General features: G+C 44.3%; 47 protein-coding genes (1 of these 47 cut by a window edge). 15 read left to right on the top strand and 32 right to left on the bottom strand.

What is annotated here, in order from left to right; genetic code table 11:
* Nucleotides 1–85: 85 nt before the first annotated feature.
* The 13 genes from ftsZ to mraZ all read right to left on the bottom strand — a co-directional run bounded on the left by ftsZ (nucleotide 86) and on the right by mraZ (nucleotide 16,290).
* Nucleotides 86–1,873, bottom strand: a complete 1,788-nt coding sequence (gene ftsZ, locus FLA_RS30930) for a cell division protein FtsZ (protein WP_076379610.1) — start codon at nucleotides 1,871–1,873, stop codon at nucleotides 86–88.
* 51 nt (nucleotides 1,874–1,924) lie between these two features.
* Nucleotides 1,925–3,310, bottom strand: a complete 1,386-nt coding sequence (gene ftsA / locus FLA_RS30925) for a cell division protein FtsA (RefSeq protein ID WP_076379828.1) — start codon at nucleotides 3,308–3,310, stop codon at nucleotides 1,925–1,927.
* Between the two features lie 63 nt (nucleotides 3,311–3,373).
* On the bottom strand, nucleotides 3,374–4,342 hold the full coding sequence (locus FLA_RS30920) for a cell division protein FtsQ/DivIB (RefSeq protein WP_084206262.1): 969 nt from the start codon (nucleotides 4,340–4,342) through the stop codon (nucleotides 3,374–3,376).
* 23 nt (nucleotides 4,343–4,365) lie between these two features.
* Nucleotides 4,366–5,727: a UDP-N-acetylmuramate--L-alanine ligase gene (gene murC, locus FLA_RS30915; protein WP_076379612.1), complete on the bottom strand. Its 1,362-nt coding sequence runs from the start codon at nucleotides 5,725–5,727 to the stop codon at nucleotides 4,366–4,368.
* Nucleotides 5,728–5,747: 20 nt separating this feature from the next.
* Nucleotides 5,748–6,902, bottom strand: a complete 1,155-nt coding sequence (murG, locus tag FLA_RS30910; RefSeq protein ID WP_076379613.1) for an undecaprenyldiphospho-muramoylpentapeptide beta-N-acetylglucosaminyltransferase — start codon at nucleotides 6,900–6,902, stop codon at nucleotides 5,748–5,750.
* 43 nt (nucleotides 6,903–6,945) lie between these two features.
* Nucleotides 6,946–8,214 carry an FtsW/RodA/SpoVE family cell cycle protein gene (locus tag FLA_RS30905; RefSeq protein ID WP_084206263.1) on the bottom strand — a complete coding sequence of 423 codons (1,269 nt, stop codon included), beginning with the start codon at nucleotides 8,212–8,214 and terminating at the stop codon, nucleotides 6,946–6,948.
* 12 nt (nucleotides 8,215–8,226) lie between these two features.
* Complete coding sequence (gene murD / locus FLA_RS30900; protein WP_076379614.1) at nucleotides 8,227–9,567, bottom strand: UDP-N-acetylmuramoyl-L-alanine--D-glutamate ligase; 1,341 nt, start codon at nucleotides 9,565–9,567, stop codon at nucleotides 8,227–8,229.
* A 6-nt stretch (nucleotides 9,568–9,573) separates the two neighbouring features.
* Entirely contained in the window at nucleotides 9,574–10,881 is a 1,308-nt protein-coding gene (gene mraY, locus FLA_RS30895) for a phospho-N-acetylmuramoyl-pentapeptide-transferase (RefSeq protein ID WP_076379615.1), read from the bottom strand.
* 21 nt (nucleotides 10,882–10,902) lie between these two features.
* Nucleotides 10,903–12,357, bottom strand: coding sequence for a UDP-N-acetylmuramoyl-L-alanyl-D-glutamate--2,6-diaminopimelate ligase (locus tag FLA_RS30890; RefSeq protein WP_076379616.1), 1,455 nt, complete (start codon nucleotides 12,355–12,357; stop codon nucleotides 10,903–10,905).
* A 10-nt stretch (nucleotides 12,358–12,367) separates the two neighbouring features.
* A complete protein-coding gene (locus FLA_RS30885) occupies nucleotides 12,368–14,488 on the bottom strand; it encodes a penicillin-binding protein (RefSeq protein WP_076379617.1) in 2,121 nt (706 codons plus the stop codon).
* Nucleotides 14,489–14,505: 17 nt separating this feature from the next.
* Nucleotides 14,506–14,844, bottom strand: a complete 339-nt coding sequence (locus tag FLA_RS30880; protein WP_076379618.1) for an FtsL-like putative cell division protein — start codon at nucleotides 14,842–14,844, stop codon at nucleotides 14,506–14,508.
* A complete protein-coding gene (gene rsmH, locus FLA_RS30875) occupies nucleotides 14,841–15,779 on the bottom strand; it encodes a 16S rRNA (cytosine(1402)-N(4))-methyltransferase RsmH (protein ID WP_076379619.1) in 939 nt (312 codons plus the stop codon). Before rsmH ends, FLA_RS30880 begins: the two co-directional genes overlap by 4 nt.
* Nucleotides 15,780–15,831: 52 nt before the next feature.
* The gene (gene mraZ / locus FLA_RS30870; RefSeq protein WP_076379830.1) at nucleotides 15,832–16,290 is read right to left on the bottom strand and encodes a division/cell wall cluster transcriptional repressor MraZ; all 459 of its coding nucleotides are present in this window, start codon (nucleotides 16,288–16,290) and stop codon (nucleotides 15,832–15,834) included.
* Between the two features lie 223 nt (nucleotides 16,291–16,513).
* Between mraZ and FLA_RS30865 the strand changes: the two genes are divergently transcribed.
* The gene (locus FLA_RS30865) at nucleotides 16,514–17,743 is read left to right on the top strand and encodes an S-adenosylmethionine:tRNA ribosyltransferase-isomerase (RefSeq protein ID WP_076379620.1); all 1,230 of its coding nucleotides are present in this window, start codon (nucleotides 16,514–16,516) and stop codon (nucleotides 17,741–17,743) included.
* Here the strand turns inward: FLA_RS30865 and FLA_RS30860 are convergent.
* Nucleotides 17,740–19,083 (bottom strand): sensor histidine kinase, encoded by a 1,344-nt coding sequence (locus FLA_RS30860; RefSeq protein WP_076379621.1) that lies wholly within the window; start codon nucleotides 19,081–19,083, stop codon nucleotides 17,740–17,742. The two genes, FLA_RS30865 and FLA_RS30860, sit on opposite strands and share 4 nt — an antisense overlap.
* Before the next feature lie 125 nt (nucleotides 19,084–19,208).
* Between FLA_RS30860 and FLA_RS30855 the strand changes: the two genes are divergently transcribed.
* The gene (locus FLA_RS30855) at nucleotides 19,209–19,760 is read left to right on the top strand and encodes a YqgE/AlgH family protein (RefSeq protein ID WP_076379622.1); all 552 of its coding nucleotides are present in this window, start codon (nucleotides 19,209–19,211) and stop codon (nucleotides 19,758–19,760) included.
* 13 nt (nucleotides 19,761–19,773) lie between these two features.
* Here FLA_RS30855 and FLA_RS30850 read toward each other — a convergent pair whose 3' ends face one another.
* From FLA_RS30850 to FLA_RS30805, 10 genes are all read right to left on the bottom strand, one after another.
* Nucleotides 19,774–24,699, bottom strand: coding sequence for a PKD domain-containing protein (locus FLA_RS30850; RefSeq protein WP_076379623.1), 4,926 nt, complete (start codon nucleotides 24,697–24,699; stop codon nucleotides 19,774–19,776).
* A 23-nt stretch (nucleotides 24,700–24,722) separates the two neighbouring features.
* Nucleotides 24,723–25,811: a PorP/SprF family type IX secretion system membrane protein gene (locus FLA_RS30845; protein ID WP_144264047.1), complete on the bottom strand. Its 1,089-nt coding sequence runs from the start codon at nucleotides 25,809–25,811 to the stop codon at nucleotides 24,723–24,725.
* Nucleotides 25,812–26,907: 1,096 nt separating this feature from the next.
* On the bottom strand, nucleotides 26,908–27,162 hold the full coding sequence (gene atpC, locus FLA_RS30835) for an ATP synthase F1 subunit epsilon (RefSeq protein WP_076379625.1): 255 nt from the start codon (nucleotides 27,160–27,162) through the stop codon (nucleotides 26,908–26,910).
* A gap of 59 nt (nucleotides 27,163–27,221) precedes the next feature.
* A complete protein-coding gene (gene atpD, locus FLA_RS30830; protein ID WP_076379626.1) occupies nucleotides 27,222–28,721 on the bottom strand; it encodes a F0F1 ATP synthase subunit beta in 1,500 nt (499 codons plus the stop codon).
* A 158-nt stretch (nucleotides 28,722–28,879) separates the two neighbouring features.
* Nucleotides 28,880–31,171, bottom strand: a complete 2,292-nt coding sequence (tamL, locus tag FLA_RS30825; protein ID WP_084206265.1) for a translocation and assembly module lipoprotein TamL — start codon at nucleotides 31,169–31,171, stop codon at nucleotides 28,880–28,882.
* A 17-nt stretch (nucleotides 31,172–31,188) separates the two neighbouring features.
* The gene (locus tag FLA_RS30820; RefSeq protein ID WP_084206266.1) at nucleotides 31,189–36,264 is read right to left on the bottom strand and encodes a translocation/assembly module TamB domain-containing protein; all 5,076 of its coding nucleotides are present in this window, start codon (nucleotides 36,262–36,264) and stop codon (nucleotides 31,189–31,191) included.
* Nucleotides 36,261–36,410 (bottom strand): lmo0937 family membrane protein, encoded by a 150-nt coding sequence (locus FLA_RS31315; RefSeq protein ID WP_144264048.1) that lies wholly within the window; start codon nucleotides 36,408–36,410, stop codon nucleotides 36,261–36,263. Before FLA_RS31315 ends, FLA_RS30820 begins: the two co-directional genes overlap by 4 nt.
* A gap of 46 nt (nucleotides 36,411–36,456) precedes the next feature.
* Entirely contained in the window at nucleotides 36,457–36,816 is a 360-nt protein-coding gene (locus FLA_RS30815; protein ID WP_076379628.1) for a hypothetical protein, read from the bottom strand.
* Complete coding sequence (locus tag FLA_RS30810) at nucleotides 36,809–37,207, bottom strand: phage holin family protein (RefSeq protein ID WP_076379629.1); 399 nt, start codon at nucleotides 37,205–37,207, stop codon at nucleotides 36,809–36,811. The genes FLA_RS30815 and FLA_RS30810 overlap by 8 nt, the downstream gene beginning before the upstream one ends.
* Nucleotides 37,208–37,267: 60 nt before the next feature.
* Nucleotides 37,268–37,504, bottom strand: a complete 237-nt coding sequence (locus tag FLA_RS30805) for a YtxH domain-containing protein (protein ID WP_076379630.1) — start codon at nucleotides 37,502–37,504, stop codon at nucleotides 37,268–37,270.
* An 84-nt stretch (nucleotides 37,505–37,588) separates the two neighbouring features.
* On the opposite strand from FLA_RS30805, the gene FLA_RS30800 reads away from it, so the two are divergent.
* The 4 genes from FLA_RS30800 to FLA_RS30785 all read left to right on the top strand — a co-directional run bounded on the left by FLA_RS30800 (nucleotide 37,589) and on the right by FLA_RS30785 (nucleotide 39,995).
* On the top strand, nucleotides 37,589–38,710 hold the full coding sequence (locus FLA_RS30800) for an AI-2E family transporter (protein ID WP_076379631.1): 1,122 nt from the start codon (nucleotides 37,589–37,591) through the stop codon (nucleotides 38,708–38,710).
* Between the two features lie 149 nt (nucleotides 38,711–38,859).
* On the top strand, nucleotides 38,860–39,093 hold the full coding sequence (locus FLA_RS30795; RefSeq protein WP_144264049.1) for a hypothetical protein: 234 nt from the start codon (nucleotides 38,860–38,862) through the stop codon (nucleotides 39,091–39,093).
* Nucleotides 39,094–39,131: 38 nt separating this feature from the next.
* On the top strand, nucleotides 39,132–39,536 hold the full coding sequence (locus FLA_RS30790; protein ID WP_076379633.1) for a hypothetical protein: 405 nt from the start codon (nucleotides 39,132–39,134) through the stop codon (nucleotides 39,534–39,536).
* Between the two features lie 66 nt (nucleotides 39,537–39,602).
* A complete protein-coding gene (locus FLA_RS30785) occupies nucleotides 39,603–39,995 on the top strand; it encodes a hypothetical protein (RefSeq protein ID WP_144264050.1) in 393 nt (130 codons plus the stop codon).
* 90 nt (nucleotides 39,996–40,085) lie between these two features.
* Here FLA_RS30785 and FLA_RS30780 read toward each other — a convergent pair whose 3' ends face one another.
* Nucleotides 40,086–41,270: an aspartate aminotransferase family protein gene (locus tag FLA_RS30780; protein WP_076379635.1), complete on the bottom strand. Its 1,185-nt coding sequence runs from the start codon at nucleotides 41,268–41,270 to the stop codon at nucleotides 40,086–40,088.
* A 121-nt stretch (nucleotides 41,271–41,391) separates the two neighbouring features.
* On the opposite strand from FLA_RS30780, the gene FLA_RS30775 reads away from it, so the two are divergent.
* Together FLA_RS30775 and FLA_RS30765 are read left to right on the top strand one after the other, a co-directional pair.
* Nucleotides 41,392–41,922, top strand: coding sequence for a gamma carbonic anhydrase family protein (locus FLA_RS30775; protein WP_076379636.1), 531 nt, complete (start codon nucleotides 41,392–41,394; stop codon nucleotides 41,920–41,922).
* A gap of 293 nt (nucleotides 41,923–42,215) precedes the next feature.
* Nucleotides 42,216–42,515 carry a DUF3630 family protein gene (locus FLA_RS30765; RefSeq protein WP_076379638.1) on the top strand — a complete coding sequence of 100 codons (300 nt, stop codon included), beginning with the start codon at nucleotides 42,216–42,218 and terminating at the stop codon, nucleotides 42,513–42,515.
* On the opposite strand, the gene rsgA is transcribed toward FLA_RS30765, so the two are convergent.
* From rsgA to FLA_RS30740, 5 genes are all read right to left on the bottom strand, one after another.
* Nucleotides 42,512–43,438 carry a ribosome small subunit-dependent GTPase A gene (gene rsgA, locus FLA_RS30760; RefSeq protein WP_076379639.1) on the bottom strand — a complete coding sequence of 309 codons (927 nt, stop codon included), beginning with the start codon at nucleotides 43,436–43,438 and terminating at the stop codon, nucleotides 42,512–42,514. The genes FLA_RS30765 and rsgA overlap by 4 nt on opposite strands.
* An 85-nt stretch (nucleotides 43,439–43,523) precedes the next feature.
* Complete coding sequence (locus FLA_RS30755) at nucleotides 43,524–44,525, bottom strand: vWA domain-containing protein (RefSeq protein WP_076379640.1); 1,002 nt, start codon at nucleotides 44,523–44,525, stop codon at nucleotides 43,524–43,526.
* Entirely contained in the window at nucleotides 44,506–45,504 is a 999-nt protein-coding gene (locus tag FLA_RS30750) for a hypothetical protein (protein ID WP_076379641.1), read from the bottom strand. Before FLA_RS30750 ends, FLA_RS30755 begins: the two co-directional genes overlap by 20 nt.
* A complete protein-coding gene (locus FLA_RS30745; protein ID WP_076379642.1) occupies nucleotides 45,501–46,367 on the bottom strand; it encodes a DUF58 domain-containing protein in 867 nt (288 codons plus the stop codon). Before FLA_RS30745 ends, FLA_RS30750 begins: the two co-directional genes overlap by 4 nt.
* Nucleotides 46,368–46,372: 5 nt before the next feature.
* On the bottom strand, nucleotides 46,373–47,371 hold the full coding sequence (locus FLA_RS30740; RefSeq protein WP_076379833.1) for an AAA family ATPase: 999 nt from the start codon (nucleotides 47,369–47,371) through the stop codon (nucleotides 46,373–46,375).
* Nucleotides 47,372–47,589: 218 nt separating this feature from the next.
* On the opposite strand from FLA_RS30740, the gene ubiE reads away from it, so the two are divergent.
* From ubiE to FLA_RS30705, 7 genes are all read left to right on the top strand, one after another.
* Nucleotides 47,590–48,333, top strand: a complete 744-nt coding sequence (ubiE, locus tag FLA_RS30735) for a bifunctional demethylmenaquinone methyltransferase/2-methoxy-6-polyprenyl-1,4-benzoquinol methylase UbiE (protein ID WP_076379834.1) — start codon at nucleotides 47,590–47,592, stop codon at nucleotides 48,331–48,333.
* The gene (gene porT / locus FLA_RS30730) at nucleotides 48,306–49,046 is read left to right on the top strand and encodes a type IX secretion/gliding motility protein PorT/SprT (protein WP_076379643.1); all 741 of its coding nucleotides are present in this window, start codon (nucleotides 48,306–48,308) and stop codon (nucleotides 49,044–49,046) included. Before ubiE ends, porT begins: the two co-directional genes overlap by 28 nt.
* Nucleotides 49,047–49,102: 56 nt before the next feature.
* Nucleotides 49,103–50,443 (top strand): dihydroorotase, encoded by a 1,341-nt coding sequence (locus FLA_RS30725; RefSeq protein WP_076379644.1) that lies wholly within the window; start codon nucleotides 49,103–49,105, stop codon nucleotides 50,441–50,443.
* Nucleotides 50,444–50,461: 18 nt separating this feature from the next.
* A complete protein-coding gene (locus tag FLA_RS30720; protein ID WP_076379645.1) occupies nucleotides 50,462–51,778 on the top strand; it encodes a MutS-related protein in 1,317 nt (438 codons plus the stop codon).
* 64 nt (nucleotides 51,779–51,842) lie between these two features.
* Complete coding sequence (locus FLA_RS30715; protein ID WP_076379646.1) at nucleotides 51,843–53,390, top strand: YifB family Mg chelatase-like AAA ATPase; 1,548 nt, start codon at nucleotides 51,843–51,845, stop codon at nucleotides 53,388–53,390.
* 20 nt (nucleotides 53,391–53,410) lie between these two features.
* Nucleotides 53,411–55,177, top strand: coding sequence for an ABC transporter ATP-binding protein (locus FLA_RS30710; RefSeq protein WP_076379647.1), 1,767 nt, complete (start codon nucleotides 53,411–53,413; stop codon nucleotides 55,175–55,177).
* Between the two features lie 32 nt (nucleotides 55,178–55,209).
* Nucleotides 55,210–55,743: a hypothetical protein gene (locus FLA_RS30705; RefSeq protein ID WP_076379648.1), complete on the top strand. Its 534-nt coding sequence runs from the start codon at nucleotides 55,210–55,212 to the stop codon at nucleotides 55,741–55,743.
* 18 nt (nucleotides 55,744–55,761) lie between these two features.
* Here FLA_RS30705 and FLA_RS30700 read toward each other — a convergent pair whose 3' ends face one another.
* Entirely contained in the window at nucleotides 55,762–57,123 is a 1,362-nt protein-coding gene (locus tag FLA_RS30700; protein WP_076379835.1) for a glycoside hydrolase family 27 protein, read from the bottom strand.
* A gap of 56 nt (nucleotides 57,124–57,179) precedes the next feature.
* Nucleotides 57,180–57,671, bottom strand: the 3' end of a protein-coding gene (locus FLA_RS30695) for a mechanosensitive ion channel family protein (protein ID WP_076379649.1). The gene runs 1,878 nt beyond the window's last position; only the last 492 of its 2,370 coding nucleotides appear in the window; its start codon lies beyond the right edge, outside the window — the gene reads right to left on this strand; its stop codon occupies nucleotides 57,180–57,182.

Genomic DNA, 57,671 nt, shown 5'->3' with positions numbered 1-57,671 from the left:
AAAAATCCCTCCCGGCAAAACGGGAGGGACACAACAACTAAAAACACTATAAAATGTCAGAGATGCCTATGAACCAGGCCGGGTATTAATCCGGCTTCTTGCCATCCAGGAACGTATTCAGGGAGGAGATTCGCCCTTCATTGTTCTCATCAGGCTTAACTGTATACTTGCTGTAGAAATTTTCTACAGAAGTCATGGTATTACCAAACAAATCCATGTTTCTCCTGATATAGGCAGGCACTGTTTCAAACTCGTTATTCGGATCGTTGGTGTTCATGTTGAAAGACAACTTGCGCAGCTTCTGAATACGTTCAGCAGCACGACGCTTTTGTTCTTCTTCATCATCCTGGATATCGAATGTGCTAATAGAAGGCCCTTCATACGCTGGTGGCGCATTGTCTTTTATTACCAGTTCAAAACCTGCATTTTCTTCCTCTTTAGGCTCTGGCTGTACCGGAGGTTGCTGAGGATTGAATGTAGGACGTGGCTGTTGTACAAACGGCTGTGGCACAGGTTGCTGCGCACCGCCTTGTACACCCCTGTTCTCAGGATATACTCTTTCTACATACTGCATAGCAGGTTCGGTAGGCTTAGGCTCTGGCTGAGCAGGCTTTACCTCTCCTGTTATATCTGTAGATAATTCAAAACGGAAAACACCATTGGCATCCACCTTACCAACAGGCATGGTGTAGGGATCTTCCTGGCGTGGCTCGGGACGGGGCGCTACGTTAGCGCTTCCATCTACCAGCTTAGGTGCCATCGGATCTTCAAACACTACTGGTTGCTGCTGTACAGGCTGTTGCCTTTTATCTTCTTCTACACCCAGTGTCATTACTATTTTCTCGTTCGGATTGTTTACCGCACGTGGAACAGCAACATCTTCTTCTCTGGGAGCAGCAAAAGGATCTTTATGTTCAAAGCCAGTAGCTATAAGTGTAATGCCTATTTTTCTGTCCAGGGTATTATCATAGCCCATACCTACAATTACGTCGGTATGTTCACCCGCCTGCATGCGCAGGTGGTTGTTGATAATTTCCAGTTCGTCCATAGTGCATTCGTGTTCCCCTTCGGCGCTGTTAATGTTAATCAATATCCATTTTGCTCCACGGATATCGTTATCATTCAACAACGGAGAGTTCAACGCATGCTCAATGGCAGTCTGTGCCCTGTCTTCTCCTTCTACAAAGGCACTACCCAGGATAGCCACACCACCATTTTTCATTACAGTGCATACATCCGCAAAGTCCACAATAATGTGACCGCGGCTGTTGATGATGTCTGTAATACATTTGGCAGCGGTAGCCAACACATTATCGGCCTTACCAAAAGCTTCCTTCATTTTCAGGTTGCCATACTGCATACGCAGTTTATCATTACTGATAACCAGTAAAGTGTCTACGTAAGGCTCTAACTGTTTAATGCCCAGTTCAGCCTGCTGATGACGGCGCGGCCCTTCAAATCCAAATGGCAGGGTAACAATACCAACGGTAAGAATGCCCAGCTCGCGGCATATTTTGGCAATGATAGGCGCGCCACCGGTACCGGTGCCACCGCCCATGCCTGCACAAATAAATGCCATTTTGGTATTTACTTCCAGTATGCGCTTAATCTCTTCCAGCGATTCTTCAGTAGCCTGCTTGCCCACTTCGGGGTTGGCGCCAGCTCCTAAGCCCTGCGTTAAATGCGGGCCTAACTGAATTTTATTAGGTATATCACTTTGCTCCAACGCTTTGGCATCGGTGTTACAAATGATAAAATCCACCCCCTCAATGTTCTGCGCAAACATGTAGTTTACCGCATTACTTCCGCCGCCTCCTACACCAAGAACCTTGATGATAGATGACTTTTGCTTTGGCAAATCAAAGTGTATCATGGTCCGGAATTTTATGTTTGGTTAGTAAGTAAGTATTTTGTTTCATTGTTATTATCTTATCTCCTGATCACCCTCTTCTTTAAACAAGTCTATAATACCGTCCTTAAACTTATCCCAGAAGCTATTCAATCCCTTCCTTTTTCTCATATCTATTGTTTCAACTGGCGCTGCCACCTGTGCAGTTGCTACGGTTTCTGCAACCTCTTCTTTTTTCAGGCTTTCAGGCACCACCACTTTTTTAAAGCGGTTGTCGAACTCTTTACGCTGATGCTCGTAATCGCTGAAACCTTTTAATATTAAACCTATACAGGTAGAATACATCGGCTTTTTCAGCTCATCAATATGATTAGCGGCCAGATGCTCGTTAGGTAAACCTATGCGGGCATTTAAACCAGTAACATATTCTGTTAACTGTATCAGGTGCTTTAATTGCGAACCACCACCGGTAAGGATAACGCCACCATTCAGTGTTCTGTTGTCCAAACCCACCTGTTTTAAATGATATGTAACAAAATCCAGTATCTCGCTCATCCTTGCCTGGATAATGTTTGCCAGATTTTTTACACTGATCTCTTTAGCAGGCATGCCTTTTAAACCAGGTATGGTAATAAAGGCATTGGTTTTAGCCGCATCGGCTAATGCACTACCAAACTGAACCTTCATGGCTTCGGCCTGGCTTTTCAGCACACCTAATCCCATGCGTATATCGTTGGTAATGTTTTCTCCACCAAAAGGTATAACAGCAGTATGCTTTAATATACCTTCATAAAACACTGCCAGATCGGAAGTACCACCTCCAATGTCCAGTATGGCTACACCCGCTTCCATATCCACTTCGCTCATTACAGCAGAAGCAGAAGCCAGCGGTTGCAATACCAGGTCTTTGGTTTTTAAACCGCTTCTTTCTACAGAACGGTTAATGTTGCGTATCGCATTTCTGTCACCTGTAATGATGTGAAAATTCGCACCCACTTTCACACCGTTGTAACCTACAGGATCTTTAATGTTCTGAAAATTGTCAACATGAAAATCCTGTGGAATCACCTCAATGATCTGATCACCTGCAGGAATAAAAGTCTTCTTCTGATTATCAATCAGCTGCTCAATTTCCCAACGCTCAATTTCAGTGTCCGAGTCCTGCCTTACAATGTCGCCACGTGTTTGCAAACTCTTGATATGGTGCCCTGCAATACCTACATACACCTCGTTAATTTCCAAATCCGGGTTGCTTTCATAGCAGTTTAGCAAAGCCTGTTGTATGGCTTTAATCGTCTGGTCAATATTAAGCACCTGGCCGTGTTGTACGCCACTGCTATTGGCGCGGCCAAAGCCTAGTATTTCCAGTTTCCCATACTCGTTTTTGCGTCCGGCAATGGCAGCAATTTTCGTTGTGCCAATGTCAAGACCCACGATGATGGGTGCTTCGTTTGGGTTCATAGATACGTGTTTTAGTTGTTCGTTGTTGTTGTTGTTATTGTTCAATCTCCCTTTGTTACGTTCCTAATGTCTTCTTTGCATCACTGCTCTTGGCTTTGGTGCCGCTGCTGCCGGCCTTGCCGGCCTGTTACCTGCAGCTGCCGTAGTATCCCTTCTGTTGCCATTAGCCGTTGCTGCCTGCACTGCCGCACTGCCACCCGATAAACCGGTTGCCTGTGCTATGCTGTTGTTTAGCTGCTGTATAGCCCTGGCACTGTCAGGCACACCTGCACTTACACCTCTGCGCGTTGCCACTACCTGCCCTGCGTACTGCACATCAATTTTCTCGTACTTCTCAAATCCTGCCTTTGCCCACACCTGCTTATAAAAACTATACAACCGGTCAAGTTTGTCGTCAAGATTTTCTGCACTGCCTAACTCAATCACCTGGTTCCCTAACTGGGGGATGATCTGGTAAGTACGCTGTGGCGTAATATCTACCTGTGCCACCAGGTCGGTCCAGAATGAATCCCTTCCAATGGTCTGCGCTATCTTCTTCACCTCCTGCAATACAATACTGTCTGTAGCAGACAGCTTTGCTTTTTCGCCGGGAAAAGAAGTAAACACCGGAACCCTTGCTGTTAACCTGTCGCTCAAAGGCAACCGGGTACCTGAACTGTCGATATAAAAAGAACTTCCTTCTATGGTAAAAACCCTTGCCAACGGCTCACGCTCTTCTATCTTCACCTGCAACACCCGGTTATTATCAAAGAACAGCTCCGCGTTTTTTATCCATACATCCTTTTCTACCCTTGCTTCCAGCCTGCGCAGCATTACACTGTTCACCGGCACTCCCTTTTCTGCTCCGTTCTTTGCCAGCAAAGCCAGCAAATGTTTTTCATCTACAAACACATGTTCTTCCGCGCCTTCAATTTCAATATGCACCGCTTTGCAACGCTGGCTGTTTTTCTTTTGCACACCGGCAACCAGCAGGCCTGTTGTCAGCAGCCCCAGCACGCACCATGCCATGAATTGAAGTCGTTTCTTCCACATATCAAACAGCTTTCACCAGTGCCTTATGCACCAGTAAGTATTTCTTTTACAGGTTCCAGTAAAGCATCAATATCTCCTGCTCCCGACATTACCAGTAACGAAGGGCGTTGTTGACCTACATACTGTAACATTTCTTCCTTACTCAGCAGCTTTACATTGCTATGTTTCATGTAACGGGCTATCAGTTCGCTGGTAACCCCTTCCATGGGCAACTCTCTTGCCGGGTAAACAGGCAACAATATCACCTCATCGGCCAGGTCAAGGCTTGCTGCAAATTCTTCCGCCAGGTCTTTGGTACGGCTAAATAAATGCGGCTGAAACACTACCGTACAGGCAGCATTTCCATACAAGCTTCTTACACCAGTTATCAGGGCTTTTAACTCCTGCGGATGATGTGCATAGTCATCTATCATTATCTTCCCTTCTTCCCTCACCAGGTATTCAAACCTCCGCTTCACTCCTTTAAAACTGGCTACTGCCGCTTTGATCTTCTCATCATCAATGCCCAGGTATTTAGCCACTGTAATAGCTGCTACACTGTTTTCTATATTATGCAGGCCGCCCATGTGCAACACCACATTATTCAGTTGCCAGTTGTTAGCAATTACATTATAGTGATACGAACCATCCATCACTTTTACATCTGCCGCATAAACATCGGCACCTGTTTGGTCAAAGCTGTAAGTAAAATGGTGCGCAGCCTGCAACTCACTGCTTCTGCTAAGGCCATATTTACTTACCAGGCATCCACCCGGCTTTACGCGCTGCGAAAACTGTACAAAAGCATTTTCTACTTCTTCCGCTGTTCCGTAAATATCTAAATGGTCTGCATCCATAGCCGTAATCACGGCTACATCAGGCACCAGCTTTAAAAAACTTCTGTCATATTCATCGGCTTCTACCACAGCTACATGACGTTCGCTGCTCCAGAAATTGGTATTGTAGTTGGCCGATATACCACCTAAAAATGCGTTGCATCCATAGCCAGTATGTGTTAATATATGCGCTGTCATGGTGCTGATGGTAGTTTTACCATGCGTACCACCCACACATACATTAAAAGAACTTTCTGTTATCCATTGCAACACATCGCTGCGTTTTACCACTTCAAATCCCTTCTCCCGGTAATACACCAGCCCGGCATGTACAGCCGGAACAGCAGGTGTGTACACCACCACATCCACATCCAGCGGTATAGCAGTGATGTCTTCTGTGTAATGCACCGGAATACCTTCTGCTACCAATGCTTTGGTTAAAGGCGTTTCGGTACGATCGTACCCACTTACCCTTACACCACGCGATACAAAATACCTGGCCAGGGCGCTCATTCCTATGCCGCCTATTCCTATAAAATAAATCCTCTGTATGCTCTCCAGCTTTGCCATCTGTTTGTATTCGTATGCGTTTAACCGCCTATTGCTTTTATTACTGTTTGTGCTATCACTTCATCTGCATCTGTAACCGCCAGTTTGCTGATGTTTTCTTTTAACACCTGTTGTTTCTCTTCATCCATGGCCAATGTTGTCAATGCCGAAAACAATTTGGTGCGCACCTCACTATCTGCTACCATTACAGCCGCATTCTTTTCTACCAGGTATTTGGCATTCACCGTTTGATGATCTTCTGCCGCAAACGGAAATGGCACAAACACCACCGGCTTTTTTACTACACACAATTCGGTTACCGCCATAGCGCCCGCCCTGGATACAACCACATCGGCAGCAGCATAGGCTTTATCCATATCCACTATAAAATCGTTCACCCACACATTACGCATGGTTCCACCGGTTTGCTTGTACGCTTCTGCATTTACTTTACCTGTTTGCCACACCAGTTGTAAATCCAGTGCTTTTAAATCAGACAAGTGACTTATCATCACTTCATTAATGCTTCTGGCTCCCAAACTGCCCCCAACCACTAATATGGTTTTCTTGCTTTCGTCCAGTCCAAAAAAATCCAGCGCTTCGGCACGGGTAACCTTCGACTGCACAATGGACTTACGCACGGGGTTGCCTGTGATAGTTATTTTACCGGCAGGAAAAAACTTTTCCATGCCTTCGCTGGCCACAAAAATGCGGGTAGCTTTTTTACCCAGCAGCATATTGCTTTTACCTGCAAACGAATTGCTTTCGTGTATAAAAGTGGGTATGCTTTTTTGTTGTGCATAACGCAGTACCGGAAAACTGGAATATCCACCTACTCCTATTACCGCATCTGGCTGAAATGCGTTGATGATTTTGCGTACCTGGAAAAAGCTTTTCATCAGCTTTACCGGTAAACCAATATTCTTTATCAAAGAGCTGCGGTTAAAACCCGCAATATCTAATCCTTCAATATTATATCCTGCCTGCGGCACCCGCTCCATTTCCATTTTGCCTTTGGCGCCTACAAACAAAATTTCTACACCAGGAAGCTGTTGTTTTATAGCATTGGCTATAGCTATGGCCGGGAATATATGCCCGCCTGTGCCACCGCCCGCTATAATAATTTTATGCTGACGTGCAGAAGCAGTAGCACCGCTTCCTCCGTTATTTGTTGTATGGTTTATTACCTGACTCATTTATTTATATAGCTTCCGCTGTCAACTTATTATTCTTTACTTCCTATGCTGCCGCTACTGCCGGCGTTACAGGCGCTTCTGTTAATTCTTTTTCAGAAGCCGTATTTTCCAGGTTCCTGGCTACACTTAGTATAATCCCGATGGCCGCACAGGTAAACAGAAACGAACTACCTCCCATACTTACCAGCGGAAGTGTTACCCCTGTTACCGGCACTATGTTCACATTCACCGCCATATTCGCCACTGCCTGTATCACCAGTGTAAAGCTTAACGCCAACGCCAAAAATGCCCCGAAGGCATACGGACATCGCCGGAATATGCTGATACACCTGAAAAGGAATACCAGGTAGATAAATATGATAAAGGCCCCGCCCAGCAAACCATATTCTTCTATGATAATAGAATAAATAAAGTCGTTATACGCCTGCGGCAGATAGTTCCGCTGCCGGCTGTTTCCCGGACCTAAGCCAAACACCACCCCACCATTGGCAATGGCCATTTTAGCCTGCTGCACCTGGTAAGGCACTTCATTGTCTTTGGCATACATAAAGCTTTGCACCCTGCCTACCCAGGTAGAAAACCTGCCAAACAAACCCGAGCTGTTATGATCGCGTGGCTTGCCATGGGTTGCCATGGCCACACTTACTATAATAGCTATAGGTATTAACGCCAGCCCTACCACCAGCAAAATATGCTTTACACTTACCCTGCCTATGAACAGCAACAAAAGCGAAATAGCTCCTGTAAGCAGTGCATTGGAAAGGTTGGCCGGCATAATAAGCACACAGGTAACAGCAATAGGCGCTATTAATGGCAAAAAGCCTTTTTTAAAATCTTTTATCACTTCCTGCTTCCGGCTTAACTGTCGCGACAAATACATAAACAAGGCCAGCTTGGCAAGGTCACTTGTTTGTATGGTCATATGTATCACCGGTAATTTAATCCACCGGCTGCCATCGTTAATACGGGCGCCGAAAAACAACGTGTATACCAACAGGGGTACCGAAATAACAAAAAGCAGCAAAGCCACCCTGCTGTATACGGTATAGTTCACGCGGTGTAAAAAATAAATCACCAGCATGCCCAGTATAATAAAGCTTAGTTGTTTAAAAAGGTATACCTCCGTATTGCCTTTATACATTTTATAAGCCAAAGAGCCGGTAGCACTATATACTACCAAAAGCGATATCATTGCCAGTAATATCACAATACCCCAGATAAACCTGTCTCCCCTGGTTTTACTCAAAAGATTACCTTTTGCCTCTTCAACAGAGCCAATCTGGGAAAAAAGTTTATCTGAAGTCTCAGTCATTCCATATTTATTTTACAGGTCGCGCACCGCCTGCTTAAACTGATCGCCCCTGTCTTCATAATTCTTAAACAGGTCAAAGCTGGCGCAGGCCGGGCTTAATAATACTACATCTCCTTTCGCAGCCATCTGAAAAGCAGTTTGAACCGCTTCTTCTGCAGTAGCTGTGTCTGTGATAGAAGATACCATGCTTCCAAAGGCTTCGTGAATCTTTTGATTCTCAGAACCCATGCACACAATAGCTTTTACCTTCTCTTTTACCAGGTCTTCGATCAATGAATAATCATTCCCTTTATCCACTCCGCCTAATATCAGAATGGTGGGTTTGCTCATACTTTCCAGGGCATACCAGGTGCTATTCACATTGGTAGCTTTGCTATCATTAATAAACTCAACCCCTCTAACAGTAGCTACATGCTCCATACGATGCTCCAGGCTTTCGAAGGTTTTAACGGCTTCCCTTATCTTCTCCTTTCTAATGCCTAAAGTAGCGGCGGCTATACCTGCAGCCATAGTGTTGTACTGGTTGTGTTTACCTTTCAAAGCAAAGTCATAAATGCTCATGCTTACCCGTTCTTCCTGTACGCGTATCATCATTTGATCGCCTTTAATGCTTCCGCCTTTTTTGATTTCCTGTTTCATAGAAAATGGCAATGAGTTAGTGTTAAGGGTTAAGTTTCCTAAATGCCTGACTATTACATCATCGTCTGCGCAATAAATGAAAAAGTCATCTGTTCCCTGGTTCTCAATAATCCTGAACTTACTGTTGATGTAATTCTCAAACTTGTAATCGTACCTGTCTAAATGATCTTCGGTAATGTTCAGTAAAACTGCTACGTCCGGCCTGAATGTTTTAATGTCATCCAGCTGAAAAGAACTAATTTCTGCCACATACAGGGGCTTTGCGTCCTCCGCCACCTGCCGTGCAAATGAATATCCAATGTTTCCTACCAGCGCACAATCCAATCCGGCATCTTTGCAGATATGCCAGATCAGCGAGGTGGTAGTACTTTTTCCATTGCTACCTGTTATGGCAACTATTTTACTGTCGCCTTTAAAACGATAGGCCAGCTCAATTTCACTGATTACAGGTATGCCTTTGGCGCGCACCTGTTTTACCATCTCGTTTTTCTCCGGAATACCCGGGCTTTTCATCACTTCATTGGCATTCAGTATTAATTCTACCGTATGCTTTCCTTCTTCAAAGGCAATGTGATGATCCTGCAGGTCTTTCCTGTATTTATCTTTCAGGGTGCCGGCATCGCTTACAAACACATCATACCCTTGCTTCTGCCCCAGTATGGCTGCGCCTATTCCGCTTTCGCCTGCTCCTAATATCACTAACCGATGGCTCATTCTTACCTACCTGATTTTAAGGGTAATGATAGAAAACACCACACACAATACGGTAACGATCCAGAAACGCACTGCTATCTTGCTTTCATGAAATCCTTTTTTCTGATAGTGGTGATGCAGCGGGCTCATTAAAAATATCCGCCGCCCCTCGCCATACTTCTTCTTCGTGTATTTGAAATAGCTTACCTGAATCATTACGCTCAGCAACTCTATTAAAAACACCCCACAGAAAATAGGGATCAATAATTCTTTACGAATGATAATAGCCAGTGAGGCAATAATACCTCCTAAAGCCAAACTTCCGGTATCGCCCATAAACACCTGCGCCGGGTAAGCATTGTACCAGAGAAAACCGATACACGCCCCTACAAAAGCACCAATGAATATGCTCAGCTCCGAAAGGTTAGGTATGTACATTACATTCAGGTAATCGGCAAACTTATAGTTACCGCTTACATAAGCAAACACACCAATAGCTGCACCAATTACCGCACTCACCCCGGCTGCCAACCCATCCAATCCGTCGGTGATGTTGGCTCCGTTAGATACTGCCGTGATAATAAAGGTTACAATCAGTATATACACTACCCATGCGTAATCTTCGGCCCATTTGCCCATCCAGCTTACCAGTTTGGTATAGTTGAACTCGTGGTTTTTAACAAACGGAATAGTAGTGATCGGTGTTTTTACCCTGGCAAAACGATGCTCTTCGCCATCCATTACACGGGTAACTTCATTTACTTTTTTATCGCCCGGGTGAATACCTACAGTAGTTCCACCGTCGGTAATAATTTCACGCTCCACCACCACGTTATCGTTGAAATATAAAGTAGCGCCGATAATAATACCTAAACCCACCTGGCCAATAATTTTGGTTAAACCAGCCAAACCATCTTTATCACTTTTCTTATACTGCTCGCCACGGGCCTGCGCAGTGCGGCGTGCTTTAATTTTAAAGTAGTCGTCTAAAAAGCCTATCGCACCTAGCCAAACAGTAGTCAGTAACATCAGGCGCACATACACTTTATTCAAATCGGCAAACAACAAGGTAGGTATCACTATTGCCAGCAGAATGATTAAGCCGCCCATGGTGGGAGTACCTTTCTTCTGCTGCTCACCGGCCAGTCCCAGGTCGCGCACGGTTTCACCAATCTGCTTTCTTTTGAGCATATTGATAATACGCTTACCGTAAACGGTGGCAATAAACAGCGACAGTAATATTGCCATCGCAGCCCTGAAGGTGATGAATTGGAAAACCCCTGCACCACTCAGGTTAAAATGTTGTTTCAGCCACGTGAATAAGTAGTATAACATAGTAGTTGTTCGTCGTAATTCTTATAAGCCCAATAATTCTTTTACTATCTCCTTGTCGTCAAAATGCTGCCTTACTCCTTTTATCTCCTGGTACTTCTCGTGTCCTTTACCCGCAATCAGAATAATATCTTCTTTCCCTGCCAGGCTTACCGCAGTAGCTATCGCTTCCTTTCTGTCCGGTATTACCATGGTTTTACGTTTGGTAGCACTGGTCAGTCCTGCTTCCATGTCTTTTAAAATATCCAGCGGATCTTCACTACGTGGGTTATCGCTGGTTAAAATCACTTTGTCAGACATATCGGCCGATACCTGTGCCATAATAGGGCGCTTGGTTTTATCCCTGTCGCCACCACAACCTACCACCGTAATTACCTGCTCGTGTCCCTTACGCAGTTTCTTTATAGTAGCCAGTACATTTTCTAAAGCATCCGGCGTGTGGGCATAGTCCACTATAGCAATCACCTTATTGGTGCTGATCACATAATCAAAGCGGCCTTCTGCACCGTTCAGCATACTTAACACACGCAAAACCTCTTCGTTAGGTTCGCCCAGGCAAATAGCTGCGCCATATATAGCCAGCAGGTTATAAGCATTAAACTCGCCTATAAGCCTGAAGTGTACTTCTGTATCATTTACCCGCATTACCAGGCCGGTTAAAGCGTTGTCCAGAATTTTACCTTTAAACTCTGCCAGGCTTTTCAGGCTGTAGTAATATTTTTTAGCAGGTGTGTTTTGCAGCATCACTGTTCCTCTTTTATCATCAAGGTTAGAGATAGCAAACGCATCTGAGGTCAGATTATCAAAGAAACTTTTCTTTACCCGGATGTATTCATCAAAGGTTTTGTGATAATCCAGGTGGTCGTGCGTGATGTTGCTGAACAAAGCGCCGGCAAACTGCAAACCAGTAATGCGGTGCTGATGTATAGCATGACTGCTGCACTCCATAAACACGTGCGTGCAACCACTTTCCACCATACGGTGCAGCAATGCATTTAAGCTTACCGCATCGGGGGTAGTGTGGGTTGCCGGTATAATATCCTTACCTATTTTATTTTCTACGGTGCTTACCAGGCCACAGGTGTAACCCAACCCGGTAAACAAGTTAAATAAAACAGTAGCGATAGTGGTTTTACCATTGGTGCCGGTAACGCCTAGCAGTTTCAGCTTTTTAGAAGGCTCGCCATAAAACTGGTGTGCCATATAGGCAACCGCTTCCTGGGTGTTAGATACCTGCAAATAGGTAATCCCTTCTTTTAACTGGGCCGGAAAGCTTTCGCAAACAATGGCAGTAGCCCCCAGTTCAATTGCTTTATCTATAAACAGATGGCCATCGGCCTGTACACCACGTATAGCTACAAATACACTGCCTTCGCTCACTTTACGTGAATCTATCTGTATATCTTTTACCTCCAGTGCTGTGTTTCCGTTCACAGACTGCAGATGCACTTTGTATAATATGTCTTGTAGTGTTGCCAATTGGCTTTATTTAATTCAGTTGAATAGTAACTTGTTGTCCTTTATTGATGGCCTGCCCTGCTGTGATAGACTGTGCCATCACTTTTCCTTTACCCGATATCTTCACTTTCAGCCCCATCGATTCGCACACATATATCGCATCTTTCAATCCCATCCCTCCCAGCGCCGGCATCTGCTTGTTATTTACCGGCAATGCCGCCACCACCGGTTTATCTGCCTGGCGGTACATCTTTGCCCAATCACCGCTTTCAGTAGTGTTATCGCTATAAGGAACGTTTAAAGTACCCAGCATACGCTTCATTTCATCCTTCATTCCTGTATAGCTGTAATAACTGCTGTCTGTTTTTTCCACCTTCGCCATCTTTACAGATGTCTTTTGTTTCACATACAGTGTATACAACCGGTCTGCAATATCCCTGAACACCGGCCCCGACAATCCGCCACCAAAGTGGTTGAAAGCATGCGGCCTGGTTCTTATCACTACAATGCAGCTGTATTGTGGTTTCTCTGCCGGAAAATACCCTACAAAAGAAGCCTGGTACACCCCATCGTCATACTTATACTTTCCGTCGGCCACATGTGCTGTACCGGTTTTACCTGCTACCGTATAAGGCGATAATGCAAAAATGCCTTTGGCCGTTCCCTCTGTTACCACCGCCCGCATACACTCCTGCGCCGCTTTTACCACATTAGGCTTACAGATACTTTCTGACAACACTACCGGGCTAAACTCTTTCACCGGAACTCCGTCGTTGTCAATACTGTTTACCAGGTAGGGCTTTACCATTTTGCCCCCGTTGGCTATTGCATTGTATAACGTCAGTGTTTGCAAAGGACTCATCTGAATAGCATAACCAAAGCTCATGGTTACCATTTCATGTAGCCCCTCATTACTCTTTTTCATCTTCGGCAGCTTCGGTTTTGTTTCGCCTACCAGGTCTATACCGGTAACAGAATCTAACCTTAGCTGGTGCAGGTAGCTTAAAAACTTACCCGGCTTAGATGCAAATGTTTTATATGCAATTTTGCCCATGCCCACGTTAGAGCTATGTGCAAAACATTCTTCTACAGTTAATACCGGCTTTGGCGCTGGCTCGTGATCTGTTACCATTCTCACGCCCACATACGCACTGCCGGTTGTTCCTACTTCCACTTTATCACTCAAACTGGTTCCTCCTTCGCTTAGCACCGATAACAGTGTAGCCAGTTTGATGGTAGATCCCGGCTCTGTATTACGTAAAGCATAATTCAGATTTTCGGAATAGGTGGTATCGTCATCATTTTTTCCCAGGTTGGCAATGGCTTTTATTTTACCCGTGCCCACCTCCATTACAATAGCGCACCCTTGTTCGGCCTGGTTATTCTGCAACATTTTCAGTAAAGAGCTTTCTGCTATATCCTGAATATGTACATCCAGCGTAGTGATCACATCCTTCCCGTTCTCCGATTCCAGCTGATAGTCTTCATCTACCGGAACGCTTACCCCACCACCTATATATCTTACCAACCGTTTTCCTTTTATGCCACTTAACACACTATCGTATGTTAATTCCAGGCCTACTTTCGATGAATCCCGGTCTAAACCAATAGTCCTGAAAGCCAGCATCTGGTAAGGGTTTAAACGCATGCTTCTTACTTCTGCAATAAACCCGCTTTTGTTTCTGCCCAGCCTTACCAGCGGAAACTGCTTCATCTGCTGGTATTCCCGGAAGCTTATTTTGCGTTTGAGCAGGAAGTACCTGTTCTTATGCTTATAGCCGCTTTGCAGCAGCTTTTTATACTCTTCCGTAGTACGATCTTTAAATAAATCAGCCAGGCAATAGCTCAGCGAATCCACATTATCTCTAAAACGCACTCCGCTTTTATCTCTTAACCCTTCGGCGCCAAAATCGATATAAACGTCAAACTGCGGAATGCTGGTACTCAGCATTTGCCCGTCTTCGCTATAAATGGTACCTCTTTCTGCGGCCGTTTCTTCAATGTGCTGATGTAGGCTGTCGCTTAAGTTGCGCCATTGCTTTCCCTGCACCTGCTGTATATAAAACGCCTTGCCCAGAATAACCACACATACCACCACCACAGCTATATAGCCGAGATATACACGCCATAGTATGTCACGTTTTACTTCCATTGATTCCCTCTGCTTCTTTATTCGTCTTCTCGTTTCTCTGCTGCTATGCGCGGCGGAGGATCTTTTACCATTTTCAATCCTAACGGATCGGCCACTTTTATAATTTCCGATTCCCTGCTTCTGAACATAATCTCACTTTTCAGCGTCTTGTATTCATATTGCAGTTCTTTCAGTTCTTTTTCTGTTCGGTCTGCATCCCTCAGGCATTTATCGGCCATGTGTCCGTTGGCTATATACAGCACTGCCAGTAATGCCAGGAACAGGAAAAAACCAATATTTTTTACAATCCATTCATAGCTGATAAACCGCTTAAAGGATTTTTTCCCGGTAGCCGTATTTACCTGTTGTTCACTCATAACTTTTCTGCCACCCGCAATTTTGCACTTCTCGATCTTGGATTCCGCTTCAACTCTTCCTCACTGGCTGTTACCGGTTTTTTGGTAATCACCTTCCACACATCTTCCCGCTGCTCTGTTGAAAAAGGGTTATCAGGAACCTCGTCAAAAGTGCCCTGTTTAAAAAAGTTTTTCACCATCCTGTCTTCAATAGAATGGAAAGTAATAACAGCTAACCTTCCACCAGGCTGTAACACTTCTGCAGCCTGCTGCAACATATCTTTCAATGCTCCCATTTCATCGTTCACTTCCATACGTAATGCCTGGAACACCTGCGCCAGGTATTTATTAGGATTGCCTTTTACAACAGGTTGTAATAAGGCGCGGAACGAATCGATAGAAGTAAGGGAAGCATGCTGCCTGAACTGCACCAGGTGTGCCGCCAGGGTTTTGGCATTGGTTACTTCGCCATACTGTTCAAAGAGCTTGTGCAGCTGTTGCTGCGTATATGTTTTAATAATATCTACTGCTGTTACAGGTTGTCTTCTGTCCATTCTCATATCTAACGGACCATCAAACCTGATAGAAAATCCACGTTCTGCTTCATCAAACTGGTGGCTGCTTACTCCTAAATCGGCCAGTATACCAGTTACTTTCGAAAACCGGTGTAACCGTAAAAAGCGTTGCAGGTGTCGGAAGTTGTGCGGCACAAACAACATGCGGTTATCGTCCGGCACATTTTGTTCTGCATCTGCATCCTGATCAAACACTACCAGTTTTCCTTCCGGCCCCAGTTGCGATAAAATTCCCCTGCTATGCCCTCCACCTCCAAACGTACAGTCTACATATATCCCATCCGGCTGTATCTGCAACCCTTCCAGTGTTTCTTTGTACAACACGGGAATATGGTAGTCAGATTCGGGTACATCGTTATATGTATCATTGTTCTCGTTCATGCTCAACTTCTCTAAATTGGTAAAAGGCAATAACAGCTATCTATCTCTCTATCTATCCTGCTTTAGGTCCTCCGGCCATTACTTCCTGTGCCAGACTGCTAAAGTCTTCCGGTGAAAATTCTTCAAAGAGCTGCTTGTATTTATCTGCATCCCATATTTCTATCTTATCCGATGCTGCTACCAGGATAATGTCTTTCGATAATCCTGCGTATTCCTTAAGGGTGGGCGGTAATAAAAGTCGGCCAGCTGAATCCAGTTCTACATCAGTAGCGCCCCCTAAAAACTGGCGGCGAAATAACCTTACCTTGTGGTCAAAATCATTTAACTGACTGATCTGGTTGTAAATGGGTTCCCAACTTTTTATTGGATATAAGCTCAGGCACTTTTCGAAACCTCTGGTAATAACAAAGCCGTTGTCCCCTTCCGGCAGCTGCTTTTTAAAGCCTGCGGGAAGTAGGAAACGCCCCTTTGCATCAAGGGTAGCTTCATATTCACCTAGGAAACCTATCATTTTCAGGATTTTAGCGCTTAACTCCCATTTATTACCACAAAATAACACTTTTTCCCACTTTTGTGCCAAATATTGACGCGGCTATTTTTTCCACATTCATTTTTATCCCATAAATGAGTGGTAGAAGGCGTTTGTTGGTATTACCCCCTGAAACCATGTGAATTATATGTGGATAAGATGTGCATTGTTTGTGAATTGAGCTTTTCGGTTATTTTTGCCGCTTATGGCACACCCGGGAAATTTATCCATAGTTGATTACACATATCACTTACCAGATGATCGAATAGCGATACATCCGCTTGCGCAAAGAGACGAAAGCAAGCTGTTGGTGTATAAAAGTGGGAAAATTCAGGAGAGCCAGTACCGTAACCTGGCCAGTTTCATCCCTTCCGGATCACTTTTGGTGTTTAACAATACAAAAGTTGTAGAAGCGCGGTTGTTGTTTCAGAAACATACCGGCAGTACTATTGAAATTTTTTGCCTTGAGCCGGCCGGTTTTGCCGATGTAACTACTGCCATGCAGCAAACGGAAGAAGTTTTATGGAAATGCCTGGTGGGTGGTGCTAAAAAATGGAAACAAGGCCCGCTGGAAAAAACCATTGATGTGGATGGCAACCCCGTTACGCTTTCTGTTACCCTGGTAGAAAAGAAAGACGATCACTGTGTGGTTCAATTTAACTGGTCGGATAAACATTTGCATTTTGCCACCATTTTACATGCGGCTGGTTCCCTGCCTTTGCCCCCTTACTTAAACAGGCAGGTGGAAGAAGAAGATAAAGAAAGATACCAGACCGTATATGCCAAACACGATGGCTCGGTTGCTGCCCCCACTGCAGGCCTGCATTTTACGCCCGAACTGTTACAGCAACTACAGCAACAAAATATACAACAGGCTTTTGTTACCCTGCATGTAGGCGCAGGTACTTTTAAACCTGTAAAAGCCGCCACTATGAATGAGCATGAAATGCATGCAGAGTTTATAGAAGTGCAGGCCAGCTTTATTCAGCAATTGATACAACAGCTGCAAAACAATCAACCGGTTATTACGGTGGGTACTACTTCGCTACGTACCACAGAAAGCCTGTACTGGATGGGGGTGAAAGCACATGCGCTTTTGCAAAGTGGCGGCGCTTCTGTAGATATAGCACAGTGGGATGCTTATGAACTGCCACAACATTTTACCGCAGCAGAAGCATTGCAACACCTGTTGCAATGGATGCAGCAGCAACAGATGGAGGTATTACTGGCCAAAACGCAAATTATTATTGCACCCGGTTACCAGCTGCGTATAGCACAGGCACTGGTGACTAACTTTCACCAGCCCCAGTCTACCTTACTGTTATTGGTAGCTGCTATTACCGGCAATAACTGGCGTACTATTTACCAGTATGCCATGGACCACGCGTTTCGCTTTTTAAGTTATGGCGATGGAAGCCTGCTTTGGAAAGACTAATCCTTTTCTTTGGCTAAAGGAATTTCTACGGTAAAAGTACTGCCCTTACCCAGTACACTGTCAACCTTAATTCTACCCTTATGGGCATCAATTACGGTTTTTACATAGCTCATGCCCAGGCCAAAGCCTTTTACATTGTGCAGGTTACCGGTGTGGGCGCGATAGAATTTTTCAAAGATGCGTTTTACCGTTTCTTTGTTCATACCTATACCATTGTCTTCTATACGCACCAGTAAAAATTTGCTGGTGCTGTGAGTAATCACCTTAATGGCCAGGTTATCTTTCGAATACTTGATGGCGTTATCTATCAGGTTGGAAATAAGGTTAGAGAAATGCACTTCATCCACATTCACCACATCGTTATTGGCATTCAGTAATAATTCGGCCTGCGCATTTTTCTCTTGTAATACCAGCTGAAAATTATCCATCACATCCCGAATCAGATCATGCACATGCAGGTGTTTCAGGTTCATTTTTAATTCCTGCCTGTCCATCAACGCAGCCTGCAAAATAGTTTCTACATGCTTGTTCATGCGCTGGTTCTCTTCTTTAATAATACCGCTGAAATACTGCATCTTTTGCAAATCGCTCTGCACCTTCTGATTACGCAACGCATCAACCGCCAGTGAAATAGTGGCCAATGGCGTTTTAAACTCGTGCGTCATGTTATTAATGAAGTCGCTTTTTATTTCACTCAGCTTCTTCTGGTTAAACATGGTTTTAACGGTCAGGTAAAAAGCCGTTATCAGTATCAGGGTAAAAATAGCCGATAGCACAATCATCCAGGTAAGTGATTGCCATATCTGGGCTTTATAGTCAGGAATGATAATAACAAAGTTTTCAAAAGCAATAAGTCCTTCTGCTTCGCTACCGCTTTCGGGCAGAATAGGAAAAAACCTTCTTTTGTTATGTGTGGTATCCAGGTTTTCGGGTATAAAGTTCTTCGATTGCATTTCTACAATGAAGTCGTCCGAATCGGAAGTAATGGCAAATTCAAAACGCAGGTTGTGCAGGTCTTCCTTATCCAAAGCCTTACGTAGCTTTTCTTCCACCTCTGCATCGGTATACCTTTGCGAGATAGTAGCGGTCATATTACGTTTCAGTATTTCAGGCACCAGTCGCATGCCCGGCCTGGAACCACCGCCCCTGATATGAATGTTAGGACCAGAAGTTTGCTTACTGAAGTCCTCATTCACAGCCATTACGGCCTTATCTATTTTAAACATCACCTTCTGTTCCTGCACCTGCAACAGGTTTTGCAGCCAGGAAATCTGGAACAGGATAATACCCGCTAGTGACAGTGCTACAAGTACGATAATAGCCGGAAAAACCTTCTTCATTGCTACAAACCTATTAAAAACAGCCTAATTGGCAAACAAAGGGGTCGAGATTAACAAATGTCTACAAATTACATGCAGATGGTGCTAAATTTGTTTTAGTACCGCAGATGCCTTAATTTAATGATATGTTAGCTCCCGCACCTGGACGAATATTAGTGGCCGACCCATTTTTAAAAGATCCCAATTTTATGCGCACGGTTGTGTTTCTATGCGATCATGACGAAACAGGTGGCTCGCTGGGATTTGTAATCAACCGCCCCTATAACCAGGTGATCAGTAATTTAATCAGTGACCTGGATGGCTGCCAGTTACCCGTTTACTTTGGCGGACCGGTTCAAATGGATACCATTCATTTTTTACATACCCGTCCGGATTTGCTGGGCGGTAATGAGGTGGTGGACGGTATTTGCTGGGGTGGCGATTTTGAAACCCTGGTACGGGCCATTCACGATAAAGATATACAGGAAACAGAATTACGCTTTTACCTTGGCTATAGCGGATGGAGCCCCGGCCAGCTGGAAAGTGAAATGGAAGAAAAAAGCTGGTTGGTTACAGAAGGCAATCAAAAATTGGTTTTCCACCCACACTATGCCAAAATATGGCCCGATGCTCTTTTGCAAATGGGCGGCCAGTACGAGCAGCTGGTGAATTACCCCATCGATCCACAATTGAATTAGGGTATTGCTGGTGCTAATGCACCAGCAATACTGTTCCTTTATACAGGAAGGTATCCCCTCCATCGCAAATCATTTCTGCTACATAATTGAACACGTTGTTGCTGATAGCATTTCCGGCAAAGCTGCCGTCCCAACCCTGTGAAGCGTCGTTGACATTAAAATTCACCCGTTCAAACACCATTTCGCCCAGGCGATTATAAATGCGGAAGTATTTTACCATGCGTATGCCTTTGCCACGCGGATAAAACACATCGTTGCGGTTGTCTTTGTTAGGCGTAAAGGTGTTGGGAATAAACACACTGCTTTGCTCGCATAATAAAGAAATATGCACCGTGTCTTTTGCTATACAGTTATGCCCGGTCAATGCTGTTACTACATACTGCATGGATTGACGGGGAGTGCTAATGGGCGATTGACAGCCAGGACAATCCAGGTAAGAAGGCGGTGACCACCTGTATTTTACCGTGTTGCTGCTGCCTGTGGTTTGCAGCGTTACCGTTGATCCGGCTAATATGGTAGTATCTGCTATAGTAGCCACCTGTGGCAGTTCGTATACGGTTACAACAGCACTGGCGGTATCGGTAAAGCAATGATCGCTATCATAACCAACTACGGTATAGGTGTTAGTGGCCGATGGTGTTATTGCCGGGTTTGCCACCTTACTGTTACTGATATTACTGCCTGCTATCCATTGATAGGTTGCTGCTCCTGTTGCCGGTAATGTAATGGATGATCCGTTACACACACTGGAATCGGTAAGCTGCACCGTAAAAGGAAAAGCTACCCGTATTTTTATAGAATCGGCATTGACACATCCATTCACATCGGTTACTGTTACCACATAGGTAGTAGCTGCTGCCGGCGATACTTTAGGCGATGCACTGGTAGTGCTACTGATAGCGTTTGCCGGCGTCCACGAATAGCTTACTCCGTTTTGCGCACCCAATTGTATGCTATCGCCCAGGCAAAGCACTGCAGTGTGGCTTGGCGTAAGCCCCACTACTGGCAAATCGTTCACCTGCAATACATGAACTGTAGTGTCAATACAGTCATCATGTGTAACCATTAACAATACCTGGTATACACCTGCTGTGTTATATGTATGAGATACATTTACTACACCGCTTTGCAATACCCCCTCTGCCAGTTTCCAGTTCCAGCTATCCACTACTCCGTCGGCTGTACCGGCAAACGCAGCAGTAGTTTGCTTACATATAGCATCGGGTCCTGTTATAGTGCCATGTGTTTTACTTTTCACCATCACCACCCCGGTAGTGTCTTTGATACAACCCGCAGTGGATTGTACAGTAAGCTTTACAGTATAGCTGCCATTTTTATTGAAATAGAAAGCAGGAGTAGCTGTGTTGGCGGTATCGGCCATTTGCCCAGTACCAAAATTCCAATGATAATACAGTGGCAGTTGCCATTGACTGGCGCCAATATTCGTTACCCGGGGCGTAAACTGCACCAGGCCCGAATCGCACACAACAGCAGGCGCTTTGTCAAAAGCAATGCTCAATGTATCTATTACAAAAGGCACGGCTAATTCAAAAGTAGCCTGGCATCCCTTATCATCTTTTAATATAATAGCGGGTTTGTAAGCTCCGGGTTGTGTATAGGTATGTGTTACCACATACTCCGGCGTGTTTATTAAGGTGCCATCTGCCAGATCCCAGGTAAAGCTGGAGGTGCCTTCTGTTTTAGCAGTGAATGTAATGGTAGCAGGCACACCACACACCTGTGCATGATCGGCAGTAAAAGATCCTACCGGGCCCTTTACTTCAATAACTTTCGACACGGAGTCTACATCGCCCGTGCCATCATACGCATATATGGTTACTGTATACTTACCCGGTTTAGTATAGCTATGGGATGGCGTGTTTACATTACCTGCCGTTTCGCCATCGCCAAAATTCCAGGTTACATCTGTACTGTTCACTGATTGGTTTACAAAGCTGGCTACCAATGGCGGACAGCTGTTACCGTTGGAATAAGTGGCTGTATACGTAAAGGCCGCCTGAATATTTTTAATGCGTACGTATTTAATAACCGTATCCCTGCAATTGCTGGCCGGGTTGCTGGCAATGAGCATTACCGTATCTGTGCCCAGGTTATTATACTTTTTCACCGGGTTGGTAGTGGTAGCACTGCTGTTGTCATATGAAAAGGTCCATTGATAGCTGGCAGAATTAATACCATATAAATTGGTTTCATTGGTAAAAGCCACCGCAGTTCCGGGTTTTACCAGGTCGGGTGCCCAGCTGAAATCGGCCTTAGGCCCTGTTACAGAAGCAATGCGCGCTACCGCCGTATCGTAGCATCCCTCTTCGTCCACTACTTTTAAGTTCACTTTGTAAGTACCCGGTTTGCCATATATATACTCTACCTGCGAACGTTGTGTATTGTAAGAAAGTAAGGTAGTGCTATCTCCAAAATCCCAGGTCCACGACTTCAGGCCAATGTTTCCAAAGCCGGTAGAGATATCAGTAAACACATTAGGTGTGTTATAACATACACCATTTTTTGCGATAGTAAAAGCAGCCGTAGGCCCTTTAATATGCACCTTCACAAAATCGGTAGTATCAAGGCAATTGAAGTTGGTAGAAGTGGTGATGGCGCGTAATGAATCAATACCAGGTGTTAACCATACAATGTAGCCGTTGTACACCATAGACCAATCGTATACTTCCGGCTCTTTTATTCCTGTAGCATACGCACCAGGTGCATACTGCCATTTTGGAGTAAAATCGCCCTCGGGCATTATACCATATGGCTGGGCTTCCTGGGTGGTAATGCGCACGGGTAATGAATCACTGCCACATACTGTATCGGCTAATATGCTTAACACCGGGTGTTGTTTAACGTACACAAAGGCGTTCATGGAATCTCTTACACTACATGCGCCATTGGTGCCGGTAAGCACTACTTTATATACCCCTGTGCCCGGGTAAGTATGTGTAATAGATGCTGGTGGTGTTGCATAGGATAAAGGGGCTGAGCCATCGCCAAAATCCCAGGTGTAACCATTCACCAGCCTGGAAGTATCTTTAAAAGTAACCAGTGTTCTATCTCCATTACAGGTATTCGTGATAGTGGATATTTTAGGAAAAGGAGGCACTACGGTAACCAGCATATTTTTTACCACTGTATCGCGACACATACCATTAGCCGCGATCAGTATTACAGTATAGGTACCTGGTTTGGTATATTGATATACACCTGCCTGACCATAGGATGTTTTTTTATAATCCCCTTCATAAAACCAATACCAGTTATCAGCCGCAGTGGCTACGGTAGCATCAAAATGTACCGGCGTGTTACCACATATAGGATTGCTTTCCTTCATGGTAAAGTCGGCACCGGGCTTTTTGTAAATGGCAACATAGGTATATACTTCCTTGCCCTTGCAGCCCGACTCGGTAACATAATTGAGGGTTACATTATACACCCCGGCTTTGTTGAATGTATGCTTAGGCGCAGCATCTGTAGCAGTACCACCATCACCAAAATCCCATTGAAAAGAGGTTAGTTTTTCTGTAGAGATGCTGGCAAAGTCCATGGTCATCCCTTCACACCCCGCGTTACCCGAGGGGCTGGTAGATGCGCTGTAATAAATATATACGGTAGGCTTAGCCAGGTAATAAGTACTTTTTAAAGTGGTGCTGCACCCTACTGCATCTGTTACCACCAGGGTTACCGCATGGTTACCATTGTTGTTAAAAAGATAAGAGGCGCTTTTAGTGGTAGCCACATCAACATTATCAATATTCCACTGCCACTTTATGCCCGTTTTTGACGTATCACTAAATACAATAGTAGCAGGCGCCCCACAGGCTCCATTACTTTGCGCGGTATAACTTAATACTGCCGGAGCCGCCAGCACTTTAATTTTTTTAGTAGTGGATACCTGGCAGGTGCCAAAATAGGCCACCATAGTAACATCATAATCGCCGGCATTGGTAAACTTGCGTGGGTTGCCCGAGCCGGCATCACTGTAAGTCCAGCTGGTATAGTCCGGCACCGGGGTGGTGTTAGCGGTAAACGAAATATTATTTCCTGTACAAACAGGTGCAGGCGCACTAAAGTCGGCTGTAAAATTGGCAACACTAACGCCGGTTGCTAATTCGTACTTACCTGTACATCCTTCCGAACTGGTTACCGTTAACTTAGGAATAAAAGTACCTTTTGCAGTATAGGCATGAACTGGTGCCGCATCTGTGGAGCTGGTGCCATCACCAAAATCCCACTGATAGGTAAGTGTTCCGCCACCTGTGCTTTTGTTGGTAAAGGTTACCTGGTCGCCACTGTTACATACGGTGGTTTTATCTGGTATAAAACTGGCAACAGCAGCCTGCAACACCGTCAACCCCGGCTTACTTACCACCGCTAAACAACCATGGCTGTCTGTTACGGTAAGTGATACACCCGGCGTTTGTGCGCCAGTGTATTGATGTTGTGGATTGGTGATATTAGCGCCGTTGGCAACGGTACCATCTTTATAATCCCAGGCATAGCTGGTAATAGTAGCCCCATCATTTGCAACCGAGCTGCTGGTAAAGTTTACCGTTAAGGGCGAACAGCCCCGGGTAGGTTGAAAACTAAAATCAACCGCAGGCTTTTTATAAACGATCACCGTTTTTGTTTTTACAGCCGTTTGGCCACCATCTGTAACCGTAAGTGTAACGGTGTATGTTTTTTCATCCGAAAAAATACTGCCGGCATCCCTGGATATGGCTGTGCGGGAGTTTCCAAAATCCCAGCTATAAGTGGCTGCGGCCGATGCACCGGTAGTAGCATTCGTAAAAGAAACGGTTAAGGGCGAACAGCCGGCTTGCCTGTCCATAGTAAAGTCGGCCGTAAGCTGCGCCGCTACCGGCTTTGCTGTCATCAATGCCAGCAGAAACAACCATATCTTCCATACCTGTTTATTATTGCGCATAGATATTATTGATGCCGGTTAGTTTAAAATCTCGGGCATTGAATGTTTGCACTGCCTGCATCCGCCCTGGTAAATGCTTTATAACTCAGGGAAAATTCAAATCCACCTTTTCCCATACTTGCTGTTTTTAACGAGGAGGTATTGACATCATAACTCACTCCTATTTCAAATTGCTGGTATTGCAGTTTTATTACCGGAACCACTGCATCTTTTAACCGGGCCAGCAAGCCTGCACTCACCGATGCAGTGTTGTATACATCGCTATTGTACAGTTCACTGCTGCTTAATTCGTAGGTAAACAAGGCCCCTGCCATCCACTCATTAAAACCACCCTGGCGCGAATAGTTGCATTCAGTATGCATGGTAATCTGATCACTTACCGGCACGTGCAAGCCTACATTCAGCTGCATTTTAGAAGAAAGTGCAATCCTTTCTTTCTGAAAGGTTTCGGTGGGTTTGTTTACGTGCATAAGAGAAGCGCCCAGGTAATAGCTGCCGTTTTCTCCTATTTCATTATTATAACTAAGGCCCACCCCCACATCTGCAAAGCTGCGGTTATAGGCGGCAAAGTTTTCGCCATTGGGGTTGCCTGCATTATAGTTACCATTTACATACTGGTAGTCGAACGTGAGGTTATTAGCATCAAACTGCCTTTGTATCAGCCCGGCGGTAAAACCTATTGACAGGTATTCACTCCGTTCTGTACTGAGCGATTTGTGAAAATTAAATACCGGCATTATCTGGGTAGTCTTTAACCGGCTGCTACCTGCCATATCATAATATCCCTGAAAGCCGGCGGTAATATAATTGCTTCCCGCCCCCACCGGGAATTTGTATTCCCCGCTTAACGAGGTGGTTTTGAAGGGATAGCCTGTCCAGCTCCATTGATTGCGGTGCAATACCTGCACTCTTACATCACCGGTAAAAATGCCCGCCAGTGCGGGATTGCGTAATAACGGGGTTTCTGTGAATTGCGAAACGTGTATATCCTGTGCCAGTACGGCTGCACTGTATATAAAACATACCATTAGCACCAGTACATGCCTGTAAGAAAAAAACAGGTGTCGTGGGCTTACCAGGTAATTACATAACAGTTTCAGAAACACCGCCACAATGCATTTGTTAGTTTGGTATACTAACAAACCTACTCAAAAAAGAAATGACTATTTTTTACATGTGACTATTTCCCCGATAAATAGTGGTAAATAACTAGAAATGGAAGCTGGTTTTCCGTGAGAAAATGGCATTTATCTAGCGCATTTTCGATTTCACTGCATGGAGCGGCAGTTTGGCGTTATTGATGGATAATTTCATTTGCAAACTCCGATTACAAATACCCAATAAAGTGATGTTTTTCTGCCATCACTGCGTAATTTCCCGGCGTAAGTTTTTCCCCCGCTGCCATAAGATCAGACCATACTGCTAACAGTCTATTGCATCCTGGCGCCATGGAGAAACGCTGTACTGCAAGTTTGTTACACCCCTGTGTCCATCCAGAACGTTCTGGTAACAGCCCACTTCCCCCTGCCGCCACAAAGTAATGCCTGGCTGCCAGTTTATTGCCCCCCGATATCCATTGAGAACCCCCTGATACCGGCGGCATTCTCGCCGGTTATACAGAACAATCTACTGTTGCAGGTTTCTTACAAACCTGCACACGTTTAGAATGCGCCGGAAGCAGTTCACTTCCCGCCAATGCAACAAAGGGATAAACTAAGAAAGCTTTTTTGTGCGGCAGCACAAGATTCGAACTCGCTGATAGCTGCTAACTTCCCACCAGTACAACACTGAAAGCAACTGAGGGGGCTTTTTTGTTCAGCAACACCGCATTCGAACCCGCCGATTGCAGCTAGCTACCTGCCAGTTCAACAGTAAGAGCAACTGAGGGAGCTTTTGTGTGGGGCAGTACAAGATTCTAACTCGCTGATAGCAGCTGACTTCCCGCCAGTACAACGGTAAGAGCAACTAAGGGAGCTTTTCTGTTCAGAAGAAGAAGATTCGGACTCGCTAAAACAAGCTAACAACTATAAAATAGGTTTGTATAACGCGCTAAAACCGGCTAAAGTTTCACCTGTATCGGAAAATTGCCGGCTTACACAATGGAAAAACAATCTGATCGGCTTTTATAATACCTGGCTAAGCGGTAAATAAAAAACGGGGAACAGTTATTACGCTGTTCCCCGTTTAGTAAATTATATCCTGATGTGATTAGTCGAGTGCTACTGCACCTTCTACTAATACGGTGGCTTTGTTATTCAATACTTCCACAAATCCACCCTGAATGCTGTAGTTTTCAGTATGCTGTTTGTCTTTCAGCACTTTCAGGTTGCCTTTGCCTAAAGCACTTACCAGTGGCGCGTGCTTATCCAATATTTCAAACAAACCTTCTATACCAGGTAACTGTACACCGTACACTTCTCCGTTGTATAGCTTTTTTTCAGGTGTTAATATTTCTAATGTCATGTTTAATAGTCATTTAGTCAGTAGTCATCAAATAATAAGGCTATTTCCGACTAATGAAACTACCCCTGAGCCTGCGCCAGCAGTTTTTTACCTTTTTCAATAGCATCTTCCAATGTACCTACCAGGTTAAAGGCTGCTTCGGGATACTCGTCTACTTCACCATCCATAATGGCGTTGAAACCACGGATAGTGTCATCAATGCTAACGAATACACCTTTTAAGCCTGTAAACTGCTCGGCTACGTGGAAAGGCTGGCTAAGGAAACGCTGTACTTTACGTGCGCGGGATACCGTTTGTTTATCTTCTTCGCTTAATTCATCCATACCAAGGATGGCGATGATATCCTGTAACTCTTTGTAACGCTGTAAAATCAGTTTTACGCGGTCGGCAGTGTTGTAGTGTTTTTCACCTACAACCGCTACAGTAAGGATACGGCTGGTAGAATCCAATGGATCCACCGCAGGATAGATACCTAAATCCGCAATTTTACGGCTTAATACGGTAGTAGCATCTAAGTGAGCAAAGGTTGTTGCCGGAGCCGGATCGGTCAAGTCATCCGCTGGTACATATACCGCCTGTACGGAGGTAATTGAACCGCTTTTGGTAGAGGTGATACGTTCCTGCATCAGACCCATTTCAGTTGCCAGGGTTGGCTGATAACCTACCGCTGAAGGCATACGGCCTAACAGCGCTGATACTTCAGAACCAGCCTGGGTGAAACGGAAGATATTATCAACGAAGAAAAGGATGTCTTTACCTTTACCGGTGCCATCGCCATCACGGAAATATTCCGCAATAGTTAAACCGCTTAATGCCACACGTGCACGGGCTCCCGGAGGTTCGTTCATTTGACCGAATACGAAAGTAGCTTTTGACTCTTTCAGGGTTTCCATATCCACTGAGCTTAAATCCCATCCACCTTCTTCCATGCTGTGAATGAATTTGTCGCCGTATTTCATAATACCAGCTTCAATCATTTCACGTAACAGGTCATTACCTTCACGGGTTCTTTCGCCCACACCAGCAAATACAGACAAACCACCGTGTCCTTTTGCGATGTTGTTGATCAACTCCTGGATCAATACGGTTTTACCTACACCCGCACCACCGAACAAACCGATTTTACCACCTTTTGCATAAGGCTCGATCAGGTCAATTACTTTGATACCAGTGAATAATACTTCTGTAGCTGTGCTCAGGTCTTCAAACTTAGGAGGTAAAGCGTGAATTGGACGTGAATTTGCTTTGCTCAGTTCTGGCAAACCATCAATAGCGTTACCTGTTACGTTAAACAGACGACCATTGATTTCAGGACCAGTAGGCATTGCAATAGCTTTTCCGGTATCGGTAACAGCCATTCCACGTACCAGACCTTCGGTACCGTCCATCGCAATGGTACGAACGCTGTCTTGTCCAAGGTGTTGTTGCACCTCCAGAACCAGCTTCTCGCCAGATTGCTTTGTAATTTCCAATGCATTATAGATGTCGGGAAGTCCGTTTTCGAATTGTACGTCCACCACGGCACCAATTACCTGTTTGATCTTACCTTTATTAGACATAATGTATTAAGTAGGTTATAATTTTTATAGCCTTAAAACCGGTTTTCCGATTTTGGCGGCAAAGGTAGGGTTTTAGGTGGTTTTATGAGAAAAAGGTATTCATTTTCGACCATTTTTTTACAAATGAAGGCCTTAATGTATATTTTACACACGTAAAATCAGAAGGGATAACCGATAGCGAGGTTGAAAACGAGGTTGTCTTTACGCCATTTTGAGTTGCCCAGGTCGATGTTTTTAATCACCCAGCGTTCATTTTCGGGCAACCAGGGTTTGCGGATAGGAAAAGCCAGATCCAGCCTTAAAATCAAAATGCTGATATCAAACCGCAGGCCGGCCCCAACACCCACAGCCATCTCCTTTAAAAAGTCTTTACTAAACTGCGAACCCCTACGGGCGGTATCTGCCTGACGCGTCCAGATATTACCCGCATCAATAAATAAAGCCCCTCTTACTATGGAAAACAGTTTAGCGCGGTATTCAGCATTCATTTCAATTTTTACATCACCGGGCTGATCGGGTAAAAAGCCCACTTCGGCGCGGTTACCTGCATAATAGGTACCCGGTCCTAACGAGCGGGAACGAAACGCCCGGATATCGTTGACACCACCAGCAAAAAACTGCTTGATAAATGGTAATGTGCTGCTGTTGCCATAGGCAAACCCTACCCCTGCTGTAATACGCGACACAAACTGATTAAACTTTCCAAAAGAAAGGTAGTGCCGGAAATCGGCTTCCAACTTGGTGTACTGCGAAAAAGGCGTGTTGAATATCTGCCGCTCTTTGCCTTTATCTATGTTAGCACCGGTAATTGCGCCCAACAGGTTGCCGGATAAATCAATGTTGCCATTAAAGTAAAAATTATTGCGCTTGCGGTTGGGGTTAATCTGCGTGTTGAGATTGAAGTTATAATTCGTTCCTATAATAAACTGCCGTTCTATGCTTCTTGCCAGTGTGATATTGGTATCCAGCTGTGCCTGAAACTCGGGGGTAATATCTGTTGGTTTTACGTAGTTAATACTTACAAGATTCAGCGTATGCTCTTTCTGAGCGCTTTCTTTAAAGATATAACCGAAAGTAGCTTTAGAGGAAGTAAGTGTATATTGGTTGCTTCGGTTATATATTTCATAGCCCAGCTCTGCCTTTGTTTTAGGCACAAAGCCACTGTTGGTATTAAACTGTACAAACGGGGTTATTAACCGTGGAACAGAAATACTTACCGTAGCCCCTATACGCCGCGTGGCAATATTGCCCTGCCCCGACAGCTGTTGTTCCAGGCCTGCATAGGTAGATACCACAAACAGCTCTGCCCCTTTTAACAGGTTGCGGTGACGCCAGTTTACCGACACCTCACCACCATTGGCGTTGTTGGATTTGGTTAATGCGGAAGCTTCAAACCGTATAGATTTTTTCTCCGTAGGCGTCAGGTAGTAATACACGTTGAGTAGTGGCTGCTTAGCATTAGGCACTTCCCGGAAACGGGCTTTTACATACTTAAATACACCCAGGGTAGTTAACCGGTTTAACGACAGGTTATGCGCTTCCCGGTTATATAAATCGCCTGAATCAAATATCAGTGTGCGGTTAAATATCTGTGGTTTAAACTTATGTTCCGGGTCTATAATAGTGTAGCCACCTATATGTGTAGTTCCCCTGGGCCTGAAAGCGGTATCTCTTGCGTCATAATCCGTATATACATATATATCGTTAATGCGATAAGGCAGCCCCGCTTTGGTTGGCATTTCAGGCTTTACCTGCATAGCTATATCCACCTTACTATCTCCCACCGTAGAGTCCGCTTTAGCCAGCAGATAGTCTTCATTAAAATAATAAAAGCCTTTTTGCTTTAACCGGTTATCTATACGTGTGCGCTCTTCCTTAATCGTTTCCAGATCGTAAGGATTGCCCGGGCGTAAACGTGAACGGCGGGTTGTTCGCGCAATACCTTTACCCAGTTCGCTGGAATCCAGTTTAAAAGTTACTTTTCCCAACTGATACTGATCGCGCACAGCAGCAGTATAGGTTACATAAGCCCTCCTGCTTTTTACAGAAGTATCAAAAGTGACCGTATCTCCAAAATAACCCCGGTTTTCCAGGCGGTTCTGCAATATGGCCCTGTTCTTTTCAAAGGCAGATAAAGAAGCCAGTACAGGCGGTTCGCCAAACTTATACTTTAACCAGTAACGCAATCCTTTACCCGTGGGGTTGCCAGCTATATTATAAGCCCACAGTTTTATTTTTAAGCCCAGGAAACTGGAATTAGGTTCGGGCCTTAGTAAACCGCTCAGTTCATTTTTCAATTCTTTTTTGTTAGGCACCTTACCTGTTGATTCTATTTTAACAGTGGCGCCAGTATATAATTGCTGGTTACCCTTCAGGTATTTGGTATTGCTGCAGGCGCAGGCCAACACCATCATAACTATTGCATATAAAAGGGTAACGATACTTTTCATCCTGTAATGTTGTTTTTCTATTGCTTGTTTTCCGGTTTGCTATCAGCAGCACCATTGGTGGAATTATTTTTAGTCTGCTCTGTATTCTTGTTTTGCTGGCGTATTGTTTTACGACGCTGCCTGCGCTCTTTTCTCCCCGTAAATAATTCTTTAAACTGGTTATAATCGTAGGTAAGGATAAAGCTGAGCCCGGTTTCAATTACCTGTCCTTCTACCACAGCTTCATACTGATTTTTACGGTAAGCCCGTAACATATACCTGCCATCCTTACTTAACTGGTAATCTACCGAAACGTCTCCGGCTATATTAGAGGTTTCCCTGTTGGTATTGGCCGGCCCTTCCAGCTCAAAGTTGCTGCCCACGTTTACCCGCAACCTGTCGTTCAATATTTTTTTAGATACCCCTACATTCAACTCCGTTCTGTCTTGCTCTACACCAGTGGTATAGTCCTGGTCGGTATTTAAATCAAAGGAAAGCTCAACTCCTTTAATCAAACTACCGGTAAGACGGTTCAGTTGATCAGTCAATATTTTACTGGCACTTTGCTTGGCTATGTTAGCTGCGGTAGTTCCACCTGCATCACTTTGCAGCGGATCTTCCTGCACAAAGCGGTTGAGCAATAACACAGCAAATACCTGCTTGTTCAGCTCGGAAGGATCGTTGCGTACTTGTTGCAGTTTGGTATCTACTTCGGGCCACTGCGCCAGTTCAGCATCCGGCAGGGTGATATCGAAAGTAATTTCCGGCTTTAGCAACTCCCCTTTCATTTTCAGCAACACCTGGAAAGGCAGCTTTTCTTTATACCTGTTTTGCTCGGTTTGTGAACGACCGGCAACCTGCGAAGCCATCAGGTCGATAGAAGGTGTATTGGTTGAATAAGCTGCAGTAATATCTACCTGTGCCGAAGTAGGATCACCTGTCCAGGTAATGGTGCTTCCTTTCTGTATATCAAACTTTCTTTTCAGTACGCTTAAGGATAACTGGTAAGCGCCCTGGCTTAATTCGTAACTGCCGGTAAGGCTCATTTTGCCACTTTCGTCAATACCACCTGCCAGATCGGCCCTACCTCTTAATGTTAAGGCATCGCCGTTTCTTTCATCTATTATTAAAGTAAAAGCAGCTGTACTGTCAGTGGTAATATCCATGTTCACATCCATACCCTTTAACGGGGTTTGGTTGGTGAGAGAATCCAGAGCAGAAGTAGTAACCAGGGTATCTGTAGGATGGTCTTTATCTACAAACTGCACAACCCCTTGCCTGTCTACCAACTCCGGATCGCTGCTGGGCAGTACCAATACGAAGTTCGTTTCCTTGTTTACTTTCAAACTACCATTTACCGATGGCGCATCCATCGTGCCCCTCAATTTAATATCGGTATCTATGTTCAGCTTGCCGTAAAATAAACGGTCTGTAGCCTGTTGCGCATTCACTACCCTGAAATTGCGGGCGCGCAGATCGGTTTCAAAACGGAAATTCTTTAAATCGGAAGTATAAATACCACCTGATACTACCGCCTTATTACCGGCACTATCCACCAATGTAAAACGGTTAAACTTCAACCCTTCATTATTTACAGATATAGATTCATTCTTTAACAACAGTGGTTCGCCGGTAATAGTAGGCGTAATTACCGCATCGCTAAAGCCGATTGTTCCTGCTATTTTCGGCTTATTCAGTGTACCACTCATAGTTACCTTGCCTTTCATGCTTCCTTTGGCATCTTGTAACTGGCCCATACTGAATGGCTTTATAGAGGACAGCTCCAGGTTATTGATATCCAATCTCAGATCCATACGGCTTTCACCCGTATAATATTTACCCTGCAACTGCACATTGTTATTATGGCCTTCTATTTTTACATTGGCGTTATAAGCGTTGGCAGTTTCATTATCTACCTTCACCAGTATATTACCTACTGTATCCTGATTGTAGGTAAAGTTTTTAACGGTGATATCGGAAGTAAATACCGGATTAGTAGTAATGTCTTTAACAACTGCTTTACCTTCTATAGTACCATCCAGCGCCAGCGAATCGCTTTTTACAAAATCGGAGAGCGTTTTGATGCGGAAGTTTTCAAACTTCACCTCTACAGGTGCATTCGCTGTTTTTTGGGTACTGTTAATGGAAAGCGACTGATTATTATTGCTGATAGTAAAATTGTTTACGAGTATCCCTGTTGAATCGTACTGGATAAAATTATCGGATGCTACCTGCCATTTATCGTGATTCAACACCAGGCTATCGGGCATTAAAGCTGCTTTAATGCCATCCGTTACCTGTTGTGCCGTAGCACCTATTTTGTAATAGTCTTTTCCTTTGACATCTTTGAGGGTAATGGTGGTGGCCAACATGCTGCTATCTACATATCCTTTTACGGAAGGCTGGTAAATTTGCATACTGCCACTGCGTGCATTCACCGCAAAGATATTGTAATTGAGTTTTTCATCAGTAGCAGCATTGATATTAGCCCCGCTTACCACCCAGCTGCCATATTGCAGCTTAGGGGCATTCACATCCAGGTTCAGTTTTTCTTCTGCACTGTTATATTGTATCAATCCTGCTATAGAGTCGGTGCCTTTAACATTGGGCATTAATTGTAACACCAGCGGTGAAGGACGCAGATGCATGTCCAGCGTCCAGTTTTGTGCGGTAAAGGCGGTATCCTTAAAACCTGGTAACTGGTAATACCTGCTGATGGTATGTTGTAAGGCTGTGCCTATCTCGGTTAACTTATATTGCCCCTGTAAAGTTACGTCTGCCATTTCTGAACGTAGTTCCAGCCTTTGCGCATTAGCTTCCTGTGTAGCATTTACACTCAAAGTATCTGGCTGGTAACGTTGTGCATTTCTCAGCACATTTATATCATATACCTGCAATTTGCCCAACAAAGAATCTGGATTGGTGCTTTCAAAATCGGCTTTCACCACACCATGCATTTGCAAAGTATCTTTTACCAGATGCAGGGCATTGAGGTCCAGCGTATCCAGTTGCAGCGTCAGTTGCACTGCCGGATATTGCGGCACTACATCTGCCGTGGCCTGTAATTGAAAACGGATATTGTCATCATTCATTTCAGAAGTAGCTTCTACCACTCCTTTGTGTACTTTGGCATTCAAAAGCAGGTTGTGATAGGTATAGCCTTTTACATCGGCCTGTACCAGTTTAATGCTGGCAACGCCATCCATTTTTTTATAATCAAAGCCACTGCCTTTGGCATTGGCACTCAGCGTAATGGTTCCTACATTTTTTTCCTGCTTTAATATATAACCCAGGTCTACTTTATCCAGGGCAGCTTTTACATCATAAAACTTGCCGTTGCCTTTCATCACCGCCATTACATTTACACCACCACGGGTGGTTTTACCTTGTAAGGCAGTGGTAAAATCCTGCATGGTGCCTTTAAAGCTTCCTTTCAATGCCATTGATTCGGGTATGCGCACATTGGCCGGCATGGCATTAGGTGGCACTATGCCATTAATATCTTTAGCAGTGGTGTTAAAGCGTGCTAATTGTATATTGTAATAAGCTTTCTGCGCTTCCGGTAATCCCTGTATATGCCCGGCCACCTTTACAGAAGTAGTGCCCAGGCCGCTGGCTTCAAAGTTATTGATGTCAATATTCTTTACCGGACCTTTGGCTATAGCTGTTACATGCAATACATTTTTGCGGTAGTTTTTTAACTGTGGTTCCATTGCAGGTACCAGTGTAATGATATCACTAACAGCAATATGCGTTTTATCCAGGTTGAGATCTATATTGGCTTCACCAGGATGTGCCATTAATTCCTTAGCCGAAGCGTAGGTGACCAGCAGGTCGTTGTTAATTTCAGAAGCATTGGTTTTCATTAACAGCCCCTTAATCATAGCCTGCTTATCAGTATAAGCCACTTCCCCTTTCATCTGCTGCAGCACAAAGCCACTTTTCTCACGCATAGATACCTGGCGTATGTTAGCCTGGTAAGTATCAGACGATAGCACCAGGTTGCCGGCATCTATTGTAAGCTGGTCTATGGCCATATGGCTATAGTCCATACCCCTTTTAATGGCAGGACTATTATCATCATCGTATTGAATACTGTTATTTACCAGCCCCAGGTCGGCCAGCTCAAACCGCCAGGGTACCGCCTGTGCCGTATCTGTTTGTCCTGGTTGTTGCAGGGTTTGCTTGCCTTTTAACACCGGGCCTGTTTTGCCTATATGTACAGTGGCGCGGGTATCGCTCAGCTCAAACTGGCGCAGCCGCATCCACATTTTTTCCAGGTTAATATCTTCTGTTACAATGTTCATCCTGCCCAGCTTTATGGCAGCATCCATATAGGATACTTCGTTATTATAAGCTGCTTCAATAACACTAAATCCTATTTTATCCAGCTTTATGGTAATGGGAGTAGTTGCTGTGGTAACCGTATCGACTGTAGGATCCGGCAAAGGATTTACTATCACCAGCGGCTTATATTGCCGCACGCTGGCGTATACATTGCTTACAGCTATATCAGGAATAGCAAACACCATCTTATCTAAATCGAAGGTGCTGATCTCTGTGTGAAAGTTGCCCAATCCAAGGCGGGCATCATTACCGGTTACATCATCATGAAAAGTGGCATTGATCCTTTTCAGCACTATCTCGCCCAGTTGAAACTTCATGGTACTACCACTGGTGTCGGGCGTAGTTTTCTTTTGTTCGCCGGCAAAGGCTTTTATAATATAATCGTAGTTAAAAACAGTATCAGGTTTCAGGCGATAGATATGTGCCGTAATACCATTTAGCTCCAGGTAGCTTAACGCTACTTCACTATGCAGCAGTTTAAGCATAGCTATATCTACCCTTATGGTATCGCCGGCCAGCAGCGTATCTTTTTTCTGATCCTCAAAATAAACATGTTCCAGTACAATGCGCTTGGGAAAGTTAATATCCAGGCGCCCGATAGATACCCTGGTTTTTAGTTTTTTTTCTAAAAAGGCCACTACCTTGTTTTTGGCAAACTGTTGCACAGCAGGCACCTGGATAAGGATAAGTACTAATACTACCAGGAACAGCACGGTTCCTAATATCCATAAGAGTACTTTAAAAGATGTTCGAAAAATTTTCTTCACCTACTTCCACCAATTAATTGTAACAGTAATGAAATAATGGCCAATACCAACAGCACATGAATAAGTCCCGTGGCAGAATACACAAATACACCGAGTAACCAGCCGATAATGAGTATTACGGCTATTAAATACAAAATGCTTCTCATAGAGGTTAAAATTTATATAATGAATAAAAGAATTGGCATCTTTTTGTCAGGATCGCTTTTTAGAAATCAGGTTCATAGCTCCTCTTAAAATGGCCATCACTCCCAGTTGTTTGGCATTACCCACTAAAAAGCTTTTCCAGTCACCTGCGTCTTCTTTCTTCGCTTTACTTCCCGATATCAGGCTAACAGCGTTTTTAATCAGCGACCAGGTGGTACCAGCCACTTTATTCCTTAGAAAAAAAGGAATAATGCTGCCCAGTGTTGCTTTAATGGTTTCTTGCGGCAAACGCTCCCACCTGTTTTTTAAATCACCTTCCTGCTGCTTAATCCTGGTGTTTACCAGTCTCATCTCCTTTTGTAAATCATCCAGGTTATTAATATGCCCCAGGTTATATTTTTTACTCATGGCTCGCGTTTGTGGTGTTAATACTATCATTGTCATCTTCCTGGTCTTTATCATCAAAAAGGATATTGATAACAGTGTTGGTAATCATACGCTCCAAAACGCTTTTGCGCAATGCAATCAATGTAACCAGTATAATGATGTAAATGGCAGATACTATGCCAAAGCCTAAGAACATGCTATGCGTTAGTTCTGCGAAATAATAACCGGCCATAATGCTTAAAAACAGGAATATGAAAAAGACAAGTACGGCCACTACCAGCACGGCAAACATTACTGCCACCAGTTTGGAGATTTTTTCTACTGTTTTCAGTTTCAGCAATAAAAGCCGGTCTTGTACATATTCCTGTATTTTCTCGCCTGATTCTTTAAAGAATTGTTCTTGTGTTTCCATGGCAATGATTAGGGGGCCTGGTTATTAATGATGAATGATGGGACTAAAGAAGCTACTTTGTTATAAAGTAGCTTCTTTAGCTTGTGAACCTAAGTCCTGCACAAACTTTTTTCCTTTTTTTACCAGCTCGGTTACTTCATCGCTCATACCTGCGATATTGTCTTTGGCATCATCTGCAATATCTTTTACATCTTCCAGTAATGCTTTCCCCTTGTCGCTATTCAGAAAAAGCGTTACTAATGCGCCCGCGGCTGCACCTAATACAATACCGGCTAAAAATTTTTGATTGCTGGTCATGGTGTTGTGATTTTTATTTGGTTATTAATTGATAGCGTGCTTAGTGTGGTACAAGCATTGTACCAATAGTGTAAAAACCATTAAATGGAAAACCACCGGGATAATAAAGTTAACCGATACTTCCTGCTTGCCTTCATATGCATATTAGGCCTTTTTTTGTTCTGGAACCTTATCCAGTTTTTCACTGCTTTTTTAGGGGCTATTATCCTGTATGTGCTGGGAAAACCCTTTATGTGTAAGTTTATTAAGAAATATCACTGGCACAAAACCTGGGCGGCAGTGCTGGTAATGGTAGTGTCATTTTTTATTATTTTATTGCCTATTGGCCTGCTTGTAACACTATTATATAATAAAATAGCAAGCGTGGCAGAAAATCCCCAACCCCTTATTGACGGGGCTAAAAATCTGGACCACCGGATTGAGCAGCAGTTGCACATCAGCATTATTTCGGATAAAACCATTGAAAAAATACAAACGGTAGCTACTTCATTGGTAGGTGCTATACTTGGTCAGGGATTTAATATGTTCTCACTTATCCTCATGATGTATTTTATGTTGTATTTTATGTTGGAAAAAATAAACCGGCTGGAAGCTTCTCTGCTTTATTTCCTCCCTTTTCCACGTGATAAGATAAAACTGTTTGGCAATGAACTGGTAGCCCAAACCTTTAGTAATTCCATTGGCATTCCACTGATTTGCGTAATACAGGGGCTGCTTGGCTGGGCATGCTATTTAATAGCCGGTTTGCCCCAACCCGGCTTTTGGGCAGTAGCCACCGGCTTTGCCAGTGTAATGCCCATTGTAGGCGCCAGTGTTATATGGGCTCCGGTAAGCCTGTATATGTTTGCTACCGGACATATGTGGCAGGGAGGTTTTGTTATAGCATGGGGCTTCCTGGTAATAGGCCTGTCTGATAATGTAGTACGTTTTATACTGGCCAAACGCATGGCCGATGTGCATCCTATTGTTACCGTACTGGGGGTTATTATGGGTTTAAAGCTGTTTGGTATCACCGGGCTTATTTTCGGGCCTTTAATTATTTCCTACTTTCTGCTGTTGTTACGCATTTACTATGTAGAATATCAAAAGCCCATACAACCGCACCGCCACAAGCCCCGGCAACTCATGCCTTCCTACTTCCAGGCCTTCCTGGTAAAACGTAAGGCAGGCACTTCCCGCATACAAAAGAAACAGGGCGATATCTAAGTTTTAATGCAGATAGCAGCCCACTACACTCCTGCACACACGGGGCTGCTATCTGCTTCACCACCACTTTTGACAGCTTCACCGGAAACGTGGCGCTGGCAGGTTACGTGGTATACTACCTTAACATCATCAAACAAAAACAAACTATCATGAAAAAGATCGTTGCCCTGATGATACTGCTGGCCAGTATTACCGCCAGCTTACATGCACAGACCATTATTGTAAAACCTGTTTGCAGGCCACGTGTAGTTGTAGCGCCAGTAGTTGTTCGCCCTGTACGGGTAGTAACAGTGGCTCCCGCGCCTGTATATATTGCTCCTGTTGTGATACGACCTGCCTGTGCTGTCATTCGCCCTTACAGACGTGTAGTAGTAATACGTTAAACCACTTATCCCTTTTCATTCTTACATACTGATATAATATGAAAAAGAACACATTCTTACACTTACTGATAGTAGGCCTGGTAACAATATTATCTATCTGCACAGCCACGGCACAGGATACCACCCATAAACAAACCGTTCAAACCAATAGTAGTAACCGTCAGACTAAAAGACAGGAAAACCACGCGAATCGGCAAACTACTGCTGCCGATGCACAAAACAACCGGCAAAGCACTTACCAGCAAAACCAGGCCAACCGCAATGCCGCTAAAGCGGATGGTACAGTAACCAAAGAAGAAGCACAGGCCACCTATCAGCAAAACAGCGCCAACAGGCAAGCTACCGCTACTGAAAACAAGGCAGAACAAAAAAGTACTGTACAAACCAACCGAACCAATGCCAGAAGTACCCGGCAAACTAACCGGGCCAACAGAAGACAATAAATAAATATGATATTATTAAAGAATTAACCGTTAAAAGCACCTTACGGGGCCGTTAAAAACGGCCCATTGTTAATTCTGGTTCAAATAAGAAAACTTAACATTAGACAAAGAAATCCTATATTAACTTTATGTTACCTTTTTATTAAAACCAGAAGAATGTCGAACACAAAAGCAAGTAAAAAAGAAGTAAGAACATTAATTATCCAACGTATAGAATTAGCCTTTTCGGACTTAAAAGTTACTTTGGGCGATAAAAAATTTAGCAACAGGGCTAAAAAAGCCGCTAAAATCTTAACAGAAGGGTTTAAAGCCACTACAACCGAAGCCATTGTAGAAAAGCAGGCTAAAAAAGCCAAAAAGGTAAAAACAACCGTTTCTAAAAAGAAAAAGACCAAAGCGGCTAAAACCAAGACCCCTCAGGCTAAGCCAGCTGTTGCCGCTACACCAGCCGCTGAATAGTATCTCTTCCTGATACAATACTTATTACCCCATTACAAGTTGAAAGTAGCTGTTACTTTCAACTTGTATGCTATGGTGGTGTATGATAGTTTAGTCTAACGCTTCGCGTATACTCCTGTTAATAATGGCCGCAATTTCTTCCAGCTGTTGTACTGTAGTAATTAACGGCGGCGCTACGCGCAAGCATTCAGGAGCAAACAAAAACCAGTCAGTGATCAGCCCGTTGGCAATACATTTTTGTATTACCCGGTGGTTTACTTCAAAGCTGCTAAATTGTATGGCCGCCCATAAACCGGCAGTACGTACCTGCACAATGGCCGGATGGTTTAATTGCTGCAACACTTTTTCTTTTTCCGGAATCGCTGCTATATCTCCTTCACTTAATAATACTTCCAATGCTGCTTTACCGGCAGCACAGCTTACAGGATGGCCCCCAAAAGTGGTAATATGCCCCAGTACCGGGTTTACAGTAAACTGATCCATCAGGCTTTTATCGGCAATAAAAGCGCCCAGGGGCATGCCGCCACCCAGTGCTTTACCTAATAGAAATATATCCGGCACCACCTGGTATTGTTCAAAAGCCCACAGCGAGCCTGTGCGACCGAATCCAGCCTGTATTTCATCCAGTATCAGCAATGTTCCTGTTTGAGAGCATTTGGCGCGTAAGGCCTGTATCCAGCTGGCTGCAGGACGGTTAATGCCACTTTCGGCCTGTACGGTTTCTGCTATTACGCAGGCGGTGTTATGGTCTATAGCATCAATCGCTTCCTGGCTGTTATAATTATAGTGGTATACATCGGGCAACAATGGCCGGAAAGCATTGCGCCAATACTCACTGCCCATTACACTTAATGCGCCCTGTGTGCTGCCATGATAGCTGTTGTTAAAAGAGATAATGCGGCTGCGGCCGGTTACCCGTTTGGCCAGTTTCATAGCCCCTTCAGTAGCTTCGGCCCCACTGTTGGTAAAATAAACACTGTTTAAAGAAGCCGGCAACAGATCGGCCAGCATTTTAGCATAGGTAACCTGGGGCGTTTGAATAAACTCGCCATACACAATCAGGTGCATATACGCTGCTGCCTGCTGTTGTACCGCTTCTATTACCTTTGGATGACTATGCCCGATATTGCATACGCTAAAGCCTGAAATTAAGTCGGCATAGGCCTTTCCTTCTGTATCGTATTGATAAATGCCCGCAGCCTTTACCATTTCCAGCCCTATGGGGGCCGGCGAAGTTTGCGCCACATGCTGCTGAAACAATTGCCTGTTATTCATAATCGGCAAAGATCGGTTATCTGCCGTCAACGCGGGCCAACTAAACTACTTTAGGCTTACATTTACATCGTATATCTGGTAAACAACCAATCAATCATTACTTACTATTTCAAACGTAACTATGGCTACCATTTTACCCGTTCTGGGCAAACACCCTCAATTTGGAGAAAACTGCTTTATAGCCCCTAACGCCACTATCGTTGGCGATGTAATTGCCGGCAGCGATTGCAGCTTTTGGTTTAACGCTGTTGTCAGAGGCGATGTTAATTTCATTAAAATGGGCAACAAAGTGAATGTGCAGGATGGCGCAGTGATTCACTGTACCTACGAAAAAAATCCCACCCTTATTGGCAACAATGTTTCCATTGGCCACAATGCCCTGGTGCATGGCTGCACTTTGCACGATGATGTGCTGATAGGCATGGGTGCTATTGTAATGGACCGTTGCGTAGTAAACAGCAATTCTATTATAGCCGCTGGTGCCGTGGTACTGGAGGGAACAATTGTAGAATCAGGGAGTATTTACGCAGGTGTTCCTGCAAAAAAAGTGAAAGACATCTCAAAAGAGATGATTCATGGCGAAATTGACCGTATTGCTAATAATTATGTAAAATATTCTTCATGGTTTTCGGATTTTAATGCAGCGAAATAATAAATCAATTGTCTATTTAAGTAGGATAGTTCGTGTAACAACCGAAACTAACTGCTTTAAATCCTAATTATACCATTATGGTAAAACTGATGACGCGGACTATCCTTTTTTCTAGCATGTTATTTGCCCTAACCTTTCAATCGTGTCGAGTAGGTAAAGGGTGTCCTAGTGATGGTAGAAATGTAGGAGCAGAAAGAATTATCGCCGAAAACCCCAAAGACAAAAAAGTATTGAAAAAAGCCGCGAAGGCTAAATATAAAATGAATAAACTTTGAGAAGGAAAGGGGGTTACTATGAAAACCAGATATCACAGCACCAGCACACCAACCAGCAGTTTTTCTATTGTTGAAGATGCAGCAACGCTGCATGAATTTTATTCTATTACCCGCCAGCTGGGTAACGACAAAAAAGTTCGTTTTACCAGCAAAACAGATGAAGCGGATAATATTGAATGGCACTTTACATATCGTAGACGCCATCTCACCTTACAGTATAATATCTATAATGGTATTACCCTGTTTACCCATTCGCAAAAAGATCACACTACGGCCGAACAGCTGGTAAGTAGTTTACTACCCAACAAGGCCGTTTAGTAACTTTTAGCGTCTATCGATTCCAGTATGTTATAATAACTGAAGAAACGGCTTTCGGCAATTTCCCCGCTTTCAACAGCGGCCTTTACTGCACAACCCGGTTCGTTAATATGCTGGCAATTGTTAAACTGGCAATTATTGAGTAACGCTCGCATTTCGGGGAAATAATGCGACAGCTCCTGCCGGCTGATATCTACCAGACCAAACTCTCTTATACCCGGCGTATCTATTATCTTTCCGTTAAATGGCAAATCAAACATTTCGGCATAAGTAGTGGTATGCAAACCTTTGCCACTCCAACCACTCACCTCCTGCGTTTTCAATTCCATATCCGGAAACAGGTGATTGATGAAGGTTGATTTACCTACACCGCTATGTCCGCTTACCAGGGTGGTTTTATCCTGTAGCAATGTTTTCAGCTCTTCTATGCCTTCTCCCTGTTTCAAGCTTATTTTTAGCACCGTATACCCTATAGCTGTGTACATGTTCCACAACTCATCGTACAGTTCCTGTTCTTTTTTACGAAACAGATCGCTTTTATTAAATACCAGTATAGCAGGTACATGATACGCTTCGGCCGAAACCAGGAAACGATCTAAAAAGCCCTGTGACGTTTTAGGATCTTTCAACGTAGCAAACAATAAGGTCTGGTCAATATTGGATGCTACAATATGGTGCTTGTTTTTGTTGTGTGGCGAGGTGCGGGCAATATAATTGCGGCGGTCGTGAATATCTGTAATGGTAGCCACATTATCCGCTTCGTCTTCCGGGTTCAGGTTCACCTCGTCGCCCACCGCAATAGGGTTGGTAGAAGTAAGTCCTTCTACCTTAAACGAGCCTTTCACCCGGGCGTTATACAACTGTCCATCTTCTCCCCTGGCTATATACCAGCTACCTGTTGACTTGTAAATTAACGCCCGCATGGTTGTAATTAATATAAGCTGCGAAGTTATTGGTTTTGAAACAAAAAGGGCTACACCTGCCGGTATAGCCCTTTTGAAGTATTTTTTAGGGAAATTTTCGAAGTATGGCGTACCGTATGACCAGCTCTATCACCAGCACCAGCAATCCAGCTATTAAGATGCCCCGGTAGTTATCTGTGAATTTGTTGAAAGTGATTACTTCCACTTTCGATTTTTCCATCAGGTTAATACTACCATATACCTTGTTTAACCCGCTTTTATCATTGGCGTGAAAATACTGACCGCCTGTGTAATCAGCCAGCTCTTTTAATAAGCTTTCGTTGTATTGAAGCTTGGTAACTTCCGCTACCCCATTTACCATTTGGCTAACCGTACTGTCCGATCCTACACCAATGGTATATACTTTTATTTTGTACAACTTGGCCATTTCTTTGGCTATATCCGGAGGAATGACCCCGCCAAAGTCTATACCATCTGTTAATAACACTACAATTTTAGACTTGGATTGTGCAGCACGTAAACGGTCTACACTGGTAGCCAGCCCCGATCCGATGGCAGTACCTTCATCCTGCAAATAACCACTCTGAATATTCTGAATCTGGTTTAATACGGTATTATGATCCAGTGTTAGCGGGCAAAGGGTAAAGCTTTGGTTACTGAAGATGGTAATACCAATACGGTCACCAGGTCTGTTGTTCACAAAGTTCACCGCCACTTCTTTGGCCGCTTCCAGCCTGTTAGGCAAAAGATCGCGGGCCGTCATACTACCACTGATATCAAAACAAAGCACAATGTCAATACCCTCCCCTTCCAGTTTCTGGGCCGAGTATTTCTTTTGCGGACGGGCCAGGGCTATCATAATCAGCAACAACGACAGGCAACGTAAACCAAATGGCAGGTGGCGCAAATTGGTACGCAAACTTTTCATGTTGCTTTTGTTCAAAAACTGGGTGGTGGTTATTATCATAGATGCCTGCACCCGGTTATTGGTACGCAGGTAGTCCCATATGATAATAGGTATTATCAGCAATGCTATCAATGCCAACGGATAGGCAAATTCAATATCATTAATCCACTTTGTCAGCATCTTTCTTTTTCTTCTTGGATTTGGTTTTTGTTCTGGACCTCGACAGTTTGTTAATGCGTTGTAATATCTGTGCTGCCACCTCAATAAACTCCAGCTGATCGTCAGCCGCAGCTGATGGCAGATACTTGGCAAATTTCACAGAATCACACATTACCAGCATCACTCTAAACTCCTCTACTGCTTCTTCGTCGGTAATGTATTTTCTTACCAGTACCATAATTTCTTCAGAAGTACACTGCATGGTTTGTTCCAGGAACATTTCCGACAGGTATATTCTGCAGATATCATCTACCTGCGTATAGAACTCTTTGATTTGATCGTAAGGGATTGGCACCGCTTTCTTCAGCGCAGTAAACTGTTGTGTTGCCCTGTATAGCGGCGAACGTCCACGTTTACGCAGCCTGCTCAGGTGGGCCATTTTACGGGCCCGTTTCCTTACACGGATAAACCACCACAGAATGTAGCCCGATACCAGCGACATAATCGCCAGCACCCCTATCAGCCACACGTTGTTGAGAATTTTTATTTCAACAATGCCTTTTACCGGATGGTATTCTTTCATGGCAGAAACATCTACCGTAAGTACATCCAGGTTTAACCAGGGGGCTTTTAATTCAGTAGACTTGCTTTCGCCCTGGCGAAAAACGTTCACCGCCAGCAAAGGCAGCTTCCACGAGCCGGAATCGAAAGAAGTGATCACCAGTTTTTGGATATAGGTAATGTATCCCCCAACCAGAACAGTGTCAATTTTCCCACGCCTTACCACTTCAATGTGGTTACCGGTATCGGGAATATTGAACCATGACTGTAGGGTAAACAAACGGGGGTTAAAATCCTCCAGTTTCACCTGCAGGGTAACCTGACCACCTATCAGTATTTTGTCTTTATCCAGCTCTGCCGACACGCGCTGTGCCCGCACAACAGAAAAGCAGGATAACAAACAAACCAATAAGAAATAAACCAAAAACTTTTTTGTCATGCTCTTCTGATAAAGAATTCCTGCAATGCTTTTACGTAATCTTCCCCTGTTGCAATTTGTAACAGGTCACATCCTGCATCCCGGAATGAGAGTTTAGCTTCCTGCTTAATACGCAGAAACTGTTCGTTATAACGGGTACGTGTTACCAGGTCGTTGGTATCTAACCAAACAGTTTGTCCTGTTTCGGCATCACGCACCTGTAAAATACCCATACGCGGCAACTGCTTGTCGCGTCTGTCGTACACCTGAATGCCTATAATGTCGTGCCTGCGTGCTGCTACACGTAATACATCGCGATAACCGGTATCGGCAAAATCGCTCAGTATAAAAATAATGCTCTTGTGTTTAGACACGTGGTTTACAAAGTCCAGGGCTTTTAACAGCCTTGTACTTGCCGACCTGGGTTTAAATGTCAACAATTCTTTTACAATATGCAGTACATGGTCGCGGCCTTTTTTAGGCTGCATGTACTTTTCTACCTTGTCGCTAAACGAAATAAGACTGGCTTTATCGTTGTTGGCTATGGCAGAAAAGGCCAGCACCGCACTTATTTGTGTGATAAGATCACGCTTGGTTTCGCGGAAAGTACCGAATAAGCTACTTGCACTCACATCTACCAGCAGGTAAACCGTTAACTCCCTTTCTTCTTCAAACAACTTGGTAAATGTCTGGCCCATACGTGCCGACACGTTCCAGTCAATGAACCTGGGGTCATCGCCTGCCTGGTACTCACGCACTTCCTTAAACTTCATACCCCTGCCCTTGAAGGCAGTAAGGTACTCCCCGGCAAACATGTGATCGGTTAAACGCTTGCTTTTAATTTCAAGCGTGCGTACTTTTTTAATTACTTCTGCTGATGTCATAGACACTATGGTACTTGTACTACTCTAATAATTTCATCCACAAGCTGATCAGATTTAATGTTTTCCGCCTCTGCTTCGTAGGTAATACCTACCCTGTGGCGCATTACATCTTTCGCAATTGCTTTTACATCATCTGGTATTACAAAACCTCTTTTATTCATGAAAGCCTGTGACTTTGCAGCCAGGGCCAATGAAATGCTACAACGTGGCGAGCCACCGAAGCTGATAAAGCGTTTTAACTTGTTCAGGCCATACTGATCCGGGAAACGGGTGGCAAAAACAAGATCCACAATATACTGCTCGATCTTTTCGTCCATATACACCTGGCGGGCCAGATCGCGGCCTTTTACCAGTTCTTCCATGCGTACAACCGGGGTAATTTTAGGTCCTTTCAAACCTAATACCTGAGAACGAACAATCATTTGCTCTTCTTTCTTATCAGGATAACCTACCACAATTTTCAGCATGAAACGATCCACCTGGGCTTCCGGCAAGGCGTAAGTACCTTCCTGCTCCTGCGGGTTTTGAGTAGCCAGTACCAGAAACGGATCGTCCAGCGGATAAGTATGTTCACCAATGGTAACCTGGCGTTCCTGCATCGCTTCCAGCAAGGCACTCTGCACCTTTGCAGGGGCACGGTTAATTTCATCCGCCAGTACAAAGTTGGCAAACACGGGGCCTTTACGCACCACAAACTCACCTCTTTGCTGGTTATAAATCATAGTACCTACCACGTCGGCAGGTAATAAGTCCGGCGTAAACTGAATACGGCTAAAGTGCGCGTGCACCGCCTGAGACAGTGATTTAATGGTAAGGGTTTTAGCCAAACCAGGTACGCCTTCCAGCAGTACGTGGCCGTTACTTAATAAACCAATCAACAAGCGATCTACCATGTATTGCTGCCCTACCACCACTTTGCTCATTTCTGCACGCAATACATCAATAAATCCGGCAGCATATTGTATCTGCTCGTTTAACCTGCGAATATCTTCTCCTGTATGCATTCCTTTTTTATTGTGCTGTGAATGTACGATGTAAACAGTGTGTTTTACCAGGCCAGAAACCACTGTTTTACTATTGTAAATAGAATCAGCAGGTTTTCAAACCGCGTAATTACGAAAAATATAGGTGATTAGCACCATATACCCCTAAGACAAGGGGAAAACAATCGGCCTAAAACGATAACTATTTCAACATGCATCAATTATGTATCTTCGCGCCTATGGCAAATTTCGCACACGACCATGTTGTTCCTTATCAGGATAGTGAGCTGGAAAAAAAACAGCAGGTAGCCAATATGTTTGACAGCATAGCTGGCAGGTATGACTTTATGAACCGCTTTTTAAGCGCGGGCATAGACGTAAAATGGCGAAAAAAGGCAATTAATCTGTTAAAGCCCCTGCAACCCCAGAACGTATTGGATGTGGCTACCGGCACAGGTGATGTGGCTATTATGACTGCCCGCATGCTGCAGCCTAAAAAAATAACCGGAATAGACATTTCTGAGGGAATGCTTGAAATTGGCCGCGAGAAGATAGTTAAACAAGGATTAAGTGCTATTATTGACTTACAGAAAGGAGACAGTGAAACAATAAATTTTCCGGATAATTCGTTTGATGCCATTACAGTGGCTTTTGGTGTGCGTAACTTTCAGAACCTGGAAAAAGGGTTGAAAGAAATGTTACGCGTGTTAAAGCCCGGTGGAAAACTGGTTGTGCTGGAATTTTCAAGACCGAAAGAACCCGTTTTTAAAACCCTGTATAACATATATATGAACCTGATAGCTCCCGGGGTAGGTAAAATGCTGGCAAAAAACAAAGAAGCCTACCAATATCTGAACGACTCTGTTCAGGCATTTCCCGAACGCGAACAGTTAGTTAGTATTATGCAAGGTTTAGGATATAGAGATACGAGCTATAAAACACTCACGTTAGGGATATGTTGCATTTATTGCGGAAGCAAATAGCCTGCTCAGCAGGAATTTTACTGGTTTTACTAACTGCCTCAGCAGCGCACGCCCAATTTTGGATTAGGGAAGGCCTGAACAGGCCCGATCATGACAATTACCTGTATTATTTTGGTATAAGCCTGGCTTATAACACCTCTTACCTGCACACCTCTAAAAACGAACATTTTTTAGAGAATGACAGCGTACTGGTAGCCAACCCCGGTGCCAAAGGAGGTATTTCGCTGGGTTTGTTAGCCACCTTGCAATTAACGCCCCGCTGGTCATTACGATCTAACCCGCAGTTAATTATCGGCGGCTCTAAATACTTTACGTATACGCTTAAAAACCCGGCACGCGGTGAGTCTGTTACAGAAACCCGCTCTATGCCCTCTACCATTGTAAGCTTACCCCTTCATTTTAAATTTAACTCCGACCGCATTTATAATTTCCGCACCTATTTATTGGGCGGGATTAAATATGATATTGACCTGGCCAGCAACAGCGCAGCCCGCAATGCCGAAAACCTGGTAAAACTACGCAAATACGATTTTGGCGTAGAAGCAGGTATCGGGTTTAATTTCTATCTCAAGTTTGTAACCGTGTCGCCTGAAATTAAATTCAGCAGCGGCCTTACCAATATACACGCACGTGACCCCAGCCTGAAGTACTCCAGCGTATTTGACAAATTACAGTCACGCATGATATTTATTACATTGAACCTCGAAGACTAGTATCTCTACCCGTTTTTACTTTTGCATATTGGAAGCAGTGGGTTTACTTTTGCCCCATGAACTACCTTATCAGAAATACAAGCATAGTCAATGAGGGTACCATTACACAGGGAGATGTGTGGGTAAAGAACGGCCGTATTGAAAAAGTAGGCGGCACCATAGCGGTAACAGAAGCCGTTACTGAAATTGACGGAACTGGCTTACACCTTTTACCAGGCGCTATAGACGATCAGGTTCATTTTCGCGAACCCGGCCTTACACATAAAGCCACTATATATACCGAAGCCAAAGCAGCAGTAGCCGGCGGCGTTACCAGTTTTATGGAAATGCCCAATACCAAGCCGCCCGTATTTAGCCAGGAACTGCTGGAACAGAAATATGATATAGGCGCCCGCACTTCGCTGGCCAACTACTCTTTTTTCATGGGCACTGCCAATGACAATATTGAAGAGGTACTTAAAACCAATGAGAAGAAAGACCGTGTATGCGGTGTAAAAATATTCATGGGCAGCAGCACCGGCAACCTGCTGGTAGATAACCCGCTGATGCTGGAAAAAGTATTTGGCAACTCAGAACTGCTGATAGCTACCCATTGCGAAGATGAAGCTATAATCAAACGCAACCTGGAAGCACGTAAAAACGAAAAGCCGTTACTGGATGCCAGCGACCATCCTATCATCCGCAACGAAGAAGCGTGTTTTGAATCTTCTTTCCGGGCCATACAGTTTGCCAAAAAGCACAACAGCCGCCTGCATATTTTACATATCACCACCCAAAAAGAATTACAGCTGTTTACCAACATGGTGCCGCTGGCCGATAAACGTATTACCGCCGAGGTGTGTGTGCATCACCTGCATTTTACCAGCGATGATTATGCTGCACAGGGCAACCGCATTAAGTGTAACCCCGCTATCAAAGCCCCTTTTAACCGGGAAGCACTGTGGCAGGGTTTACTGGACGACAGGCTGGATGTAATTGCTACCGACCATGCTCCACATACACTGGAAGAAAAGAATGAAGCTTATGAGCATGCTCACGCCGGCCTGCCACTGGTGCAGCATTCTTTATTAACCATGCTGTATTATGTGCAACAGGGAAAAATTACCATTGAAAAAGTAGTGGAGAAGATGAGCCATGCGGTAGCTACCTGCTTTCAGATTGCAGAAAGAGGGTTTATACGGGAAGGTTATTATGCCGATCTGGTACTGGTAAACCTGAACCAACCCTACACAGTAAGTTCTTCCAACATCTTGTATAAATGTGGCTGGAGCCCCTTTGAAGGCTTTACCTATCCCGCCACCGTTACACATACTTTTGTAAATGGGCACCTGGTTTATGGAAATGGTAGCTTCGATGAATCTAATAATGGAATGAGGCTTAGATTTAACAGGGAATAACCATTTAACAACTATTGCATGCAGGCAGACAAAACAACCCTTTCCGACCTTTCTATCTTTCATGCGGAGGAAGAGCAGTCCGTTTTTCATCATATCGATTTTGCCCGCACCATTGGTGGGCGGGACATGTTGCGGCATTTGTTAGGCAGCCCACTGTCGAACCTGGCAGAAATAAGGGGCACCCAACAAGTGCTGCAATTAATTATTAGTGTGCATGCCCAATGGCCGGAACAAATATCCAACGGTACCGTAATGGTGGTTGGCCGTTTTTATGAAACAGCTGTTTCCGACATTCCTTCCAACCCCAATGCCTTTTCGGCACTGATGTATAAATTAATGAACGGGGCCGATTACTCAGCCATCCGTTATTCCGTAACACACTGTATTGATTTTGTTCAAGGGTTACAAAGCACCGCCAGGCTGTTATATCAGCCTGATGCCCCGCCCATATTAGAACAGCATATCACCCGCATTGCCCGTTTACTGGAGCATCCCGTAATACGCGCTATGCTGCAGGAAATTCCTAAACAGCCATTAGCCCCGCATAAGGTGCTGGAATATGGCCGTTTTTTACGACTGCACTATAAGCAACAGTTATACGAGCTGCTGGACATATATTACCTGATGGATGCCTGGTATGGTATGGCCACCGCCTGCAAAACACACCAGTTGCAGTTTCCCGAATTTGTAGAGCAGGAGCAGCCTTTATTAAAAGCCAGTGAACTCTACCATCCTTTGCTACAAACACCGGTGGCTTATTCTGTAGGACTCACCCCCGAAAAAAACTTCCTGTTTTTAACAGGGGCTAATATGGGAGGTAAAAGCACCTTTATTAAAGCGGTAGGTGTAGCGGTGTATCTGGCCCATGCGGGCATGGGCGTGCCTGCGCAAAGCATGCAGCTGACTATGTTTCATGGCTTGCTGAGCAATATTCAAATGGCCGACAACATCATTAAAGGCGAAAGCTATTTTTATAACGAGGTACAACGTATTCGCAAAACCATTGAAAAAATTAACGATGGTAAAAAATGGCTGATACTGATTGATGAACTTTTCAAAGGCACCAACGTACAGGACGCCATGAAGTGCAGCACTGCCGTTATTGAAGGCCTTCGTAAAATGAAGAATGCCTTGTTCATCCTGTCTACCCACCTGTACGAAATTGGCGAAAGCTTACAGCAATATCCCAACATCCAGTTCCGGTATTTTGAAACCAGCATACACAACGAACAGCTGGTGTTTAGTTATCAGTTAAAAGAAGGTGTGAGCAACGACCGGCTGGGCTACCTGATACTGAAAAAGGAAGGTATAGTGGAAATGCTGGAACGGTTATAACTTAGTTGTAATGTGATTTGGATTAGTGACTAAACGCTTATTTTTAGTCATTAATCCACTCTCTATGTTAGTAAAAACCTATGGAAGCGCCGTGTATGGCGTGGACGCAATTACTATTACTATTGAGGTAAATGTAAGTGCAGGTTTAAAATACTTTATCGTAGGCTTGCCAGATAACGCTGTAAAAGAAAGCCTTCAACGCATTGAAAGCGCCATAAAAAACAATGGCCTGTATATGCCACGCACCAAACTGGTGGTGAACATGGCCCCTGCCGACATTAAAAAAAGTGGTAGCGCCTTTGACCTTCCCATAGCCATGGGCATACTAGGTGCCACCGATCAGCTTACACATCCCCTCCGTTTACAGGAATACATTATTATGGGCGAACTAAGCCTTGATGGAAAGGTACAGCCCATGAAAGGTGTGTTATCTATTGCTTTACAGGCTAAGCGCGAAGGCTTTACCGGGTTGATAGTACCAGCCGCCAATGCCAGTGAAGCAGCCATAGTGGAAGGCCTGGATATATATGGTGTTGACAACCTGCAGCAGGTGGTTGCTTTTTTTAAAGGCGAAACCAATCTGCAACCGGTAATGGGCAATGCAGCCGCTGGCTTTCAGCAACAAGCCAGTGTAAACGACATGGATTTCAGCGAAGTAAAAGGACAGGAAAACATTAAGCGCGCTTTGGAAATAGCCGCCGCCGGAGGACACAACGTTTTATTAATAGGCCCTCCCGGCGCGGGTAAAACCATGCTGGCCAAACGCCTTCCCGGCATACTGCCCCCTTTTAGTTTGGATGAAGCTTTAGAAACCACCAAAATACATAGTGTGGCCGGCAAGCTGCCGTTGCATACTGCCTTAATACAACAACGCCCTTTTCGCTCACCACATCATACCATTAGTGATGTGGCTTTGGTAGGCGGAGGTGCCAACCCACAGCCCGGCGAAATATCCCTGGCGCATAATGGTGTGTTATTTTTAGATGAACTTCCGGAGTTTAAACGATCGGTGCTGGAGGTGATGCGGCAACCTATGGAAGAAAGAAAAGTGACTATTTCCCGCGCACGTACCGCATTGGATTTTCCCGCGGGTTTTATGTTGGTAGCCAGTATGAATCCCTGCCCCTGCGGCTTTTATAATCACCCCGAAAAAGAATGTAGTTGTGCGCCAGGTAAAGTGCAGCAATACCTGAATAAGATATCAGGACCTTTGCTGGACCGTATTGACCTGCATGTAGAAGTTACTCCCGTTGCCTTTGCACAACTCAACAGCAACGAACACACGGCCACAGAAAGCTCGGCTATGATACGGCAGCGAGTGATACAGGCACGCACTGTACAAGCCGAACGCTACAAGGCATGGCCCGGCTTATACGCGAATGCACAAGTGAACACCAAACTTTTAAAAGCCCATTGCATGCCCGATAACAATGGCAGCGCTTTATTAAAAATAGCTATGAGCCGTTTAAATTTAAGCGCCCGCGCCTACGACAGGATATTAAAAGTAAGCCGCACTATTGCCGACCTTGCGGGCAGCACAGAAGTGCAAACAGCGCACATTGCCGAAGCCATACAATACCGCAGTCTTGACAGAGAAGCGTGGGGGAATTAAAGAACTATGTAACTTGCGTTATGCGAACACTTTTATTGTACCTAAAACCGTATAAATGGCTGGTTACGTTAGCGCTGTTTTTAGCATTCATTAACCAGAGTTTTTCTTTAATGGACCCAATGATTTTTGGAAAGATCATTGACCGTTTTGCCAAACACCCCCATTTTTTTGATGACAAGAATCAACATCCCCGCGAGTTACCTGAATTTATTAGTGGCGTAATATTACTGCTGCTGGCCAGTATGGGCGTAGCTATGGTTTCTCGTATAGCCAAAGCCTTCCAGGATTATTTTGTAAACGTGATTATTCAAAAGTTCGGCGCCAAAATATTTACAGATGGCTTACGACACTCACTGAAATTGCCTTACCAGGACTTTGAAGATCAACGTAGCGGCGAAACCCTCAGCATTCTTACCAAAGTACGAACGGATACCGAAAAATTCATCACCAGCTTTATCAACGTATTTTTCGGCATCATAGTAGGCGTGGGCTTTGTTACTGTATATGCTTTTACCATTCACTGGTCTATACCAGCCGCCTACTTTTTAGGTGTGCTTTTATTATCATGGCTTACCAGCTTGTTAAGCCGTAAAATAAAGGTGATACAAAAAAACATTTTACAGGAAACCACTTCCCTGGCGGGAAGTACCACAGAAAGCCTGCGCAATATTGAACTGGTAAAAAGTCTGGGGTTGAGTGAGCAGGAAATAAACCGGTTAAATAACACTACCTATAAAATACTGGGGCTGGAAATAAAGAAAGTAAAAAGCATTCGTACCCTCAGCTTTATCCAGGGCACATTTGTAAACACACTCAGGCAGGTAATTCTGTTCCTGTTGTTGTTTCTCATTTTTAGAGACAAGCTTTCGGTGGGCCAGTTGTTTACCATGCAACTGTACTCCTTCTTCATCTTCGGACCATTACAGGAAATAGGAAACATCATACTCTCCTATCGCGAAGCAGAAGCATCCCTGAATAACTTTCACAACCTGATGCAAAAAGCGGTTGAGCCTAAACCAGTAGTTCCTGCTCCTGTAGGTAATATAGAAACACTGGCTTTTCACAATGTTTCCTTTAAACACCAGACTGCTCAGTATAAAGCACTGGACGATATCAGCTTTGAAGCTGCCAAAGGAGAAACCATTGCCTTTGTAGGCCCTTCGGGCAGTGGTAAAAGCACATTGGTAAAATTGCTGGTGGGCTTGTATACTCCACAAAATGGCGAAATGCTGTATAACAACATTAACTCGCACGATATTTATTTCGATGCCTTACGCGAACAAATTGGTTTTGTGACACAAGACACCCAACTGTTTGCCGGCACCATACGCGAAAACCTGTTGTTTGTAAAACCTTCCGCTACCGATGAGCAACTTATGGATGTGTTGGGCAAAGCCAGCTGTCTTCCATTACTGCAACGTGCCGAAAAAGGACTGGAAACGGTGCTGGGCGAAGGTGGTTTAAAACTAAGCGGGGGTGAAAAACAACGTTTAAGCATTGCACGCAGCTTACTGCGTCATCCACGCCTGCTTATTTTTGACGAAGCCACCTCGGCATTGGATTCTATTACGGAAGAAGAAATTACCACCACCATAAAAGAGATTTCTGAAAAGAAAGAACAGATTACCGTGCTGATAGCACACCGGTTAAGCACTATTATGCATGCCGACCGTATTTATGTGCTGGAAAAAGGGCAGGTGGCAGAAACAGGCACACACCAAAGCCTGCTGGCCGAAAAAGGATTATACTATGCGATGTGGCGCCAGCAAATTGGAGAAAGAAAATAATATTTCATTAATATTAAAAACCAAAATGCCGTATGTATGAAATCTTAGGCGTGGGATCACGCGTTATACACCCCTCTTTCGGAACCGGGGTGGTAATACATGTTCACAAAAGAATGTACGACATCTGTTTTATAGAACAAGGTATTAAACAGGTGAAGAAAGAAGATGATCTGGAAGTAATTGAAAAAATTGAATCGGAATACAACGTCAGCTTTAGCGAAGCAGAAGACGCCCTTATTAAAATTTTACGCACCTGGAGCGATGTGTCTGAAATAGTTCCTTTAGGTGAAAAATGGAAGAACGGCGTAATGATACTGCGCCCGGGCGACGACTCTTTAAAAGATAAAGAAGTACCTATTGATGTGTTCTTTCACAAAATAGTAATGCTGCGCGACCGCCTGCGCGTTATGGAACAACGCATTAACGCCCATACGGTTTTAACAGACGAAGACAAGATAAACCTGCAACAATATATTACCCGTGTGTATGGATCGCTTACCACGTTCAATGTATTGTTCAAACATAAAACTGACAACTTCGAAGGCGAAAAAGGAAAGGGGGATTAACCCCCTTTTTTTATTTCATTACTTTTTAATACTCAGCTTATACAACCCAGCGCCGTGATAAGGAATGGCGGGAGAAAATTCGCCCGCAAACTCACCCAGTTGTTTACCGCTCCACAAGTCTTTTACACTGGCTTTTCCGGTAATACCTAACTCGCTCCAGGTAGCAGGAATGTTCACTGTTGTAGCATTGGCATCCGGCTTATCCAATGCATTAAACAGGGCCAGGTATTTGTCTTTGCCGTTAGCATCCTCTGCAATCCAGGCAACTAAACCATTCTTGTTAAACAAGGGTTTGTTGTTTTTACTATGGTTTAATACGCCTAATACTTCTTTATTGGTAATCAACGACAGTGTGAAAGCATCGTTGGAAGGAAGGTCGCCACCAAAAAACAAGGGCGATCTGAAAATACACCACAGCGTCATTAAGGTATATTGCTCGTCTTTGGTAAAGGCGCTCATGCGGTTGTTTCCTCTTTCGGCACGAATACCAATTCTGCCCAGGGGTAACATATCACCATCAGGCCATCCACCTGTAACACGGTAAGGGTTCCATCTTTCAAACACATCAAAGTGTTCTTTCAAATGCTTCCAGTTATCCCAGAAATCATCTACTGTGCGCCACATGTTGGCATGTTCCTGCACATGTTTGGCATCTGGCAAAGGTGTTTCGCCGGGTGAGGTACTGAGTACTATTTTACGGCCGGTACGGGCAATGGCTTTGCGAAGCATTTCAATTTCTGCGGCGTGATAAGGACGGGATAAATCGTCACACTTGATAAAGTCTACTCCCCAGGAAGCATACATATCAATAATGGAGTTATAATATTCCTGTGCGCCCTCTTTACCGGCTACCACAGTATACATATCCCTGAGCCATTTACATTGGATAGAATCGGTATATACATCACGTGCTGTAGCCTTGCTACCCAATATAGGCAGGTTACGTTTTACCGCTTCTACCGGTATACCGCGCATAATGTGTATACCAAACTTCAATCCTTTTTTGTGAATGTAACTGGCTAGTGCAGTAAAGCCTTTTCCATCCGCAGCGGAGGGAAAGCGATTAACAGCAGGGGTAAAACGTCCGTAACCATCCATTGACAGTTCTGCGTCTTTCTCGTTATAACCGTGTGCTTTGTCATTACCCACATACCAGCGGATATCCACCACTATATACTCCCATCCGTATTTTTTCAGATAGGTAGCCATGTAATCGGCGTTGGCTTTTACTTCTGTTTCGGTAACGGTGGGGCCGTAGCAATCCCAGCTATTCCATCCCATAGGAGGTGTGGGGGCCCAGTTGTGAAAAGACTGGGCTTGTGTAACTGTAGTACACAAGCCCAGTAATAAAGAGGCTAATACAACAAACATCTTATTCATAATGGCATTGGAGTTTACCATTCGAATTTATCAATAAATGTCAATCGTACAATATTTTATTTCAGCTCCAGTCCCTTTTCTGTAACCGCTTTGTACAGCAAAAACAGGGCAGAGCTTTTAGCCAACTCGGCCTTCTGCACATCGGTACACCAGAAATACACTTTCATGCTTATTTCTGTGCCTTTTTGCTTTTCAAACAGGATAACAGGTTGCTTTTGATCCAGTACAAAAGGCGAAGCGCTTAAAGCATCGGTAATCAGCTTCTCCAATGTTTCTTTATCAGCTGCACCAGCAATAGTTACCGAAATATCTAACCGCTTATAGCTGTTGCTAAACGTCCAGTTAGTAATCTGCTGCGATAAAATATCCCCGTTAGGAATAATTACCTCAGCGCCATCCGGTGTAAATAAAGTGCTGGAACGCAATCCTATTTCTTTTACTTTACCCGATTTACTACCCACATCCACAGAGTCGCCAATTTGCAGTGGCCTGTCGAAAATGAGAATAATACCCGATACAAAGTTGTTTACAATGTTTTGTAAACCCAT

Origin of the sequence: Filimonas lacunae (assembly GCF_002355595.1) — a bacterium.
Lineage (GTDB): Bacteria > Bacteroidota > Bacteroidia > Chitinophagales > Chitinophagaceae > Filimonas > Filimonas lacunae.
Note: the sequence above shows the minus strand (reverse complement) of the source record. Positions and strands in the feature narration are given on the sequence as shown.

Excerpts from the sequence above, each read along its gene's own strand:
- murC (WP_076379612.1), bottom strand. The coding sequence starts at position 5,727 with ATGGCAAAGCTGGAGAGCATACAGAGGATTTATTTTATAGGAATAGGC.
- FLA_RS30750 (WP_076379641.1), bottom strand. The coding sequence starts at position 45,504 with ATGACAAAAAAGTTTTTGGTTTATTTCTTATTGGTTTGTTTGTTATCC.
- FLA_RS30880 (WP_076379618.1), bottom strand. The coding sequence starts at position 14,844 with ATGAGTGAACAACAGGTAAATACGGCTACCGGGAAAAAATCCTTTAAG.
- FLA_RS30800 (WP_076379631.1), top strand. The coding sequence starts at position 37,589 with ATGGAAAACCACCGGGATAATAAAGTTAACCGATACTTCCTGCTTGCC.
- tamL (WP_084206265.1), bottom strand. The coding sequence starts at position 31,171 with ATGAAAAGTATCGTTACCCTTTTATATGCAATAGTTATGATGGTGTTG.
- FLA_RS30920 (WP_084206262.1), bottom strand. The coding sequence starts at position 4,342 with ATGTGGAAGAAACGACTTCAATTCATGGCATGGTGCGTGCTGGGGCTG.
- ubiE (WP_076379834.1), top strand. The coding sequence starts at position 47,590 with ATGGCAAATTTCGCACACGACCATGTTGTTCCTTATCAGGATAGTGAG.
- FLA_RS31315 (WP_144264048.1), bottom strand. The coding sequence starts at position 36,410 with ATGAGAAGCATTTTGTATTTAATAGCCGTAATACTCATTATCGGCTGG.
- FLA_RS30775 (WP_076379636.1), top strand. The coding sequence starts at position 41,392 with ATGGCTACCATTTTACCCGTTCTGGGCAAACACCCTCAATTTGGAGAA.
- FLA_RS30850 (WP_076379623.1), bottom strand. The coding sequence starts at position 24,699 with ATGCGCAATAATAAACAGGTATGGAAGATATGGTTGTTTCTGCTGGCA.
- FLA_RS30905 (WP_084206263.1), bottom strand. The coding sequence starts at position 8,214 with ATGACTGAGACTTCAGATAAACTTTTTTCCCAGATTGGCTCTGTTGAA.
- FLA_RS30780 (WP_076379635.1), bottom strand. The coding sequence starts at position 41,270 with ATGAATAACAGGCAATTGTTTCAGCAGCATGTGGCGCAAACTTCGCCG.
- FLA_RS30740 (WP_076379833.1), bottom strand. The coding sequence starts at position 47,371 with ATGCATACAGGAGAAGATATTCGCAGGTTAAACGAGCAGATACAATAT.
- rsgA (WP_076379639.1), bottom strand. The coding sequence starts at position 43,438 with ATGCGGGCGTTAATTTACAAGTCAACAGGTAGCTGGTATATAGCCAGG.
- FLA_RS30700 (WP_076379835.1), bottom strand. The coding sequence starts at position 57,123 with ATGAATAAGATGTTTGTTGTATTAGCCTCTTTATTACTGGGCTTGTGT.
- FLA_RS30725 (WP_076379644.1), top strand. The coding sequence starts at position 49,103 with ATGAACTACCTTATCAGAAATACAAGCATAGTCAATGAGGGTACCATT.
- FLA_RS30710 (WP_076379647.1), top strand. The coding sequence starts at position 53,411 with ATGCGAACACTTTTATTGTACCTAAAACCGTATAAATGGCTGGTTACG.
- mraY (WP_076379615.1), bottom strand. The coding sequence starts at position 10,881 with ATGTTATACTACTTATTCACGTGGCTGAAACAACATTTTAACCTGAGT.
- FLA_RS30810 (WP_076379629.1), bottom strand. The coding sequence starts at position 37,207 with ATGGAAACACAAGAACAATTCTTTAAAGAATCAGGCGAGAAAATACAG.
- FLA_RS30805 (WP_076379630.1), bottom strand. The coding sequence starts at position 37,504 with ATGACCAGCAATCAAAAATTTTTAGCCGGTATTGTATTAGGTGCAGCC.
- FLA_RS30815 (WP_076379628.1), bottom strand. The coding sequence starts at position 36,816 with ATGAGTAAAAAATATAACCTGGGGCATATTAATAACCTGGATGATTTA.
- murG (WP_076379613.1), bottom strand. The coding sequence starts at position 6,902 with ATGAGTCAGGTAATAAACCATACAACAAATAACGGAGGAAGCGGTGCT.
- murD (WP_076379614.1), bottom strand. The coding sequence starts at position 9,567 with ATGAGCCATCGGTTAGTGATATTAGGAGCAGGCGAAAGCGGAATAGGC.
- FLA_RS30755 (WP_076379640.1), bottom strand. The coding sequence starts at position 44,525 with ATGCTGACAAAGTGGATTAATGATATTGAATTTGCCTATCCGTTGGCA.
- FLA_RS30885 (WP_076379617.1), bottom strand. The coding sequence starts at position 14,488 with ATGGAAGTAAAACGTGACATACTATGGCGTGTATATCTCGGCTATATA.
- FLA_RS30855 (WP_076379622.1), top strand. The coding sequence starts at position 19,209 with ATGTTAGCTCCCGCACCTGGACGAATATTAGTGGCCGACCCATTTTTA.
- FLA_RS30790 (WP_076379633.1), top strand. The coding sequence starts at position 39,132 with ATGAAAAAGAACACATTCTTACACTTACTGATAGTAGGCCTGGTAACA.
- porT (WP_076379643.1), top strand. The coding sequence starts at position 48,306 with ATGTTGCATTTATTGCGGAAGCAAATAGCCTGCTCAGCAGGAATTTTA.
- FLA_RS30865 (WP_076379620.1), top strand. The coding sequence starts at position 16,514 with ATGGCACACCCGGGAAATTTATCCATAGTTGATTACACATATCACTTA.
- ftsZ (WP_076379610.1), bottom strand. The coding sequence starts at position 1,873 with ATGATACACTTTGATTTGCCAAAGCAAAAGTCATCTATCATCAAGGTT.
- atpD (WP_076379626.1), bottom strand. The coding sequence starts at position 28,721 with ATGTCTAATAAAGGTAAGATCAAACAGGTAATTGGTGCCGTGGTGGAC.
- FLA_RS30795 (WP_144264049.1), top strand. The coding sequence starts at position 38,860 with ATGAAAAAGATCGTTGCCCTGATGATACTGCTGGCCAGTATTACCGCC.
- atpC (WP_076379625.1), bottom strand. The coding sequence starts at position 27,162 with ATGACATTAGAAATATTAACACCTGAAAAAAAGCTATACAACGGAGAA.
- FLA_RS30715 (WP_076379646.1), top strand. The coding sequence starts at position 51,843 with ATGTTAGTAAAAACCTATGGAAGCGCCGTGTATGGCGTGGACGCAATT.
- rsmH (WP_076379619.1), bottom strand. The coding sequence starts at position 15,779 with ATGAACGAGAACAATGATACATATAACGATGTACCCGAATCTGACTAC.
- FLA_RS30720 (WP_076379645.1), top strand. The coding sequence starts at position 50,462 with ATGCAGGCAGACAAAACAACCCTTTCCGACCTTTCTATCTTTCATGCG.
- FLA_RS30860 (WP_076379621.1), bottom strand. The coding sequence starts at position 19,083 with ATGAAGAAGGTTTTTCCGGCTATTATCGTACTTGTAGCACTGTCACTA.
- FLA_RS30705 (WP_076379648.1), top strand. The coding sequence starts at position 55,210 with ATGTATGAAATCTTAGGCGTGGGATCACGCGTTATACACCCCTCTTTC.
- ftsA (WP_076379828.1), bottom strand. The coding sequence starts at position 3,310 with ATGAACCCAAACGAAGCACCCATCATCGTGGGTCTTGACATTGGCACA.
- mraZ (WP_076379830.1), bottom strand. The coding sequence starts at position 16,290 with ATGATAGGTTTCCTAGGTGAATATGAAGCTACCCTTGATGCAAAGGGG.
- FLA_RS30745 (WP_076379642.1), bottom strand. The coding sequence starts at position 46,367 with ATGACATCAGCAGAAGTAATTAAAAAAGTACGCACGCTTGAAATTAAA.
- FLA_RS30765 (WP_076379638.1), top strand. The coding sequence starts at position 42,216 with ATGAAAACCAGATATCACAGCACCAGCACACCAACCAGCAGTTTTTCT.